This is a genomic window from Curtobacterium sp. NPDC090217, from assembly GCF_044746705.1.
In the GTDB taxonomy this organism is placed as follows: Bacteria; Actinomycetota; Actinomycetes; order Actinomycetales; family Microbacteriaceae; genus Curtobacterium.
Window position 1 is genome coordinate 1 of record NZ_JBIVCR010000003.1, and the last position, 57,671, is coordinate 57,671.

The window sequence follows — 57,671 nt, forward strand, 5'->3', positions numbered from 1 at the left end:
TCGCGCCCCCCTCCCCACCCCCCCCCCGGCTCCCCGTTGCCTGACCGGCCCCGCGCCGCCCCCCCCCCCCCGGGGGGGGGGGGGGGCGCCGCCCCCCCCCCCCCCCCCCCCCCCCCCCCCCTCCCGTCCTGGTCGCGTGCCGTCCTGCTGTTGCCTTGGTGCGTCGTGGCCGGGTGGGCCAGGATGGGGTGATGACCGACCAGCGGATCGCCGTCGTCGTCCTCGCCGCCGGGCAGGGCACGCGCATGAAGTCCTCGACCCCGAAGGTGCTGCACCGGCTCGCCGGATTGCCCCTCATCGCGCACGTCCTGCGGACGGCCGAGTCCCTCGAGCCGGAGCACATCGCCGTCGTCGTGCGGCACGAGCGCGACCTGGTCGCGGCCGAGGTCGCCGAGCGCATGCCGGACGCCCTCGTGGTCGACCAGGACGAGATCCCCGGGACCGGACGCGCCGTCGAGGTCGCGGTCGCCGCGCTCCCCGCCGACTTCGACGGCGCCGTGGTCGTGCTCTCCGGCGACGTCCCGCTGCTCGACGCGGTGTCGCTCCGGCAGCTCGCCGACGTGCACGGGCGCACCGGCAACGCGGTCACGTTCGTCAGCGCCATCGCGCCGGACCCCACCGGGCTCGGGCGGATCGTCCGCGACGACGCCGGTGCCTTCGTGGGCGTCGTCGAGCACAAGGACGCCACGGACGCGCAGCGGGAGATCACCGAGACCAACGCCGGCATCTACGCGTTCGACGCCGTATACCTGCGTGCCGTGCTGCCGTCGCTGACCACGGCGAACGCGCAGGGCGAGAAGTACATCACCGATGCCCCGGCACTCATCGCCGCACGCGGCGGGCACATCGACGTCGTGACGCTCACCGACCCGTGGCTGGTCGCCGGGATCAACGACCGCGCGCAGCTGTCGGACGCCGGACGCGAGCTGAACGCCCGCATCGTCCGCGCGCACCAGCGTGCAGGGGTCACCATCCAGGACCCGGCATCGACGTGGATCGACCTCGACGTGTCGATCGAGCCGGACGCCGAGATCCTGCCGGACACGCAGCTCATCGGCGCCACGGCGATCGCCGCTGGTGCAGTCGTCGGACCGGGGACCACGCTCCGCGACACCGAGGTGGGTGCCGGGGCCACGGTGAACCGGGTCGACGCCACCCTCGCGGTGATCGGCGACGGCGCGTCGGTCGGTCCGTTCGCCTACCTCCGGCCGGGCACCATCCTCGGCGACCAGGGCAAGATCGGCACCTTCGTGGAGACGAAGAACGCCAAGATCGGCCGCGGCAGCAAGATCCCGCACCTGTCCTACATCGGGGACGCCGAGATCGGCGAGGACTCGAACATCGGGGCGAACACGATCACCGCGAACTACGACGGCGTGCACAAGCACCGGACCGAGGTCGGGTCGAACGTCCGCACCGGCTCGCACAACGTGTTCGTCGCCCCGGTTAGGATTGGTGACGGGGCGTACACCGGTGCAGGTACGACGGTCCGCAAGGACGTGCCGGCCGGGTCGCTCGCGATCAGCTACGCCCCACAGCGCAACACCGACGGATGGGTCGACGAACACCGACCCGGTACGCCGGCGGCCGAGGCGGCTCGGCGCGCGCGAGGCGAATGAACCACCGCGACGGCCATCGGTCGTCGGACCCTCGACACACACGGCCCTGCTGGGTCAGGGAGTGAGCACGGCACTTGTCCGGAATCAAGGCAACCGGCCAGAAACGACTCGTCCTCGTCTCGGGACGAGCACACCCGGAGCTCTCGGCGGAGATCGCGGAAGAACTCGGCGTCGATCTGGTCCCCACCGATGCCCGCACCTTCGCCAACGGTGAGCTGTACGTCCGCTTCGACGAGTCCGTCCGCGGCTGCGACGCCTTCGTCATCCAGTCGCACACCGCACCCATCAACGAGTGGCTCATGGAGCAGCTCATCATCGTCGACGCGCTGAAGCGTGCCTCGGCGAAGCGCATCACGGTCGTCGCGCCGTTCTACCCGTACGCCCGCCAGGACAAGAAGGGCCGTGGCCGCGAGCCGATCTCGGCCCGACTCGTCGCCGACCTGTTCAAGGCCGCTGGCGCGCACCGCATCATGAGCGTCGACCTGCACGCCGCGCAGATCCAGGGCTTCTTCGACGGACCCGTCGACCACCTGTTCGCGATGCCGGTGCTGCTCGAGCGCTTCAAGGAGATCCTCGACCCGTCGACGCTGACGGTCGTCTCGCCGGACATGGGCCGCGTGCGCGTCGCCGACATCTGGTCCGAGAAGCTCGGCGCCCCGCTCGCCATCATCCACAAGCGCCGCGACCCGCTCGTCCCGAACCAGGTCACCGTGCACGAGATCGTCGGTGACGTCTCCGGCCGCTGGTGCCTGCTCGTCGACGACCTCATCGACACCGGTCGGACGATCGCGAAGGCCGCAGAGGCGCTCAAGGCCGCGGGGGCGATCGGCGTCGTCGTCGCCGCGACCCACGCCGTGTTCTCCGACCCCGCGACCGAACTCCTGCAGAGCGAGTTCATCGACCGCGTCGTGGTGACGGACACGCTGCCCGTCCCGGTGGAGAAGCGCTGGGACCGCCTCGAGATCCTGCCGATCGCGCCGCTGCTCGCACGTGCCATCCACGAGGTCTTCGACGACGGGTCGGTCACCTCGATGTTCGATGGAGCCGCCTGATCCACCCCGCGCGCGATGCCCTCGCCGCTCGGCTCCGGGCGGCGGGGAGCGTCTTCGCCGAGGACGAAGCCGACCTGCTGCTCGACGCCGGAGACGGTGACGCCGCCCGACTCCGGACGCTCGTGCAGCGTCGGCTCGCCGGAGAACCGCTCGAGTACGTCCTCGGCTGGGCTGCGTTCGACGGGCACCGGATCCGGGTGACCCCCGGTGTGTTCGTGCCCCGCGCCCGGACCACCGTCGTCGTCTCACAGGCCGCTGCGCTGCTGCACCGCTACGACCGCGTGGTCGACCTGTGCTGTGGCGCCGGAGCCATCGGTGTCGCGCTGCTCGAACGGGTCGGTGCGCTCGACCTCGTCGCGTCGGACATCGACCCGGATGCCGTCGACGTCGCGGCGGAGAACATCGGCGACCGCGGCATCGTCGTCGCCGGGGACCTGTTCGACGCCCTGCCCGGCCGGTTCCGCGGGGCGGTCGACGTCATCGCGGTGAACGCGCCGTACGTCCCCACCGACGCCATCGCGACCATGCCGTCCGAGGCCCGGGAGCACGAGCACCGCGTGGCGCTCGACGGCGGTCCGGACGGCCTGGACCTGCACCGCCGGATCGCCTCAGGGGCGGGGGAGTGGTTGCGTCCGGGCGGCACCGTCGTCATCGAGGTGTCGGAGCTGCAGTCCGCCGCGTCAGCGGCGGCCTTCGCCGACGCCGGCTTCGCGACGCGGATCGAGCGGGACGACGCGGTGGACGGCACCTGCGTGGTGGCGAGCCGACCCGCCTGACGCGCACCGAGCCTCCCGGCTGATGCGGTCCGGACCGCACTGTGTCCGGTCAGCGCGCGGTCAGCGTGATCGAGTCCCAGCCGGTCGCCCCGTTCGGGGCCGGCGGCCGTTGGACGCTCGTCTGCACCTCGCCGTCCGCGCTGACGGCGCGGATCTGCACCCGGTGGTCCCCGGCGGTCGCGGTCCAGCGGTAGACCCACTGCCGCCACGTGTCGGCGGACACCGAGTCGGCGAGCTCGGCGTCCTGCCAGTCGCCGTCGCCGATCTGCACCTGCACGGCCTTGACCCCGGTGTGCGGCTGCCACGCGACGCCAGCGATCGCGACGCGGTCGCCGACCGTGACGGTGCTGCCGTTCGCGGGGGTGTCGATCCGGGACTCGAGCTTGACCGGTCCGCGCTCCGACCACCCGCGGGGCGTCCAGTAGCCCTGCGCGTCGGCGAACCGGGTCACCTCCATCTCGACGACCCACTTCGTCGCGGACACGTACCCGAAGAGGCCCGGGACCACCATCCGGACCGGGAACCCGTGTTCGGCGGGCAGCGGCTCGCCGTTCATCCCGACCGCGAGCAGTGCGTCCGTGCCGTCGTCCTGCAGGACGTCGAGCGGGGTGCCGGCGGTGAACCCGTCGATGCTCCGGGAGAGCACCATGTCCGCGTCACCGGTCGGCTTCGCACGGGCGAGCAGCTCGCGGATCGGGTACCCGAGCCACAGGGCGTTGCCGATGAGGTCGCCGCCGACCTCGTTCGAGACACAGCTCATCGTCGCCATGTGCTCCTCGAGCGGCAGTGCGAGCAGCTCGTCCCACGTCAGGGTCACCTCTTCCTCGACGGCGCCGTGGATGCGGAGGCTCCAGTCGGCGGGGTCGATCGAGGGCACGCGGAGCGCGGTGTCGATCCGGTAGAAGTCGGCGTTGGGTGTGACGTAGGGCGTGATCCCCGCGACGTCGAGCGAGGCGCCAGACGGCACCGTCGGCGGCGTGTTCACCGGAGCGGGCAGGTGCACCGCACGCCGGATCGCTGCGGCCCGCTGCATCGCTGCGGAACCGATCCGCGCGCCGGTCCCGACGACGAGGGCGAGTGCCCCGGCCGTGACCGACCAGACGATGAACGCCCGGCGCTCCGGGAGGGCCGCCTCGGAGCGGGTGGGTGTCGCTGCGGCGAACTCCCACCGGCGGAGCCGGGTCATCACGAGCCGGAGGACGATCACCGCGGCGGCCACACCGAGCACGGTCGGCGCGCCGTCCCACATGCCGGAGCCCGACCGGGTCGTCACCGCCAGCAGCGACAGGGCGCCGCCGGCCGCGAACACGAGCGCTCCGAACGGCGGACGCGCGCGTTCGAGGATGCCCGCCGCAGCCGAGATCGCGACCATCAGCACGCCCATCAGCGCGAAGAGCGCGATCTTGTCGCCGGTGCCGAACAGGCTGACCATGAGGTCCTTCGCACCGGCCGGCGCGAGGTCGATGACCGCGGAACCCACCGCCACGAGGGGACTGCCGGCTCCGCCGAGCACGAGGGCGCCGAGTTCGGCGGCACCGAGGAAGGCGAGCGCGGCGACGACGCCGACGGCCGCGGCCAGCAGTCGCGGCCGCATCGGGGATCGGCTGGTGGGCACGACCCGATGCTAGGTCTGCCGGGCTGTGAACGGGCAGGACCGACGAGGTTGCCGTGCGTTCAGCGTCCTCCGGTGGGGTTCCCCGCGCTGCCGTGCGAGGATCGACACGTGCTGAGCCGACCCGACCGCGTCCCGCGGAACGGACGTGCCCGCCGGCCCATGACACCCGGCCAGCGCCTCGCAGCCGTCCGCTGGGTCATCGTCGCCGTCTGGGCCGCGTTGCTCGTCGCGCGGATCATCGTCGTCGCTCGGAGCCCGGAAGCCGACCTCACCGCGTTCGGCATCGCCGAGATCGCGGTCATCGTCTTCGGGGTCGGGGTGATCCTGGCGGGAGTGCTCAGGATGCAGGGGCTCCGGCGTCGGCGCGAGGACGAGTCGCTCGCACTCGCGATCCGTCGCATCGACCCCACCGTGTGGCTCGTGCCGGCGGCTCCCACCGCCGAACTCCGTGCGATGGTCGAGGGCGATCGGTCCGAGATCACCCTCGGGTCGCGTGTGACGTGGGCCTTCGGTGCGACCGAGGCGTCGCTGTGGGAACTCGACGAGCGGCGTGCGACCCGGCTGCTCGTGATCCGCTGGAGCCGGGTGATGCACGTCGGGCTCGAGGACGTGGCGGCACCGGGCGACCGCGGCGCCTGCGCCGTTGCGATGCACTACGTCCGACCGGACGACACGATCGCGGTCGCGACGTTCCACGTCCGGACGGCACCCGGGTCGCGGCGGTTGCTCGGGCGCGGGCCGAAGCTCGAGCGGCTGCTCGCGGAGCTGGCGCGGGAGCGCATCGTCGCCTGAGCGGGCGGGCGGGCCGGGCGTTGTGCTGCGGCTGCTGGCCGTTCGTTCCGCGAAAGCGACACTCTGCCGCGGAACGTTCGGCGCAGACTGTCGCTTTCGCGCCCCGCGCCCCGCGCCCGGCACGCTGCGCCCGCGTCCCGCCCATGCACGCACGAACGGGCCCCGCCGTGTGGCGGGGCCCGTTCGGTGTTCGGTGCTGATCAGTGCGTGGACGGTTCCTGTTCGACCTCGCGACGGTCGTCGTCGGACCACAACGTGTGGAAGGTGCCGTCCTTGTCGATGCGCTGGTAGGTGTGCGCCCCGAAGAAGTCGCGCTGTCCCTGGATGAGCGCGGCGGGCAGCCGGTCGGACGCGAGCGAGTCGAAGTACGACAGCGCGGACGAGAACCCCGGCGCCGGGATCCCCGACGCCGCAGCGATCCCGACGATGCGGCGCCAGGCGGCTTCGCCCTCGGCCACAGCGTTCGCGAAGTACGGGTCGACGAGCAGCGACTCGAGCGAGGGGTTCTTGTCGTACGCCTCGACGATGCGGTTGAGGAACTGGGCGCGGATGATGCAGCCCCCGCGCCAGATCTTCGCGACGTTGCCGAGGTCGATGTCCCAGCCGTACTCCTTGGCACCGGCGATGATGAGGTCGAAGCCCTGCGCGTACGCGACGACCTTCGACGCGTACAGCGCTGCACGCACGTCGTCGGCGAATGTGTCAGGCACCTCGGCGATGTCCGGCCGGGACGTCACGGAGGCCTGGACCGCCGCACGCTGCGCCGGCTTCGACGACACCGCGCGGGCGAACACCGCTTCGCCGATGCCGGAGACGGGGATCCCGAGCCCGACGGCGTTCTGCACGGTCCAGACGCCGGTGCCCTTCGAGCCCGCCTCGTCACGGATGACGTCGACGAGCGGCTTGCCGGTGTCGGCGTCGCGCTGCTTGAGGATCTCACCGGTGATCTCGATCAGGTACGACTCGAGGTCGCCCTTGTTCCACTCGTCGAACACCTGCACGAGGTCCTCGACCGACAGGCCACCGGCGCGGCGGAGCAGGTCGTAGGACTCGGCGATCAGCTGCATGTCGGCGTACTCGATGCCGTTGTGCACCATCTTCACGAAGTGCCCGGCGCCGTCCGTGCCGATGTGCGTCACGCAGGGCTCGCCCTCGGCGACGGCGGCGATCGACTTCAGGATCGGGCCGAGCGTCTCCCAGGCCTCCTTCGAGCCGCCGGGCATGATCGACGGGCCCTTCAGCGCGCCCTCTTCACCGCCCGAGATGCCCGTGCCGACGAAGTTGAGGTCCTTCTCGCGGAGGTCGTGCTCGCGGCGGATGGTGTCGTGGAAGTTCGCGTTGCCGCCGTCGACGATGATGTCACCGGGCTCGAAGCGCTCGGCGAGCTGTTCGATGACGGCGTCGGTGCCCTTGCCGGCCTGCACCATGATGATCGCGGTGCGGGGCTTCGAGAGCGACGCGACGAAGCCGTCGATGTCCTCGGACGCGATGAAGCCGGCGTCGCCGTGCTCCTTCAGGAGCTCCTCGGTGCGGGCGTAGGTGCGGTTGTAGACCGCGACGGTGTTCCCTTCGCGCGAAGCGAGGTTGCGCGCGAGGTTCGATCCCATGACCGCGAGGCCGATGACACCGATGTTGGCCTGTGCGTTGCTGTCTGCCACGTGAGTCTCCTTTGTCCTGACGTTCCGGCCCCAACTTACGGACCGGGACCTGAGACCGCACGGGTGTTACGGCAACCTGTGGACAGTGTTCACCGGCACCCGTGCGGTGGAGGAACTCGCTACTTCCGGCTCAGCTCGGAGAGGCGTGCGCGGTACTCCTCAGCGCCGATCTCGCCGCGGGCGAACCGGTCGGCGAGCACCGACCGCGCGTCCGAGAGTGCTCGCCAGCTCCCGCGCCGGAACACCCCGAACACCAGGAAGACGACGAGGAACGCGAGGAAGAAGAACGCCGGGAAGACGAAGAACGGGAATCTGCCGCCGTGCCAGTACGGTGCGGCCGTCGCGAGGGTGGTGAGCATGGGGACCTCCTGGGTCGGTTGCGGTGCCGCGGTTGCGACCCTCCAAGGCTCCGGTCGGGAGGCTCGTCACGCGTCCGTCCAGCAGCCCCACTTCCGCCTGCTCCCGCAGTCGTAGTGCACCCGCTCCTCACCAGACGACTACTCCCGGGGGAGTAGTCCACAGGTCCCGCTCCCGCGGGATGCCCGGCTCGGCGACCGACCATAGGCTCGACCACATGACCTCCGATCTCCGCGACGCCGACACCCGCTGGCCGGGTCGACGACGCTTCGCGCGGGTCGGCCGGGTGATCCCGGTCGCCGTCGTGCAGATCGTGGGCACCCTCGTGGCCTCCCGGTGGTCGGGCGGTGTCGCGGACGGGACCGGCCCGCCATGGGCCCTGCACAGCGCAGGGGGTGCGGCGTTCGACCCGATCGTCCTCGGGCCGCTCGCGGTGGCGCTGCTCGTCGCCGGCGTCGTGGCGCTGCCGTTCCGGTACCGCTGGCCGCTGTCGGTCCTGGCGGTCACCCTCGCCACCACGATCGGGTACGCCCTCGTCGTGAGCCCGAGGGGCCCGTTCGTCGCGGCGCTGACGATGGCGATCGCGAACGCGTGGTTCCGCGGCAACAGGGTCCCGGTCTACCTCGCGGCCGGCATCGCGCAGGTCGTGCTGCCCACGGCCGACACGCTCACCGGTCGCGCGGCGTTCCCGACGGTGACGACGATGACGCTGTGCCTCGCGTGGCTCACCGCGACGATCGCGATCACCGAACTCGTGCGCGTCCGTGTCGCCCGCGTGGCAGAGGCCCGCCGTGCCCGAGCAGCCGCGGACCGGGCACGGGCGGACGACGAACGCGTACGGATCGCCCGGGAGCTCCACGACTCCGTGGCGCACAGCATGTCGCTCATCAACCTCCAGGCCGGTGTGGCGCTGCACCTCGGGAACGCGCTCCCGGAACAGACCAGGGACTCGCTGACGAACATCCGCGACTCCAGCAGGCAGGCCCTCGTCGAGCTGAGGACGATCCTCGGCGTGCTGCGGTCCGTCGACGGCGAGCCTGGGAGCTCCGAACGGAACCCGACGCCGGGGCTCGATCGGGTCCCCGACCTCGTCGAGCGCGCTCGTGCGGCCGGGATCGACGTCGGCCTCGACGTCCGCGGTGATCTCGGCAGCGTCGGTGGGATCGTCGACCGCAACGTGTTCCGGATCGTGCAGGAGTCGGTGACCAACGTCATGAAACACGTCCCGGAGCACACCGCGCGCGTGCTCGTCGAGGTCGGCGCCGAGGTCGTGGAGGTCACCGTGTCCGACGTTCCCGTCGCTCCCGACGCCCACCTCGGCGCGCGGGCGACGAACGGCGGCGTCGGGGACTCCGGCAACGGCATCATCGGGATGCGGGAGCGAGCGACCGCTGTCGGCGGCACCTTCCGTGCCGGGCCGACTCCCGAGGGCGGGTGGACGGTGTTCGCGCGGTTGCCGGTCGGCGATCGGCCGTCCGACATCGTCCAGTCAGGAGAGACACCGTGACCGATGCGATCCGCGTGGTGCTCGTCGATGACCAGGTCCTGGTGCGGGCGGGGCTCCGCGCGCTCGTGGACGCCGAGCCGGGCATGACCGTCGTCGGGGAAGCGGGCGACGGCGACAGCGCGGTCGAGGTCGTCGCACACGAGCGGCCCGACGTCGTCCTCATGGACATCCGGATGCCGGGCAGCGACGGGCTCGACGCCACCAGACGCATCTGCGCCGATGCTGCGCTCGCCGACGTGCACGTCGTGATCCTCACCACCTTCGAAGAGGACGACTACGTGTTCGACGCGATCCGTGGCGGCGCGGCCGGGTTCCTCGTCAAGGACACCGAACCCGCCGAGCTCCTGCGCGCGATCCGTACCGTCGTGGCGGGGGAGTCGTTGCTCTCGCCGCGAGCCACACGCTCCCTGGTCGAGGCGTTTGCGACCCATGCGAAACCCAGCTCCCTGTCCCCGGAGCTCGACGTCCTGACCGACCGTGAACGCGAGGTGATGCGCCTCGTCGCGACGGGGTGCACGAACACCGAGATCGCCGAGCGGCTGTTCGTGAGCTCCGCCACCGCGAAGACCCACGTCTCTCGGGCGATGATCAAGCTCGGCGCCCGCGACCGTGCGCAGCTCGTCGTCTTCGCCTACGAGACCGGCCTCGCGACCCCGGGCTGGCAGGCCTGATGCTCCTCACACGCGCTGATACCACCGCTGATACCATCGAGTGCATGGCGATGACCCTGCGGCTCGACGACGACGAAGCCGCTGCCCTTCGGCAGCGCGCGGACCTCGAAGCACGCTCGATGCAGGACGTCGCCCGGGAAGCCATCCGCGAGTACATCGAGCAGCACAGCCGGAGCGATCTCATCGACGGGATCCTGGACCGCGAGCTGCCTCGGTACGCGGAAGCGCTCGACCGCCTCGCGCGATGATCCACCTGACTCTCGACGAAGCACTGCACATCGCCCGTCGCACGGTCGGCTCCGACGTGCTCGTGCGGGATCCCGGGCTGCTCGAAGCCGCACTGGCCCGGGCCGCGACGACCGTCGACGGTCGTGATGCTTACCCGACCCTGGTCGACAAGGCTGCGGCGCTCGTGCACTCCGTCGTGCGGAACCACGCGCTGGTCGACGGGAACAAGCGGCTGGGCCTCATGCTGCTGATCGTCTTCCTGGGTGTGAACGGTCGGACCCTCACGATGTCCAACGACCAGGCCTACGCGTTCATCGTGGCGATCGCCGAAGGACGGCTCGACGACGTCGGCCCGATCGCCGCGGAACTCGTGGACCACGTGGCGGAGCGCTGACGGCAACGGATGGCAACTCCCGGCACCGCGGCGCTCCGGGAGCACGATGGACGCATGGCCTTCAGTGGGATCGGCATCGTCGCCGGCGAACACCTGACCGATGCGGTACGGCGAGCGGGGGCAGACCACGTCGAGCCGTCCATCAGCGGCAACCTCGTCGTCCAGGGCGACGACGGGTGGCACCGCAACGAGGCGTACGCCGGGGAGCGCTTCGGGTCGTTCGCGCTCTTCGTGCCACCGGACCTGCCGCTCCTCACGGGTGAACCCGCGGTCGTCGACGGGTACTTCCAGATGGTGCTGCCGATCATCGCCTCGGTCGCCGAGCCCGGCGCGAAGATCGTGTTCGGCTCGGGCACGGCTCGGAGCGCGCCGGAGGGGATGTCGGACGCCGATGCGCGAGCCCGGTTCGCACGCGTCGTCCGGGTCGCACGGGACACCGCACGCGAGCACGACCTGCGCATCGTCCTGGAACCCCTGAACCGGTCCGAGACGAACCTGATCCACACCATCGACCAGGCGGCCCGTTTCCTCGACGAGTTCGCCCTCGACGGGGTCGGCGTGGTGGCAGACCTGTTCCACGTGCAGGCGGAGTCCGAGTCGTTCGACGTCGTCCGCGCGCACGGCGACCGCATCGGGCACGTGCACCTCTCCGACCGCGACCGCGAGGCACCCGGTACCGGGGACTGGCCGTGGCGGGAGTTCCTCCGAGCAGTGCAGGACGGCGGATACCGCGGCTCGGTGTCACTCGAGTGCCACTGGCCCGACGACGCCGAGCCCGCGATGACGACTGCGCTCGCCGAGGTCCGGGCGGCCGTCGTCGCGGGCTGAGGCGGCTCAGAGCTTGAACGTGGCCTTCGGGATGTCGGACACGATCCGGCGGGCGGTGTGGACGGCGTCCTCCTCCGAGATCTGGTGCGTGACGACGAGCGACGCCAGGTACGCGGCGTCGGCACGACGGGCCATGTCGTGCCGCGCGGGGATGGAGCAGTACGCCCGGGTGTCGTCGATGAACCCGGAGGTCTTCGTGAACGACGCCGAATCGGTGATCGCTGAGCGGTACCGACCGATCGCGGCCGGGGTGTCGATGAACCACCACGGCGCGCCGGCGTAGACCGCGGGGTAGAAGCCGGCGAGCGGCCCGATCTCACGGGAGAACACGGTCTCGTCGACGGTGAACAGCACGAGGTGGAACCCCGCTGCGGTCCCGAAGGACTCGAGCAGGGGCCGGAGCGGTTCGGTGAACGAGCCGACCGCCGGGAGGTCGTGCCCGGTGTCCGGTCCGAACCGCTCGAGCGTCGGCGTGTGGTGGTTCCGGATCACGCCGGGGTGGAGCTGCATGACGAGCCCGTCATCGACGCTCATCTCGGCCCAGCGGTAGAGCATGTCGTGCCGGTACGCGATCGCATCCGCGGCGGACACGTCCCCGCGGAGCGCCGCGGCGTGGATGCGCTCGCGTTCCGAGGCGGACAGCGGCGTCGATCCGGCGTCCAGCACCCCGGTGTCGGTGGCCGTCGCGCCGTGGTCGATGAAGTACTGGCGACGCGCGCGCAGTGCTGCCAGCAGCCCGTCGTGGGTTCCCGTGTCGATCCCGGCGGCCTCGCCGATCGACGCGACCACGAGCCTCCAGTCCGACCGGGACGGGTCGAAGACGGCGTCGGCACGGAACGTCGGGACCACCCGGCCGTGGAAGGTCGGGTCGGCGGCGAGCCGCGCGTGCGCGGCGAGGTCGTCGGCCGGGCCGTCGGTGGTGGCGAGCACCTCGATGCCGAACGAGTCGAACAGGGCGCGGGGGCGGAAGCCCGGCTCGAGCAACGCCGACGCGATGTGGTCGTACTGTGCGTCGGCGTTCGCGGTCGACGGCGCCTCGGTCAGCCCGAAGACGTCGTGCAGCTCGGTCTCGAACCAGTAGCGGACCGGGGTGCCGAGGAAGTCGTCCCAGTGCGTCGCCAACTGGCGCCAGATGTCCCGACCGGCCGGTGTGTGCGCGCGGTCCCTCCCGAGCGCGGACAGGTCGACCCCGTTCGCGTGCAGCAGTCGGAGCACGTAGTGGTCCGGCGTGATGAGGAGCGCTGCCGGGTCGGGGAACGGCTCGTCGGCGGCGATCATCGACGCGTCGACGTGACCGTGCGGGGAGATGATCGGCGCGTCCTTGACGGCGTCGTAGACGGTGCGTGCCACCGAGGTGGCTGCCGGGTCGGCGGGGAACAGCCGGTCGGGGTGCGGCGCGAGCGTGGGCAGGGCGGCAGTGGTCATCATCGACTCCTTCGCGAGGACAGCGCGGACCGCGCGGACTGCGCGGCCTGCGGGGACGGTGTGGTCGGCGCGGGTCCGGTGGACTCGCGGACGGTCAGGTGGGTGGGCAGCGCGACGGCACCGCGCATGCGCTCGCCGGGGAGCTCCTCGGACGGGATCGCGCCGAGGCGCCCGAGCAGCATCGTGATCGCGACGCGGCCGGCACGTTCGATGGGCGAGGTCATCGTGGTGAGCGGCGGGTTGCAGAAGTCGGCGCCGAAGATGTCGTCGCATCCGACGATGCTCATGTCCTCGGGGACGCGGACGCCGCGTTCCCGGAGACGACCGAGCATGCCGATGGCGATGAGGTCGTTGAAGGCGATGCACGCGGTGGCGCCGGCGTTCACCGCGGCGTCGGCTGCGGCTGCGCCGGAGTCCACGAACGGCGCGTGCGGACCGATGCGGGCGACGCGGACGTCGAGCCGCTTCGCGACGCGGACGAGCGCCTTCCAGCGACGTTCGTTCGACCACGAACTGTCCGGACCGGCGACGTAGAGGACGTCGCGGTGTCCGAGCGAGGCGAGGTGCTGCACGGCCTGCTCGACGCCGCCCGGGGTGTCGATGAGCACGGATGGGACGCCGTTCGGACGGCGGTTGACGACGACGAGCGGGAAGCGTTCGGCGTAGCGGGCGATCTGCGTGTCGGACAGTCGCGACGCGGTGAGGACCACACCGTCGGCCTTGGCGGAGATGGCGCTCAGCGCGGCCATCTCGGCGTCGGCCGACTCCTCGGTGTCGACGAGCAACTGCGTCCACCCCGCTGCTGCGAGCTGGTGCTGCGTGCCACGGATGACGTCGAAGTAGAAGGGGTTCGTGATGTCGGACACCAGGACGGCGACCGCGCGGGTCCGGCCGGACGTCAGTGCCCTGGCCTGCGAGTTCGGGACGTAGCCGAGCTCCCGCGCGGCCTGCTGGATGCGTTGCTGCGTCGCGCGGTTGACGCGGTCGGGCAGGGACAGCGCGCGGGAGACGGTGGACGGGGCGACCCCGGTGGCGTCCGCCACGTCACGGATCGTGACCCGGCGCGACGTGTCGATCTCGGTCACGCAACCTCCAACGGTGAACCCGGTGCGACGGTGCATCGGTGACCCGAAGCTATTCGGGTCTGGCAACAAGTGGCAACCGGTTGCCGGATGTTGCCACCAGCGAGACAGTGGTGGACGTCCCGAGCAGCGCCGCTCGGGAGGAGGTCTCGAGGAGGAAACCCCCATGAAGCGACGGACCCTGATCGGTTCCGCGGTCGTGGTCGCCCTCGCCGCACTGTCCCTGCAGGGGTGTGCGGTCGTGAACGGCAGCGGCGACGACCCGAACACCCTCCGCGTGATGATGGGCGCGGACACCACCTACCCCAAGGAACGCAAGCAGTGGCAGCAGGACACCGCCGCTGCGTTCAAGCGGACGACGGGCGCGGACATCCAGTGGGAGACGTACTCGTCCGCCCAGGAAGAGCTCACCGCGATCCAGACGAGTGTCATCTCCGGCCAGGGCCCCGACGTGTACGCCATCGGCACGACGTTCACCCCCACCGCGTACGCCACCGGCGCGTTCGTCGAGATGGGCGAGAAGCAGTGGGACGCCGTCGGCGGCAAGGACCGGTTCGACCCGGCGTCCCTCGGCATCTCCGGACCGAGCGCCTCGAAGCAGATCGGCATCCCGCTCGCCAGCCGCCCGTTCGTGATGGCCGTCAACAAGGACCTCCTCGCGCAGGCCGGCATCACCGAGATGCCGACCACCTGGGACCAGCTCACCGAGGACGCCAAGGCCACCACCGGTGACGGGCACTACGGCATGGCGGTCGCGTACGCGGACGGCTTCGACCCGTGGAAGTTCGTGTGGGGGATGGCACAGAACGCCGGCAACACGATCGTCGACGGGCAGAAGGCCGAGATCGACACCAAGGCCGTGCAGGACGCCTACCGCACCTACTTCGACTGGGTGACGAAGGACGGCGTCGTCGACAAGGCGGGGATCGGCTGGAACAACGCCCAGGCCCTCGCGCAGTTCGCCGACGGCAAGGCCGCGTTCTTCCCGATGACCACGACGACCGCGATCAACTCGTTCAAGAACACGAAGGTCGATGGCAAGTACGAGTTCGCGCTGCTGCCGACCGTGCCGCCGGGAGCGACCGAGCGTCCCGCAGACGGGATCGACGCCGCGAGCATCCTCTCCGGGGACAACTTCGTCGTCGCCGACTACGGCAAGAAGCAGGACCTGTCGTTCCAGTTCGTCAAGCAGACGACCTCGAAGCAGGCCCAGCTCGAGTACTACAAGCTGTTCGGCCAGCTGCCGACGAACGCCGCCGCCGCGGCCGAGCTCGCCGCGCAGGAACCCACCCTGAAACCGATCATCGACGCCGGGAAGCTCTCGAAGCCCACCGCCTTCACCGGCGCGTGGTCGGACATCCAGCTGTCGCTCGTCGACGTCGTCGTGCAGTCCATCCCGTCGCTGAAGAGCGGCGAGGTCACCGACGACCAGCTCCGGAAGCGCCTGCAGGACGCGCAGAAGGACGCCCAGTCCACGTTGAACCGTCAGAAGAACGGAGGTCTGTGATGACCGCCACACAGACCAGGCCGCCCGCGGCGACGGACCGACCGGTCCGCCCGCACGGCAAGACGCCGCTGTACAAGAAGGAACGTCCGCTCTGGATGCTCCTCCCCGGCGGCATCCTCATGCTCGCCGTCATCGTGGTACCGCTCCTGGTGGGCGTCTTCATCGCGATGCTCGACCTCGACCAGTACACGCTCCGCCAATGGTTCAGCGCCCCGTTCGTCGGGTTCGCGAACTTCGCCGAGGCGATCACCGACTCGCCGCTCCTGCACTCGATCTGGATCTCGGCGTCCCTGGCGGTGCTCGTGACCGCCGTGACCGTGCCGATCGGGGTCGCTGCGGCGATCTCCACGCAGAACCGGTTCCCCGGCCGCGGCCTCGTCCGCTCGATCTACCTGATCCCGTACGTGCTGCCCGCGTTCGTCGTCGGCACGTTCTTCCGGACGATGCTGCAGCCACAGGGCGTCGTGAACGCGATCTTCCACACCGACGTCCTCTGGCTCAACGGATCGGCGTCCTACTGGGCGCTCGCCGCGGTCATGGTCTGGACGTCGTGGCCGTTCGTGTACCTGCTCAGCCTGGCGGGCCTCCAGGCGGTGGACCTCGAGGTCCACGAAGCCGCGTCGCTCGACGGGGCGACCTGGTGGATCAAGCTGCGCTACGTGATCTTCCCGTACCTACGCGGGCCGCTCAGCCTCGCGGTGATCATCGCGATCCTGCACAACATCAACAACTTCACGTTGCCGTTCGTCCTGTTCGGCATCCCGCTGCCCTCGAGCGTCGAGGTCATGCCGGTCCTGACGTACATCGCGAGCTTCCAGTCGTTCCGCTTCGGGCTCTCCGCTGCGATGGCGATCTGCTCGCTGGTGATCGTCGCCATCCCGTTGTTCGTCTACCTACGGGCGGTCCAGCTCGACACCGGTGACGACGCCCGTCCCAGCCGCGGGCAGCGCAGGCTGCAGCGCCAGCAGACAGGAGCAGCAGCATGAGCGCGTTCACGTCCAGCCGGACCCGCCCGACCGCGACGCTCACCGAGAGCATCACCTCGCAGGGCGGCGCGAAGCGCCACAAGCGCCCGTACGACACCGACGTCACGAGGCTGCTCCCTCGGTGGCTGCTGATCACCGTGATCGCCGTCATCATCGCGTTCATCGCCGTCCCGGTGCTCTACATCCTCTTCGGATCGGTGAACTCGGACGTCGCGGTCGCTCGCGGCGAGTACTTCCCGACCGAGTTCACCCTGGCGAACTACGTCAACATCTGGTCCACCGTCGCCCTCGGCACCGGCCTGCTCAACAGCATCCTCACCGCGGGGGCCGTCGCCGTCGCGAGTGCCGCGCTCGCCGTGTCCACCGCCTACGTGCTCGTCCGGTTCCGGTTCCTCGGACGCCTGACGTTCCTCCGCGGTCTGCTCGCGCTGCAGTCGATCCCGGGCACGCTCCTGCTCCTGCCGGTGTTCGTGGTGTTCTCGAACATCGCGAGCGCCACGGGTGTGCAGATCATCGGCACGCGGTGGGGCCTGTTCGTCACGTACCTGACGTTCGCGCTGCCGTTCTCGACGTGGGTGATGGTGACGTACCTCCGCGGGCTGCCGAAGGAACTCGAGGAAGCCGCCCGCATCGACGGTGCCTCGTCGACGAAGATCCTCACGAAGATCGTGCTGCCGCTGTCGTGGCCCGGGATCGTCGTGTCCGCGATCTTCGCCTTCCTGCTCGGCTGGAACGACGTCCTGTTCTCCACGATCATGACGACCCCGAACACCCGCACCGTCGCCGTCGTGCTGCAGGTGCTCGGCACCGCGCAAGAGGGCGGGGCCGTCCCGATCTACGGCCAGATGATGGCCGCCTCGATCGTGTGCGCCGCACCCGTGGTCGCGCTCTACCTGATCTTCCAGCGCTACCTGGTCGGCGGTCTGACGGCCGGCTCGGTCAAATGACCTGGTCGGCGGGCAGGACCCACCGAGGCCGCCGGCCCAGTAGCACCAGTTGTCCACAGATCGGACTGGAGGCCCGGCGCGCGTCCGCCCCGTCGGTCACCCTGGTCTTCACGAAGGGAACGAAATGACCCAGCCCACGTCTGCACAGCCCAGTTGGGAGCTCAGCGGCTTCGGCGACGAGATCGACGCCGACCCCGCGATCCAGGTCGCCGTCCTCCAGGCGCTCGGTGCGAGCGCGATCGAGGTCCGCAGTGCATGGGGGGTGAACGTCGTCGACCTCGACGAAGACCAGCTCGCCGGGCTGCACCGCCTGTTCGAGGAGCGTGGGCAGACGGTCTCCGCGATCGCCTCGCCGATCGGCAAGGTGTCCGTCGACGAGCCCGTCGAGCACGAGGTCGAGCGGCTCGGCCGCGCGATCCGCGCTGCCCATGCGCTCGGCACGGAGTACATCCGGATCTTCTCGTTCTACTACGAAGGCCGCTCCGCGGAGAGCGTCCGTGACGCCGTCCTGACCCGGATGCGGGCGCTCGCCGACCTCGCGTCTCGCGAAGGGGTCGTGCTCCTCCACGAGAACGAGAAGGACATCTACGGCGACATCCCCTCGCGCGTGCTCGACATCGTCGAGAGCGTCGGATCGCCGGCGCTCCGACTGGCCTGGGACAACGCGAACTACGTGCAGTGCGGGGTCAAGCCCTTCACCGACGGCTGGGCGCAGCTCGCGCCGTACGTCGACTACCTGCAGGTCAAGGACGCCGTCGCCGCCGACTCGTCGGTGGTGCCGGCCGGCGAAGGCGACGGGGAACTCCTCGAGACCCTGACGGCCCTGCGCGACGCCGGGTACACCGGGTACGCGTCCCTCGAACCGCACCTCAGCGACTTCACCTCCCTCGGCGGGTTCTCCGGGCCCGCCGCGTTCGGCCGCGCCGGACGAGCCCTCCGGAAGCTCACCGACCAGATCGGAGTCACCCTGCGATGACCACCCCACTGAAGCTGGCAGTCGTCGGCGCCGGCGTGATCGGACGCCACCACGCCCGTGTCGCCCTCGCGAACCCGGACCTCGACGTCGTCGCCCTCGTCGACGCCTTCCCGGCAGCGGCGACGAGCGCCGCCGACGAGATCGAGGCATCTGGCGCGCCCCGGCCGCTCACCACCGAGACCATCGAGGAAGCGATCGCCCAGACCGACATCGACGTCGTCGCGATCTGCTGTCCGTCCGGGATGCACGTCGCGCTCGCCGAAGCAGCGCTGTCGAAGGGCAAGCACGTCGTCATCGAGAAGCCCCTCGACACGACCATGCCCCGCGCCCGCGAGATCGCGCGCCTGGCCGCTGATGCGAAGGGGCGCGGGCTCGTCGTCAGCGTCATCAGCCAGCACCGGTTCGACCCCGCATCGCAGGCCGTCGCGACCGCGGCGCACGGCGGCGGGTTCGGTCGCGTGACCTCCGGTGTGGCGAGCGTCGCCTGGTACCGGTCGCAGGGCTACTACGACTCCGGTGACTGGCGCGGCACCTGGGAGCTCGACGGCGGCGGCGCGGTGATGAACCAGGGCGTGCACACCGTCGACCTCCTCGTGTGGACGCTCGGCCGCCCGGTGGAGATCTCCGCCCAGGTCGGCCTGCTCGCACACGACCGGATCGAGGTCGAGGACACCGCGGTCGCCACCGTGCGCTTCGACAACGGTGCCCTCGGTGTCATCCACTGCACCACGGCGGCCTACCCTGGACTCTCCGCCCGCTACGCGATCTACGGCACGCACGGGTCGGCCATCGTCGACGACGACCGGCTGGCGTACTTCCACGTCGCGCCGGACGCCGCGACGCTGGAGTCGGCGTCCACCACGGCGAACGCCACCGCAGTCGCCGATGCGGTGGACCAGAAGTCCGAGATCGTCGCACCCGAGCACGTGGTCGGCGGCCCGCAGGAGCCCGAGCACTTCCTCGCCGGCCACGGTCGGCAGTACGCGGACATCGTCGCGGCCATCCGTGACGGCCGGGAGCCCGGCGTGACGGTCGACGCCGCGCTGGTGTCGCTCGCCACCGTCCGCGGGCTGTACGTCAGCGCGACGCTCGGCCAGCCCGTGCGGATCGACGACGTGATCGACGGCAAGTACGACGATGTCGTCCCGGTCGTCGCAGCAACCGAAGGAGCCGCACGATGAGGTTCTCTGTCTTCACCGCATCGACGCCGGACTGGACGCCCGAGCAGGCGGCGACCACGCTCGCCGAGCAGGGCTGGGACGGCATCGAGTGGCGCATCGTCGACGACCGTCCCGCCGAGGGCACCACCGTCCCGGACGGCCGCTCGTTCTGGGCCGGCAACAAGTCGACGTGGCAGTTCACCGGCATCCGGGACCAGGTCGGCGAGATCGCCCGCATCACCGACCAGGCCGGGCTCGAGTACTCCGGGATCGGCGGCTACCAGCAGGCGTCGAACCGCGACGGCGTCGAGACGATGCTCCGGGTCACGAGCGAGCTCGGCGCGCGCCAGGTCCGCGTCAGCATGCCGATGTACCGGCAGGAGAAGGAACGGACGGGGGAGACCTACACGCAGGTCTTCGACCGGACCCGCGCCGATCTGGAGTGGGCCGTGTCCCGCGCGACCGAGCTCGGCGTGAAGGCGCTCGTCGAACTGCACCACATGACGATCACCCCGTCGGCGTCGGCAGCCCTCCGGCTCGTCGACGGCCTCGACCCCGAGCACGTCGGGGTCATCCACGACCTCGGCAACCTCGTCATCGAGGGCCACGAAGACCACCTCGCGGCGTTCGAACTCCTCGGTCCCTACCTCGCACACGTGCACGTCAAGAACGCCCGCTGGGTCGACACCGGGGACACCCGCGCCGACGGCAGCTCGATCTGGCAGAACGAGTGGGCCCCCCTGCGCACCGGGCAGGCTTCGGCGTCGGACTACTTCGCGGCCCTCGCGACACACGGCTACGACGGCTGGGTCACCATCGAGGACTTCTCGACCGACCTGCCGCTCGAGACCCGCACCGCGGACAACCTGGCGTACCTCCGCTCGCTGGCCCCGGTGTCGGCATGACCGACCGCCGTCCGGGCATCGTCCACGTCGGGGTGGGGGCGTTCGCGCGCGCCCACCTCGCCTGGTACACCGAGCGTGCAGACGGCGGGGCGTGGGGGATCACGGCGTTCACCGGTCGATCGCCGGACGTCGCCGACGCGCTGACCGCGCAGGACTGCCGGTACACGCTCGTCACCCGGGCGGCGGACGGTGACACCGCGTCGGTGGTCGACACGATCGTCGCCGCGCACCCGGGCAGCGACGACGCGGCGTTCCGCGCTGCGATCGCCGCACCGGAGACGACGCTCGTCACGCTGACGGTCACGGAGAACGGCTACCGGGCGGGGTCCGACGTCCCGACCCGTCTCGTCGCCGGACTCGACGCCCGCCGGGCAGCCGATGCCGGCCGCATCGCGCTGATGAGCCTCGACAACCTGACGCACAACGGTTCGGTGCTCCGGGACGCGGTCCTCGGCGCCGTGGACGACGATGCCCTCCGCGACTGGATCGGCGAGCAGGTGACGTTCCCGAGCTCGATGGTGGACCGGATCACCCCGGCCACGACCGACGCCGACGTCGAGGAGCTCGGAGGCCTCGACGGAGCACTGCCGGGTGATCGTGTTCCCGTCATCACCGAGCCGTTCGCCGAGTGGGTCATCGAGGACCGCTTCGACGGGATCGAGCGCCCCGCGTGGGAGACCGCCGGGGCGCGCGTCGTGGACGACGTCACCCCGTACGAGCAGCGGAAGCTCTGGCTGCTCAACGGCTCGCACTCCCTGCTCGCCTACCTCGGCCTGCAGCTCGGACACGAGACCGTCGCCGACGCGATGGACGATCCGACGTGCCGTGCCGCCGTGGAGCAGCTCTGGGACGAGGCCGCGCTGGAGCTCCCGCTGCCGGCCGACGAGATCGCCGAGGCACGCGCCGCCCTCGTCGACCGGTTCGCCAACCCCCGCATCCGGCACACGCTGTCGCAGATCGCCTCCGGTGGCTCCGAGAAACTCCCGGTCCGCGTGGTCGACGTGCTCCGCCACCGCCTCGCCCGTGACCCGTCGGCCGGCACCGGGCCCGGCGCCGCGACGCTGATCGCCGCCTGGTGGTTGCACGTCACCACACAGCCGGCGCTCGTGAACGACCCGGGCGCTCCCGGTGCAGGCTCGGACGTGCACGACGTCCTCGCCGTGATCGCCCCCGACCTCGACACCACCCCCGTCGTCGACGCGGTGACCGCCGCTGCCGACCGCATCCGCGCGGCCAGTGCCCGCGCTTCCGAAGGAGTACCAGCATGACCACCACCGACCCCGCGACGCCCGTCCCCGGTGCGACGGACGACCGAACCGCCGGTGCCACCGCAGGGCGCCCCGACACCTGGGCGTCGGCCGACCGCGGCCAGCTCATCGAGAAGGCGGAGGTCATCGTCACGAGCCCGGACCGGAACTTCGTCACGTTGAAGATCACGACCGCGGACGGTGTGACCGGTCTCGGCGACGCGACCTTGAACGGTCGTGAGCTGGCCGTGTCCGCGTACCTGTCCGAGCACGTCGTGCCGCTGCTGATCGGCCGGGATGCCAGCCGCGTCGAGGACGCCTGGCAGTTCCTCTACCGGTCCTCGTACTGGCGCAGGGGCCCCGTCACGATGGCCGCGATCGCGTCGGTCGACATGGCGCTGTGGGACATCAAGGCCAAGGTCGCCGGGATGCCGCTCTACCAGCTGCTGGGCGGTGCCTCTCGGACCGGACTGATGGCGTACGGGCACGCCTCCGGCAAGGAACTCCCGGAACTGTTCGACTCGATCCGGGAACACCAGGAAGAGGGCTACCGCTCGATCCGCGTGCAGACCGGTGTCCCCGGGCTGGAGTCGATCTACGGCATCGCGTCGAACAAGACCACCGAGGGCAACGCGGGCGTCCGCTACGACTTCGAACCCGCCCAGCGCGGAGCGTTCCCCGCCATGGAGGACTGGGACACCCGCGCCTACCTCCGGCACGTGCCGACCGTGTTCGAAGCGGTCCGGAACGAGTTCGGTCCGGAACTGCCGCTGCTGCACGACGGGCACCACCGGATGACACCGCTGCAGGCCGCGAAGCTCGGCAAGTCCCTGGAACCGTACGACCTGTTCTGGCTCGAGGACTGCACCCCGGCGGAGAACCAGGAAGCGCTGAAGCTGGTCCGGCAGCACACCACCACGCCGCTGGCGATCGGTGAGGTGTTCAACACGATCTGGGACTTCAAGGACATCATTCGCGACCAGCTCATCGACTACGTCCGCGGTGCCGTGACGCACATGGGCGGCGTGACGCCGTTGAAGAAGACGATGGACTACGCGGCGATGTACCAGATCAAGTCCGGGTTCCACGGGCCGACCGACATCTCCCCGGTGGGCCTCGCGGCGCAGATGCACCTCGGGATGGCGATCCACAACTTCGGCATCCAGGAGTACATGCAGCACGGACCGAAGACGAACCAGGTCTTCAAGCAGACCTTCACCTTCACCGACGGGTACCTCCACCCCGGCGACGAATCCGGCCTCGGGGTCTCGCTCGACGTCGACGAAGCGGGTAAGTACCCCTACGAACAGGCCTACCTGCCGTTCAACCGCCTCGCCGACGGCACCGTCCACGACTGGTGACCGGGCACTGAGCGGGGGAGCGCACGGGTAGCCTCCGGGGCGTGGACATCGACACGCTCGCGGAGGCTGCCCGTGACCTCCTGAGGCGCGCGCCCGCGGACTTCGTCGCCGAGCGCACCGCACGGCAGCGGAGCATCCGGAAGGACGACCGTGACCTCGCCGCCGCGATCGGGAAGCTCCGGAAGCCCGCGCCGGCCGCGTGGGTGATCGACCTCCTGGCGCAGGACGGCTCCCTCGACGAGGCGGTCGACCTCGGACCGGCCATCCGCGACGCGCAGGCGGGTGCTGACCCGAAGGAGATCGCCGCGCTCCGCCGTCAGCGGTCGGGTGTCGTCGGAGCCCTCGCGCAGGCCGGCGCGGCACTCGCCGAGGACGCCGGGCACCCGGTCACCGCCGCCGTGCTCGACCAGGTCCGTGCGACGATCGAGGCAGCCATGGCCGATCCGCACGCAGGGGCAGCGGTGCGGTCGGGACTCCTCGTGCAGCCGCTCGAGAGCGCCGGGTTCGACGACGTCGACCTCGACGGCGCCCTCGCCGTCCCGGACGCGGTGCCGGATGCCTGGTCCGGCAGCGATGCCCCACCCATCCCCATCGATGACGCGAGACGCGCGCGGAAGGTGCGCCGAGCCTCCAGATCGGAACCGGAACCGGAACCGGACCCTGAACCGGAGCGCGACCGAGCCGCCGACCGCCGAGCGGCCCGCCAGGCCGAGACGACCGCGCGGACGGAGTCCCGCGACGCCGACGCCGCACTCGACGGCGCCGAGCGCGAGCTCGCAGCCGCCGAGGAGCGCCGGGCCGAGCTCCAGCGCGACCTCGACCGGGCGACCGCGGAGATCGAGCGCCTCGGGCACGCCCGCGACGATGCCGAGGCCGCGAGCGACCAGGCGCGGGAGCTCCTGGCGGCCGCGCAGCAGCACCGTCGCGCCCTCGGCCGCTGACCTGGTCGCAGCTGGAGACAGCGGCGTCCGCGCGGGCTCATCACCTCGGATGAAAAGCACCGCGACGGCTCGCTGACCGCCGGTGCGCCCCCATACGCTCGGCGTCATGACCTCCACCATCCGTCGGTTCCGACACCTCGTGGCACCCGCTGCCGGTGCCGTGTACCTCGTGCTCTGGATCGTCGCCGAGGCAGGACGGTCGGGACTCGCCGACCACGTGATCGTCGTGTCGGCGTTCGCCGTGGCGATCGGCCTCGCGAACTGGATGCCCGCGACCGCGCTCGGGATGATCGTCGTCGTACCGGTCCTGCAGGCGCTCCACCTGCTGCACCGGCCGACCGACACCACCTGGCCGGAGTACCTCGCGATCGCAATCGTCGTCGGGATCGTCGGCGCCGGACGGTCGGACCTGCTCCGCTACGTCGCGCTGCCGGTGATCGCCGTGGCGTCCGCGGCTGCCGCGTGGGCGATGGCCGTGCCGACGGAGGCCGACCCGGACGTGTGGGCGCAGTGGGTCGGGACGGCAGGCGGGACACGGTCGGACCTCGTCACGATCACGCTCGCGATCATCGGGGTGTGCGGTGTGGGGTGGGCCGTCGGCGTCGCGATCGGGGCGACCTGGCGCATCGGTCTGGCCCGGGTGCGGGTCGTCGAGGCGCAGCGGCAGACCGCGGTCACGACGACCGAGCTCCGCGCGGAGCAGGAGCGTGCACGGATCGCTCGTGACGTGCACGACTCGCTGGCGCACTCGCTCGCGGTCGTGGTGTCGCAGGCGCAGGGAGCAGCCGCCATCTCGGTGCGGGACGAGCACGCCGCACGGGCGCTGCGGGACATCGCCGAGGTGAGCCGGTCGGCGCTCGGGGACGTCCGCGCGCTCGTCGAGCGCATCCAGGGTGCGGGCGAGGACGCGCGCCACGGTCTCGAGGACGTGCCCGGGCTGATCGCCGACATGCGGGAGCTCGGCATGGACGCCGTGTTCGAGCAACACGGTGATCCGCGCGCGGTGCTCCCGGACGTCGGGGGAGCAGTGCACCGGATCGTGCAGGAGAGCCTGACCAACGTGCTCAAGCACCAGGGGCGGACCGCGTCCGCTCGGGTCGACCTCGACTGGCGCGGACCGGGTCTCGGCGTCGTCGTGACGTCGACCGGTGCGGCGCCGCTCGTCGAGCTGGACGGATCCGGCTCCGGCGTCGAGGGCATGCGCGAGCGTGCTCGTCTCGCCGACGGATGGCTGCGTGCCGGGAGCGGCGACGCCGACCACGAGTGGGTCGTGACGGGGTGGCTGCCGACGGTCACCGTCGCGGCACCTGCTGCGGACCTCGAGGCGGCACGATGACCGCCATCCGGGTCGCCGTCGTCGACGACCAGCGGCTATTCGCCTCCGGCATGCGGATGCTCGTCGACGCGCAGGACGACATGACCTGCGTCGGGACGGCCGCCGACGGGGCCGAGGCGCTCGAACTCTGCGCCGCCGAACGCCCGGACGTCCTGCTGCTCGACCTCCGCATGCCCGTGATGAACGGCATCGAGACGCTCGCGCGCCTGGCGGCGAGCGACGGCGCGGCGAGCGACACTGCGGCGACCGACACGACGGCGAGCGACATCTCGACGAGCGACACCGCGGCGACCGACACCGCGGCGAGCGACCGGCCGCGCGTGATCGCCCTCACGACAATCCGCCGCGACGACGCCGTCCTCGCCGCACTCCGCGCCGGTGCCGCCGCGTTCCTGACGAAGGACGCGCTCCCCGACGTGGTGACCGCCACCATCCGGGACGTCCACGAGGGCCGACCGGCACCGACCGAGGCCGAGGCACTCGACATGCTCCGCGCGCAGGGGATCACCGTCGAGGCGAACCGCCGCGACGAGGTCCTCGACGCCCTGACCGCCCGCGAGCACGAGGTCTTCCTCCTCGTCGCGAAGGGTCTGAGCAACGCGGAGATCGCGACGAGCGTGTTCCTCAGCGAGGCCACCGTGAAGACCCACGTCCGTTCCGTCCTGATGAAGCTCGGCCTCCGGAACCGCATCCAGGTCGTCATCACCGCACACGAACGCGGCCTCGTCCGCGCCTAGGGGGAACCATGCAGATCACGACCCGCGTCGCCAAGACCGGAACGCTCGCACTCGTCATCGCGGGGCTCGCCACCGCCGTCGTGCACGGTCTGCCCGAGCCGGCGGACGTCGCGGTCGCTCCCACGGTCGAACGTGACAGCGCCGACTGGACGATGCCCCTCGACGCGTACGCGATGCCCGCGGGCAGCAAGAGCGACTACGCCGAGAACCTGCTCGCCGACCCGTGCCTCCGGAAGGCCGGCATCGACGACCCGCCGCCGTGGGCGACGGTCTCCGGGCTCCAGGCCGACAGTGACGCGTCCGACACCGATGCCCGCGGGAACCCGTCACCCGCCCTCGCGACCACCCGGCCGCTGACGGCGGCACTCGCCGGCACGAGGGGGTACCACGGGCCGTCGACCGCCGGGGCGAACCGCCAGGGCATGACGGCGTGGGGGTTCGACGCGGACCGGAACGCCGCGTTCGCCGCACTGCCGGACGGTGTCGCCGCGCGGTGCTGGAACGCCGCACGCAAGACGCTCGGGAACACCGCGACCGGGCACGTGCAGGAGGCGTCGGCGGTGGCGGAACGCCTCACGCGCCTCGCCGCCCTCGACGCACGGCGGGGCGAGGCAGTCGTCGCGGCCGCGGAGCGCTGGCGGAGCTGCATGGAGCCGTCCGGGGTCCGTGACCTGCCGGCCGCTCCGGACGGGATGCCGACACCGTCGATGGGTGTCGGGCCGACGGACGGGTCGGTGGAGACGGGCATCGGGTCCGTCGAGATCGCGGTCGCGAAGCGGGACGTCGCCTGCCAGACCTCGTCCGGCTACCGGAAGACCCTGTACGACGCCGAGTGGAACCGGCCGCTGCACGTCACCGCCTCCGACGCCGCCGTCCTCGCCGCGACGGAGCCGGACCAGCTCGCCGTCGACGCGCGCCTCGACCGGACGATCGAGCGGCTCGCGCCGAAGGCGCCGGCAGGCGTCGACTGAGGAGCCCGCGCAACGGGCGCGGTGAGCTGCCATGGGGGGAGCGCCCCGCGCCCGGCGCGTGGACCACGGACGGGAGGCTCGGTGCGGTCCCGCCCCGCGCCTCCCGTCCGCCGTCCACGCGCGTTCCCGCCCATCGCACTCGACCTGGGATGACGAATCGCGCGTAGGTGGTCGGGAAAACGGACCCACCACGCGCGAATCGGCCCCCTACGCGCGGAACGACCGCCTACGCGCGAATCGGCCCCCTACGCGCGAAACGACCTCCTACGCGCGGAATGGCCCCCGCGCACACCCCGCGCCCCACATCGTTACCCAACAGTTGTCGTCTTTGACGAATCTCGTTGGAGCGGTCTAATGTCGGACACCATGCTTCGGGCCGGCGATGGTCCGCCGGGGCCGAGCCCCGGGTACAGGACTCGCATCATCGCCGACGAACCCGCAGCCCGCAGCCACAGCGCAGGCGTGGGGGATCGGCGCGCGGCGCACCCCGGAGACATGCCGCGATGCCGGGTCGAGCACTCCGGGGCCCCTTCAGGAGAGACGACGCATGTCGGACGTCAATCGTGACCGCAGCACAACGCTCACACCGCCCGGTGGAGTGACCGCACCACCGACCGCACCATCGAACGCAGCACCAACGCCCCCAGGGCCAGCCCGCGAAGGTCTCGTCGCCCGCCTCGGCATCCCGCACCAGCTCCGCTGGGGCTTCCTCGGCGTACTCGTCTTCATGACGGGTGACGGCATCGAGTCGAACTTCATCTCCCCGCACATCGCCACGGCGCTCGGCTCCGGCGGGACCGACAGTGCCGCGATGGTCATCGGGATCTACGGCGTCGCGGTCCTCGTCGCGTCGTACTTCGCCGGCGTCCTCTCCGAACTCTGGGGGCCGCGCCGGGTGATGACGATCGGCGCCGCGATGTGGGTGGTCTTCCAGATCACGTTCCTCGCCGCGCTCCCCACCGGGTCGGTCGGACTCATCGCCCTGACGTACTTCCTCCGCGGACTCGGCTTCCCGCTGTTCGCGTTCTCGTTCCTCTGCTGGGTGAACCACACCGTCGCCCGCGAGCGGAACGCCACCGCCGTCGGCTGGTTCTACGTCGTGTTCACCGGCGGCCTGCCGACGCTCGGGTCGCTCATCGCGATCGGCACCATCCCCGCGTTCGGTGGCGGCCAGCTCGGCGAGACCTGGTCGATGGCACTGTCGCTGGTCTTCGTCGCGGTGGGCTGGGCGATCGTCCGGTTCGGCGTCCACGAGCGCACCGGCCTCGGTCGCATCGCCCCGCGCGAGCACTCCGCCGCCCGGGTCATCGCCAGCGGCATCGAGGTCTGCGTCAAGCGTCCGAAGGTCCTCCTCGCGGTCCTCATCCGCCTCGTGAACACCGCGCCGGAGTTCGGCATGTTCGTGATCATGCCGGCGATCATCGGCACCGAGCTCGGCTGGGGACAGTCGAAGTGGCTGACCATGACCGTGATCGTCTACGCGGGCAACATCCTGTTCAACGCCTTCTTCGGCGCGCTCGGCGACCGCATCGGGTGGATCCGGACCGTGAAGTGGTTCGGAATCGGGGCCTCGGCGATCGGTCTGCTCGCCTGGTGGTACGTCCCGCACCTGGTGCCGGCCGGCTCCGAGTGGGGCTTCTGGCTCGCGACCGCAGCCGGCACGGTGTTCGGCATCATGCTCGCCGGCTTCACGCCGATGGGTGCGATCGTGCCGGCCTTCGCGGGCGAGGAGCGCCGCGGCGCAGCGATGGCGATGTACGCCACCGCCGCGGGAGGCGCCACGTTCCTCGGCAACGCCGTCGTCAGCGTGGTGCTGCCGTGGGGCGGCGCCGGAGGCGTCGTCTGGACCTTCGTCGCGCTCTACGTGGCCGCGTTCGTGGTCCTCAGCTTCCTGAAGGTGCCGTCCGAGGCGGAGGCCGCCGGGCACTAGACCGGGCACCAGGCGGACGGGAGGCTCGCGGCGACCCCGCCACGAGCCTCCCGTCCGCCTGTGCGTGCGCTCCCACCCATCGCACCCGCAGTAGAAGGCCGTTTCGCGCGTAGGAGGCCGGAAGATCCGGCCTCCTACGCGCGATTTGACCTCCTACGCGCGATTCGACCTCCAGCCCCACCGCCGTGGCGACACGCCCGGGTCGGTGCTGGTAGAGTTGCTGACGACTTCGGCGAGGGCCGCGCGTGCGCGGCCGTGATCGACGCGGTGGGAGACCCGGCCAAGCTCTGGGAGCGTTCCTCACGCGTGCACGCGTTCGAGTTGCAACACCACAGACCCCACGATGCCGGCACCCCGGCGTCGTCCCCGAGACCAGGAGGCACCATGGCCGACTACACCAAGCTCGCAGCGGCAGTCCGCACCAAGTTCGGCAAGGGCGCTGCGCGCAAGATCCGTGCCAACGACCAGATCCCCGCGGTCGTCTACGGCCACGGCACCGAGCCGCAGCACATCACCCTCCCGGGCCACGAGACCATGCTGCTCGTCCGTCACGCCAACGCGATCGTCGACCTCGACATCGAGGGTGCTGCGCAGCTCGCCCTCGTCAAGGACGTCCAGCGTGACCCGGTGCGCCAGGTCATCGAGCACATCGACCTCGTGGTCGTCCGCCGCGGCGAGAAGGTCACGGTCTCCGTGCCCGTCGTCGTCGAGGGCGAGTCCTTCTCCGGCACGATCCACGTCCAGGACGAGTCGACCCTGTCGCTCCTCGTCGAGGCGACCAACATCCCGGAGCACGTCGTCGTGGACGTCGAGGGCCTCGAGGACGGCGCGCAGATCCGTGCGACCGACATCGAGCTCCCCGAGGGTGCCGAGCTCGAGACCGAGGGTGACACCCTCGTCGTCTCGATCGTCACCCCGCGTGGCACCGCCGACGACGACGCCGCGGACGAGGCAGCTGCCGAGGCCGGCGCCGAAGCCGGTGCCGAGGGCGGCTCCGAGCCGGTCGAGTCCGAGTAACACCCTTCGCGGACACCTGGTCGACGTCGTGACGGATCGCATCCTCGTCGTGGTCGGGCTCGGGAACCCCGGGCCCGGCTACGCGGGGAACCGTCACAACGTCGGCCAGATGGTCCTCGACGAACTCGCTGCCCGCATGGGCGCGACGTTCAAGAAGCACAAGACCCCGAACCAGGTCGCCGAGGGGCGTCTGGTGCCGGGCGGCCCCCGCCTGGTGCTCGCCAAGCCGGGGTCGTTCATGAACACCTCCGGCGGCCCCGTCTCGAGCGTGCTCGGGTTCTACAGCGCCACCCCCGCCGACCTCGTCGTCGTGCACGACGAGCTCGACCTGCCGTTCGACACCGTGCGGCTCAAGGGCAACGGCGGGCACGGCGGACACAACGGGCTCCGCGACATCATCAAGGCCACCGGCACGAACGAGTTCTCCCGCGTGCGCGTCGGCATCGGCCGCCCACCAGGTCGACAGGACCCCGCCGACTACGTGCTGCGCGACTTCTCGCCGACCGAGAAGAAGACGCTGCCGAACCTGCTCGCCGACGCCGCCGACGCGGTCGAGGCGATCGCGGACCTCGGGCTCCTCGCGGCGCAGCAACGCGTCCACGCGCCGTCCTGAGCTCGGCTGTGCGAGGTGCCGCTGTTCGCGGGTCGCGCACGTCGCGGTCCTTGTCGGACGTCGCCGGTACCATGTCCTGAGTGACGATCTCGGGCATCATCCCTGCGCTCTCGCGCGCCTCCGCGTTCGATCGCGTCCTCCGCGCCGCACCTCGTGACGCCGACTTCTCCGTCGTCGACGGCCTGCGTGTGCCGCTCCTCGCCGCGCTGATGGCCGAGCGCAAGGAGCCGCAGTGCGTCCTCGTGATCACCGCCACCGGACGTGAAGCCGAGGCGGTCCGCGGTGCCCTGACGAGCTACCTGCCGGATGCCCGGGTCCTCGAGTTCCCGGCGTGGGAGACCCTGCCGCACGAGCGCCTGTCCCCGAGCGCCCAGACCGTCGGCACCCGCATCGCCACGCTCCGTGCGCTGCAGCAGTGGCAGGACGCACCGCCGGCCGAGCGCCAGCCGACGGTGGTGGTCGCGAGTGTCCGCGCGGCGCTCCAGCCGATCGCGAGCAACCTGACCTCGCTCGAACCCGTCGTGCTCCGGACCGACTCGCGCGGCAACGACCTCGGGTCGATCTCCGCACAGCTCGTGGACCTCGCCTACGCCCGGGTCGACCTCGTCACCCGTCGCGGCGAGTTCGCCGTCCGCGGTGGGATCCTCGACGTCTTCCCGCCAACCGCCGACCACCCCGTGCGCGTCGACTTCTTCGGTGACGAGATCGAGGCGATCAAGGCCTTCTCCGTCGCCGACCAGCGCACGACCGAGGACGACCTCGGTTCCGTCGAGCTCACCGCGTCGCGCGAACTCCTGCTCAGCGATGACGTCCGGCAGCGCGCCCGCGAGATGCTGCACGAGTTCCCGAACCTGTCGCAGATGCTCGCGAAGGTTGCAGAGGGCATCCCGGTGGAGGGCATGGAGTCCCTCGCCCCGGCGCTCGTGGAGCGACTCGTCCCGATGACGGACTACCTGCCGAAGGACGCCACGATCGCGGTCTTCTCGCCCGAGCGGGTCAGCGGGCGCGCGCACAGCCTGGCCGAGACGAACCAGGAGTTCCTGCAGGCCGCGTGGAGTGCCGCCGTCGCCGGGGCCCAGGCGCCGATCGACCTCGACGCGGGCAACTTCCTGACGGTCCCGCAGCTCAAGCAGACCCGAGGGCAGCGCACCTGGTGGACGATCTCGCCGTTCGACAGCGGCGCCGACGAGCCCCTGAGCGACGCCGATGCCGCGGCAGAGGCCGGGGAGTACGTCCGCGTCCGCGCCGACGCCGTCCCGAGCTTCGCCGGCAGCGCCGACGGGGCGGTCGCACACGTCAAGGAACTCACCGACGACGGCTGGGCCGTGGTCGTGACCGCGCAGGGGCAGGGTCTCGTCGAGCGCGCCGTGCAGGTCCTCGCCGACGCCGGGGTCGCCGCTCGTGCCGAGGCTGTCACCGCGCCGCCGCAGCCCGGTGTCGCGATCGTCACGACCGCCGCCGTCGAGCACGGCTTCGCCATCCCGGATCCCCGGATCGCGGTGCTGTCGGAAGCCGAGTTCTACGGCCGCAGCGCGCAGCAGGGTGCCCGCACGGTCCGGAAGCTCGCGAGCCGCCGCAAGAACGTCGTCGACCCGCTGCAGCTCAAGCCGGGCGACGTCGTCGTGCACGCCACGCACGGCATCGGCAAGTTCGTCGAACTCGTCTCGCGAGAGGTGAGCTCCGGCGGCCGCAACGCCGTGAAGACCCAGCGCGAGTACCTCGTGCTCGAGTACGCGCCGTCGAAGCGCGGGTTCCCCGGCGACAAGCTCTTCGTCCCGACCGACCAGCTCGACCAGCTGTCGCGCTACGTCGGCGGCGAGTCCCCGACCCTGTCGAAGATGGGCGGCTCGGACTGGGCGTCGGCGAAGTCGAAGGCGCGCAAGGCCGTCCGCGACATCGCCGTCGACCTGGTGAAGCTCTACTCGGCGCGCATGGCGTCGAAGGGGCACGCGTTCGGCCCGGACACCCCGTGGCAGCGCGAACTGGAAGAGGCGTTCCCGTTCGCCGAGACCGCCGACCAGCTCACCACCATCGACGAGATCAAGCGCGACATGGAGCGCCCGATCCCGATGGACCGTCTGCTGTCGGGTGACGTCGGCTACGGCAAGACCGAGGTGGCGATCCGTGCGGCGTTCAAGGCCGTGCAGGACGGCAAGCAGGTCGCGATGCTCGTCCCCACGACGCTGCTCGTCCGCCAGCACATGGAGACCTTCCAGGAGCGCTTCGCCGGCTTCCCGGTGCACCTCCGCGCGCTCAGCCGGTTCCAGACCGAGAAGGAGTCGAAGGAGACGCTGGCGGGGCTCGCCGACGGCACCGTCGACATCGTCATCGGCACGCACCGCATCCTGTCGCAGGGCGTGCAGTTCAAGGACGTCGGCCTGGTCATCATCGACGAGGAACAGCGCTTCGGTGTGGAGCACAAAGACCAGCTGAAGAAGCTCAAGACCAACGTGGACGTCCTGGCGATGTCCGCGACGCCGATCCCGCGCTCACTCGAGATGGCGGTCACCGGCATCCGTGAGATGTCGACGCTCGCCACCCCACCAGAGGACCGCCACCCGATCCTGACCTTCGTCGGCCCGCAGTCGGACCTGCAGGTCGCCGCGGCGATCCGGCGCGAGCTCCTCCGCGAGGGGCAGGTGTTCTACGTGCACAACCGCGTCAAGGACATCCAGTCGGTGGCATCGCACCTCGCCGAGATCGTCCCGGACGCCCGCATCGCCGTCGCACACGGGCAGATGTCCGAGCAGACCCTCGAGCAGGTGATGGTCGACTTCTGGGAGCGCCGCTTCGACGTGCTCGTCTCGACGACCATCATCGAGACCGGTCTCGACATCGCGAACGCGAACACGCTCATCATCGACCGGGCCGACAAGTACGGCCTGTCGCAGCTGCACCAGCTCCGCGGGCGTGTCGGTCGTGGTCGGGAGCGCGGCTACGCGTACTTCCTCTACGACGCCGACAAGCCGCTGTCCGAGACCGCGCAGGACCGCCTCGAGACCATCGCCGCGAACAACGAGCTCGGCGCGGGCATGCAGGTCGCCATGAAGGACCTCGAGATCCGCGGCGCGGGCAACCTGCTCGGCGGGGAGCAGTCCGGCCACATCGCGGGCGTCGGCTTCGACCTGTACCTCCGCATGATCGGCGAAGCGGTGTCGCAGTTCCGTGGGGACGTCGCAGAGGGGCAGACCGAGCTCCGACTCGAGATCCCCGTCGACGCGCACATCCCCGAGGACTACGTCGAGTCCGAGCGGCTCCGACTCGAGGCGTACCAGAAGCTCTCCGCCGCCTCGGCGCCGACGTCGCAGCACGACTCGATCGACATGGTGCTCGACGAGCTCACCGACCGCTACGGTCAGCCCCCGCAGGCCGTGCAGACCCTGGTCGAGGTGTCCCGGCTCCGCCGCATGGCCCAGCAGGTCGGGCTGTCCGACGTGGTCGTCATGGGATCGAACCTGCGGGTCGCGGGCAAGGAGCTCGCGGACTCGTCGCAGGTGCGGCTCAAGCGGATGTTCCCCGGGGCGAAGTGGTTCCCCCAGCAGAACGCGTCGAGCATCCCGATGCCGCGTCCCCACGGCGAGGCCCTCCCCGACGACGCGCTGATCCAGTGGGTCGAGAGCATCCTGACCGCCGTCTACGGCGCGACGGCGGCCGCCGAGGCGCCCGCCGCGTAGCGGGTCGCGGGGGTGCGTGGCCGGCCCGGTCACGTGCCCTGCGGCGTGCGCGTCGCCGCACCGTCGGACGGGAGGCTCGGTGCGGGCTGGCACCGCGCCTCCCGTCCGGCGACCGGTTGCGCTACTCGGTGGACTCGGCCTCGGAGAGCTCACGGCGGGCCCGGTGGTGGCGCGCCTTGAGGCTCACGACGACCGCGGAGGCGACCATCGCGATGCCGGAGCCGATCAGCACCGCGAGCGTGCCCTCGTCGACGATCTCCTCGTTGTTCGCGAACGCCAGCTCGTTCATGAGCAGCGACACGGTGAAGCCGATCCCGCCCAGCACGCCGACCGTCACGATCGACCAGAACGACAGCGACGGACCACCCGGCCCGCGGAAGACCCGTGTCGCGACGGCACCGAACAGCGTGATGCCGACGACCTTGCCGACCGGCAGCGCGAGGACGACGCCCCAGAACGTCGGGGAGAGCTCACCGATGCCGACCGCGGGGATGACGACCGCCGCCGACGCGAACGCGAAGATCGGCAGGACGACGGCGTTCGACCACGGCTCCACCCGGTCGTACACGGTGTGCCCGGGACGCCGCGGCAGCACGAGCCCGAGGGCGACGCCGGCGATCGTGGCGTGCACGCCCGAGTGGTAGACGAGCCACCAGGTCAGCGCACCGAGGACGATCATCGCGGCGATGATCCAGCCCTGCCCGGCGCGACCAGGGCGCAGCATCCGGCCCAGCAACCAGAAGAGGACGAGCACGACCGCGGCGCCACCGAGCGCGAGGAAGTCCGTGTCGCTGGCGAAGACGACCGCGATGATGACGATCGCGATGAGGTCGTCGAGGACCGCGAGGGCGAGCAGGAACACCCGGAGCGACGACGGCAGGCCGCGGCCGAACATCGCGAGGACGCCGAGCGCGAAGGCGATGTCGGTCGCGGTCGGGATCGGCCAGCCGTGGGTGTACTGCGTGCCGGCCGTCACGGCGAGGAAGACCCCGGCGGGCACCAGCACGCCGCCGACCGCCGCGATCGCGGGCACGATCGCGGTCTTCGGGTTCGACAGCTCGCCCGCGACGAGCTCCTGCTTCAACTCGATCGCGACGAGCAGGAAGAACACGGCGAGGAGCCCGTCGCTGATCCAGTGCGCGACGGACAGGTCGAGACCGATCACGCCCCACGGGGAGTGCAGGTGCAGCACGTGCTCGAGCCCGGGGCCGACCGGGGTGTTCGCGACGACGAGTCCGAGCACCGCCGCGGTGAGCAGGGCGATGGCGCTGAAACGGGGGGAGCGGACGACAGCAAGCATGGAACTCCGTCAGAGATCGGGAAACGGTCCGTCGACCAGACTTCCCGACACGCCTCGACCATCGTACCGGACGGCCCCCGTGCGAGCATGGCCGACATGAGCGCCATGGAGGACCTCGCAGCCGTCGTCGACCGCTTGCTCGCCCCGGAGGACGGGTGCGTGTGGAACCGCGTGCAGACGCATGCGTCGCTGTCGCGCTACGCGGTGGAGGAGTCGTACGAGCTCGTCGACGCGATCGAGGACGGCGACGCCGACGACCTCCGCGAAGAGCTCGGCGACGTGCTGTACCAAGTGGTGCTGCACGCGGGGATCGCCGCCAGGGACGGCTCGTTCGACCTGCAGGACGTCGCCGCGACCGCCCGCGACAAGATGGTCCGCCGACACCCGCACGTGTTCGGCGACGAGCACGCCGACACGGTCGAGGACGTCGTCCGGGTCTGGCGCGCTGCGAAGGCGGCCGAGAAGTCGAGCCGGACCAGTGCGTTCGACGGCGTCCCGCGGGCGATGCCGCCGCTGGAACGTGCGGTGAAGCTGCTGGAACGCCTGGAGGAACGTGGCGACGTCGATGCGGTGGTCGCCGCCGTCGTCGGGTCGGGCGGGGACGGCGACGGCAGGACGGGCGGCCGTGCGGACGGCGTCGACACCGGATGGGGTGTCCGCATGCTGGCGGCGGTCGCCGAGGCGCAGCGCGCGGGGATCGACCCGGTCGCGAGTCTGCGCGCGGCGGTCGGTCGGCTCGACGCAGCGGGACGCGCGACCGACGACGTCGCGTGAGTGCGGGTGGTCGCCTTCTGGCGGGAGAAGTGCGGGCGTCCTCCTAACCCGAAAAAGGAGGACGCCCGCAGAGCGGGCAGACGGCACCCCAGGGGTGGTGGCGCCGGCAGGGAAGCCCGCTCGAACCGCGGGGCACACTGCAGCACGTTGCCCACGCGATCGGACCGGTGAGTGGATCAGGCACCCGTCGGTCCGAGGTTCTGGATAGAGAATATCAGTAGGCCGGACGGCACGCAACCCGGGCGTCGCGATCTGACAGGATTGACCCATGGCGACGACCGTGACGGCACCCCGTGGCATGCGTGACTTCCTCCCCGCGGACAAGGCGCGTCGCGAGCACGTCCTCGGTGTGATCCGGGGGGTGTACTCCCGCCACGGGTTCGACGAGATCGAGACCCCGGTGGTCGAGGACTCGGCACGCCTGCACTCCGGCCTCGGCGGCGACAACGAGAAGCTGGCGTTCGGTGTGATGCGTCGCGGGCTCTCGGTGGAGGACCTCCGCAGCGCCGAGGCCCCGCTCGACCTCGCCGACCTCGGGCTCCGCTTCGACCTCACGGTGCCGCTCGCCCGCTTCTACGCCTCGCACCGCGCCGAGCTCCCGACGGTGTTCCGCGCCGTGCAGATCGCACCTGTCTGGCGTGCCGAGCGTCCACAGAAGGGGCGGTACCGGCAGTTCGTGCAGTGCGACATCGACATCCTCGGCGAACCGGGACAGCTCGCCGAGATCGAACTCATCCGGGCGACGACCGCCGCGCTCGACGCACTCGGCGTGACGGGGACCTCGATCCGGATCAACGACCGCCGCATCCTCGTGGCACTGCTGGCGTCGTGGGGCATCACCGACCCGGTCGCCGCCGACCGTGCCCTGATCACGATCGACAAGCTCGACAAGATCGGCGCGGACGGTGTCGCGCGCGAGCTCGGCGAGGTCCTCGGCGTCGACCTGCCCGACCTCGCGGCGACGATCGGCGCGCTCGAGACGGCCGACTGGGAGAGCGTCAGCGGTGCCGCGTGGCTCGACGACGACGCCTTCGCCGACTTGCTCCGGCTCCGCGAGGCGCTGCCCGGCGTCGACCTGCGCTTCGACCCGACACTCGTGCGTGGCATGGGCTACTACACGGGGACCATCTTCGAGGTCGCACACCCGGACTTCGGGTACAGCCTCGGCGGCGGCGGGCGGTACGACGGCATGATCGGACGGTTCCTCGGGCAGGACGTCCCCGCCGTCGGGTTCTCGCTCGGCTTCGAGCGGCTCGTCGACCTCGTGACCCTGCCGGAAGCGGCCACCTCCGACGCCGTCGTGCTCGTGTACGACAAGAACGTGGACCCGGTCAGGCTCGCCGCGCTCAAGGGCGAGGCGCTCGAGCAGCACCACCGCGTCCGGCTCGAGAAGCGGACCAAGAACACGAAGAACCTGCTCGCCGGTCTGGCAGCGCAGGGCTTCGGGTCGTTCGCCACCGTCGGCGCGGACACGACCTCGCTCGAGGGCGTCGAGTTCCGCCCGCTCGCCTGACTCGTCCACAGTCGTCACCGAGCGCAGCGAAACCGTTCACCGCGCCTCGGTAGGATCGACACCGCAAGCACCACAACCGCAACGTGTAGGGAGTACCCCGTGGCCGTGATCGATGCCGTAGGAGCACGCGAAGTCCTCGATTCCCGAGGCAACCCGACGGTCGAGGTCGAGGTCCTCCTCGACGACGGCGTCGTCTCGCGCGCGCTCGTCCCGTCCGGCGCCTCCACCGGCGCCTTCGAAGCGTACGAGCTGCGCGACGGCGACAAGGCCCGCTACGGCGGCAAGGGCGTCCTCAAGGCCGTCGAAGCCGTCCTCGACGAGATCGGCCCGGCGCTGGAGGGCTTCGACGCCACCGACCAGCGCCTCGTCGACGCCGCGCTCATCGAGCTCGACGGCACCGAGAACAAGTCCCGCCTCGGCGCGAACGCGATCCTCGGCGCCTCGCTCGCCGTCGCCCGCGCCGCCGCCGACTCGGCCGACCTCCCGCTGTTCCGCTACCTCGGCGGCCCGAACGCGCACACCCTGCCCGTTCCGCTGATGAACGTCGTCAACGGCGGTGCGCACGCCGACACCAACGTCGACATCCAGGAGTTCTTCCTGGTGCCCTACGGCGCCGAGAGCTTCTCCGAGGCGCTCCGCTGGGGTGTCGAGACCTACCACGCCCTCAAGGGCGAGCTGAAGAAGCAGGGCCTGGCGACCGGCCTCGGCGACGAGGGCGGCTTCGCGCCGGAGCTCGCGTCGAACCGCGCTGCGCTCGACTTCCTCGTCGCGGCGATCGAGAAGGCCGGCTTCACCCCCGGCAAGGACATCGCACTCGGCCTCGACGTCGCGTCGACCGAGTTCTTCGCCGACGGCAAGTACAACTTCGAGGGCAAGCAGCTCTCCTCGCAGGAGTTCACGAGCTACTTCTCGGACCTCGTCGCGAACTACCCGCTCGTCACCATCGAGGACCCCCTCGCCGAGGACGACTGGGAAGGCTGGACCCACCTGACCGCCGAGCTCGGCGGCAAGGTGCAGATCGTCGGCGACGACCTCTACGTCACGAACCCGAAGCGTCTGCAGCGGGGCATCGACGAGCAGGCCGGCAACTCGATCCTCGTCAAGGTGAACCAGATCGGAACCCTGACCGAGACCCTCGACGCCGTCTCGCTCGCGCAGCGCCACGGCATGACGGCGATCCTGTCGCACCGTTCCGGCGAGACCGAGGACACCACCATCGCGGACATCTCCGTGGCGGTCGACGGCGGCCAGATCAAGACCGGCGCCCCCGCGCGCTCGGACCGCGTCGCGAAGTACAACCAGCTCCTCCGCATCGAGGAAGAGCTCGGCGATGCCGCGGTCTACGCGGGCCGCACCGCGTTCCCGCGCGCCGCAGCACTGTAACCAGCCGCCCGCCCGACGCGCCCCGTGCCTCCTGTCCGGAGGCGCGGGGCGCGTCCGTTCCGTCGAGACACCCCCGTTCCGTCGAGACACCGCAGAAAGTGGCGGCGTCTCGGGCGGACGGCGGCGCCGCCTGAGAAGGGGCCGGGACGGGGCGCGGCGGCGTGGGTCACGTCCGAGGTCGGGTTATCGTCGTGACGTGCCCAGCGAGAAGCCCCGCGTCCGCCGCGTCCCCGTGGCGATGCCCGACGATGCGCGAGCCGAGCAGCCCTGGTACCGCTCGATCCGGTTCTCCGGCTTCAGCCTGCTGATGCTCGCGATCATCGTGCTCTTCGTGGTGGTGCTCGCGCCGTCGCTCCGCACGCTCATCCAGCAGCAGGAGCAGATCTCGCAGAAGCAGCACGAGGTCGCCGCGCAGAAGTCCGACGTCGCGCAGAAGAAGAAGGACGTCGCCCGCTGGGACGACCCCGCCTACATCGAGGCGCAGGCCCGCGACCGCCTGCTCTACGTCTACCCGGGCGAGCAGAGCTTCCTGGTGATGGGGGAGGGCACGACCTCCGCCGACGGCGGACCGACGACCGACTCCGGCACGCCGGTGAGCTCGACGGTGCAGACCCCGAAGGTGGACTGGGTGCAGGCGATGCTGTCCTCGGTGCTGAAGTCCGGACTGTCCGACGAGACCACGCAGGAACTCGTCGCGCCCGACGTGTCCGGCAGCGGCAACTCCGGGAACTGACGTCACGTCGGTGCGAGGCCGTCCGGAACTCCGGTAGCCTCTTGTACCCGTGACGACCCCTCCGTTCGACCCGCCGTCCGAGCACGACGTCCAGGTGGTCTCGGCCCAGCTCGGCCGCCCCGCCCGTGACGTCGTCGGCATCGCGGCGCGCTGCGTCTGCGGCAACCCGACGGTGGTCGCCACGAAGCCGCGCCTGTCGAACGGCACCCCGTTCCCCACGCTCTACTACCTGTGCCACCCGGCGGCCACCGCTGCCGTCAGCACACTCGAGGCGAACGGCGTGATGCCGGAACTCGCCTCGCTGCTCGAGGACCCGGAGACGGCCGAGCGCTACCGCGCTGCCCACGAGGCCTACCTCGCTGACCGCGAATCCATCGAGCACGTCGACGAGATCGACGGCATCAGCGCTGGCGGCATGCCCGTCCGCGTGAAGTGCCTGCACGCCCTCGTCGGTCACACACTCGCTGCCGGCCCCGGCGTGAACCCCATCGGCGACCTCGCGCTCGAGCGCGCGAGCTGGTCGCCTGACCGGTGCGAATGCCGGGCGTATGATGAGGGTGCAGACGCCGGAGTCGGGGCGGGTGGTGGCGAATTCTGACCAGCCGCCCGGCAACCACCCCCACTCCAAGGAGATCATCCCCCGTGCCCAAGATCCTCGTCGTCGGCGGCGGTTACGCCGGCTTCTACACCGCATGGAAGCTCGAGAAGCACCTTCGCCAGGGCGAAGCCGAGGTCGTCATGGTGGACCCGCTGCCGTACATGACGTACCAGCCGTTCCTCCCGGAGGTCGCCGCCGGTTCCATCGAGCCGCGTCACGCCGTCGTCTCGCACCGTCGTCACCTCAAGAAGACCCGTGTCGTCACGGCCAAGGTCACCAAGGTGGACCACGCCTCGAAGACCGCGACGATCACGCCGGCGATCGGCGAGCCGTGGGAAGAGTCCTACGACCAGATCGTCATGACCGCCGGTGCCGTCTCCCGCACCTTCCCGATCCCGGGCGTCGCTGACGAGGCCATCGGCCTGAAGACCATCGAGGAAGCCGCGGCCATCCGCGACAAGATCCTCACGAACTTCGCCAAGGCGTCGAACCTGCCGGCCGGTCCGGAGCGCGACCGCCTGCTCACGGTCGTCGTCGTCGGCGGTGGCTTCGCCGGCATCGAGGTGTTCGCCGAGCTCCGCTCGTTCGTCACCGACCTGCTGAAGAGCTACCCGCAGCTGTCCTTCGACGACACGCACTTCCACCTGGTGGAGGCGATGGGGCGCATCATGCCCGAGGTGTCCCTCGAGACCTCGCACTGGGTGCTCAAGAACCTCGCGGAGCGCGGTGCGAACGTGCACCTCGAGACGCAGCTCGCGTCGGCCGTCGGTGGCGTCTGCCAGCTCAAGGCCAAGGACGAGTCGATCGAGACCATCGAGTCCGACCTCATCATCTGGACCGCCGGCGTCATGGCGAACCCGATGGTCAAGGGCACCGACTTCCCACTCGAGCCCCGCGGCCGCATCACCGTGCAGCCCGACCTCCGCGTCGTGAACGAGGACGAGGTCATCGCCGACGCGTGGGCCTGTGGCGACGTCGCAGCCGTCCCGGACCTCACGGGTGCCGGCGTCGGCGGCATGTGCGTCCCGAACGCGCAGCACGCCGTCCGTCAGGCCAAGCAGCTCGCGAAGAACCTGGTCGCGGTGCTCCGCGGCGAGGCGACCGTGGACTACAAGCACGACAACCTCGGCGCCGTCGCGGGCCTCGGTCTCGGCATCGGTGTCTTCCAGTCGGGCAAGTTCGCGATGAAGGGCTTCCTCGCATGGGGCGCGCACCGTGGCTACCACGGCATGGCGATGCCGTCGTGGGAGCGCAAGTGGCGCGTCATCGGCGACTGGGTGGGCGGCTTCTTCCTGGGCCGTGACATCGCGTCGCTCGACGACCGCGAGACCCCGCGCGCCGCGTTCGAGGCATGGGCGTCGCGCCCGAAGCCTGCTGCTGCCGAGGAGCCGAAGGCCGTCGCTCCGTCGCCGGCAGAGGGCACGCCCGCCGGTGCCGCCGGCCCCGCGTACGGCAAGCCCGCCGAGGACGTCTCGAACGAGGCAGCCCCGGTCGACGGCGAGAAGGCCGACGCCGCGAAGGCCGACGCCGCGAAGGTCGACGCCAAGTAGCGATCACCCGATCACGCCGAAGGGCGGTCACCCCACACGGGGTGACCGCCCTTCGTCGGTAGGCTGGATCGCCGCGCCCCCGTGGCCCAACTGGCAGAGGCATGCGACTTAAAATCGCCGAGTTGTGGGTTCGAGTCCCACCGGGGGTACGTCAGTGCAGGCGGTACGCCGTCACCATCGGGCAGGTGAACGGGTCGCGTGCGGCGAGCCCGACGCGGTTGAGGTAGGCGACGACGATCGCGTACGACTTCCCGAGGCTGGCCTCGGTGTACGGGATGCCGTGCTTGGCGCAGTGCGCCTTCACCATCGGCTTGGCCTTGCGCAGGTTCGGGCGCGCCATGCTCGGGAAGAGGTGGTGCTCCGCCTGGTGGTTGAGCCCGCCGAAGAGGTGGTCGGCCCAGATCCCGCCGGTGATGTTGCGCGAGGTGCGCACCTGGCGGGACAGGAAGTCGATGCGGGCGCCCTCGGCGATGATCGGCATGCCCTTGTGGTTCGGGGCGAACGAGCCGCCCATCATCACGCCGAACACGGCGAGCTGCACGCCGAGGAAGGCGGCGGCGACGGGGAACGGCATCAGCGCGAAGACGGCCCAGAGGTAGATGCCGAAGCGGGCGACGAGGAGCGATCCCTCGATGACGCGGTCACGACCGGTGCCCTTGATGTGCTGGCCGGTGACGATTGCCTTGACGCCGAGGAAGTGCAGGTTCGCGCCCTCCATCGTCAGGAGCGGGAAGAACGCCCAGCCCTGCACGCGGGTGAGTGCACGGAGGAGACCCTTGCGCTCGGCTGCGTCCTCCTCGATGAAGGACACGGTGTCCTGCGCGATGTCGGGGTCCTTGCCGATGGTGTTCGGGTTGCCGTGGTGGCGGTTGTGCTTGTTCATCCACCACGTGTAGGACAGCCCGACGACGAACGTGCCGACCCAGCGGCCAGCGTGGTCGTTCCACTTGCGTGACGCGAACACCTGACGGTGCGCGGCTTCGTGGGCGAGGAACGCGAACTGGGTGAACAGCGCGCCGAGGATCCCGGCGGGGATGAGGACGAACCACGAACCATCGAGCAGTGCAACGGCGGTGAAGCACGCGGCGACCAGGGCGACGAGCACGCCGAACACGGCCCAGTAGAAGCCGACACGGCGTTCCAGGAGTCCGGCGGCACGGACCTCCTCGAGGAGGTCCTTGTAGGTCGACGTCGCGGTTGCTGCTCCGGCGACGCGAGGAGTGGTGGGGCGGTACAGGGTCGATGAAGCGGGCATCAGGGGGCTGCTTCCATCAGGAACAGCCCTTCGGCCGAACTCAGAGTTCCCGCGAATGCGGTTGCATCGAAACCTAGGGGCTGAACCTGAGCACGCACCGTGGAGTGCGCGTATCGTCCAGCCGAGGTCGTCCCCCGTTGTGTGGCGATTCCGGGCACGGAGGTCCCCGACCGTGAAGCACATCATCTACGGCTTGGCGACGGTCCTCACGACGGACGACGCCGCGTACGCGGTGCTCGAGTACGCGGCGGCCCTCGCGCAGGCGGGGCTGGCCGACACGGTGCACGTCCCGACCGTCGATCGCTGGGGGATGGCCACCACGTCGAGCATCCTGCTGGCGCCCGCGATCGGGCTGCTCGTGCAGTCGGCGCCGGACGACGAGCTGCACCCGGAGACCGAGGGGTTCACAAGCGACATCCGGTGGCGCACGCGGGCGGTGCAGACCGCGCACTGACCCCGGTGACCGTTAGCATGCTCCGGTGGTGGGATTCGGCAGCGCGCTCGCGAACCTCCGTGGTGTCCTCCGGCAGCCGGAGTCGCACGTCGAGGTGGTCGACGGCGAGACCGTCCCGGTCGGCATGCTCCTCGGCACGCTCGGCACCCTGTTGCTCGACGCCGGCAGCTCCGTCACCGACGTCCGTTCGGCGCTCGAGAAGGCCCGCGACTCCGCCGGCATCGGCCCGGAGCTCGCGGTCGGGGTGCTCCCGGCACTCGTGATCGTCAGCGAGACCGCGACGGGATCGGCGACGATCGTGAACGCCGAGGGCGTCGAGCTGTCGTCCCGGCAGGCGGCGCGCGCGAATCGGCTGGTCCTCGGGCTCGAGAGCGGCTCGATCGCCCTCGCGGAGATCCCGGCGCGGGTCAGGGCGATCCGAGCGGGCACCCGTCCGCCGGCGCCGCTGCCGTGGATCGCGGGCAACGCCCTCACCGCCGCAGGACTGGCGGTCGTGTTCCGCTGCCCGTGGTGGGCGATCCTGGTCACGCTCGGCGTCGGCGCGCTGGTCGGGGTCATCGGACTCCTGCTCCGTCGCTTCCGCGAGGCGGTCGCCATCATCCCGTTCCTCGCGGCGTTCATGTCGACGGCGGTGGTCGGACTCGTCGTCGCCCAGACCGGCTTCGGGCACGTCCCGCTCTTCGCCGTCTGTGCACCCGTCGCGGTGTTCGTCCCCGGGGCGCTCATCACGAACGCCCTGCTCGAACTCACCGCGGCGGACATCGTCACCGGGGCCTCGCGGCTCGTGCAGGGCGTGATCATGCTCGGCTTCATGGCCGCCGGGATCGCCGCCGGGAGCGCCCTCACCGGGCTGCACGTCGACCCCTCGTCCGCGGCCCTCGTCGGCGAGGTCGCCGGGGTCGGGACCGACCGCGGCGGCTGGGAAGCGGTGCCGTCCTACTGGGTGTCGTGGGTCGCGGTGGTCGTCCTGGCGCTCGGTCTCGGCCTGGTCTTCGGCTCCGGCTGGCGTCTCACGCTCGTGTCCGTCGCGGTCATGGTGACCGCCTACGCGGTGCTGAGCGGTACGAGCCCGCTGTGGGGCAGCGTCGTCGCGACCGGTGTGACCGCCGCCCTGCTGTTCATCGCCACCCGCCTGCTCGAACGGCTCGTCCCGGTGATCCCGGCGACGGTGTCGTTCTTCCCCGCGTTCCTGTTGCTCGTCCCGGGCACGGTCGGGCTCGTCGCAGTGTCGACCCTCGACCCGGTGGCGCTCGCCACCCCGCTCGCGACGTTCGCGAGCCTGTGCATCGGCACGAAGATCGGTGGGCTGCTCCCCGGATTGTTCGCCCGCACCGCCCCGGCGCACTGAGCCGAATCGCGCGTAGGAAGCCGAATCGCGCGTAGGAGGCCGGATTTTCCGACCACCTACGCGCGATTCGTCTTCCTACTGCGGGTGCGATGGGAAAGAACGCGACCAGGGCCGGACGGGAGGCTCGTGGCGGGCCCGCCACGAGCCTCCCGTCCGCTACGGGGCCAGCAGCAGCCCCGCTGCGTCGTCCTCGGCGGCCGTCGCCTTGGCGAGGTAGTGCACCTTCTTGCCCGTCGCGTTGTACGGCAACTCGGTGACGAACCGGTACTTCCGCGGGCGCTTGTAGCGAGCGAGGCCCGGGTGCGACCCCGTCCACTGCTCGAGTGCGGCGGCCGCGTCGGCGTCCTCCGACGGCAGCCCGCGCTCGGCACGGATGACGTACGCCGTCACGACCTCGCCCCAGCGCTCGTCGGGCACCCCGGTCACGATCGAGTCCGCGACGCCTGGGTGTTCCTGCAGGACCGCCTCCACCTGCACGGGGTGCACGTTCTCGCCGCCGGAGATGATCATGTCGTCCTTGCGCCCGACGATCGTCACCCGCTCGTGCTCGTCCCACGTCGCGAGGTCGCCCGGGTAGAACCAGCCGTTCGCGAACTTCTCCGCCTCGAGGCCGGGGTTCCGGTACGAGTACCCGGACTTCACGGTGCGGACCGCGAACTCGCCGATCTCGGTGCCGTCCTTCGCCACGGTGTCGCTCGGCGCCGCGAGCTCGTCGGCGTACACCCGGACGACCGCGACGTCGTCGTCGGTGGATGCCCGGCCCGTGGAGCCGGCGCCGTCGGGGAAGTCCTCCGGGCGCAGGAACGTGTTCCAGAAGGTCTCCGTCGTGCCGTAGCCGTTGAAGATCCGCGGGGAGAGCAGCTCCTGGTACCGCAGGGCAGCGGCCCGGTCGAGCGGCGCCCCCATCGTCACGATGCCGTGCAGGGAGGACAGGTCGCGCGGTCGCTTCTCCTGCGCGTTCGCGAGCTGGACGAGGTTCGGCGGGGCCCCGATGAGGAACGTCAGCCGTTCCGACTCGACGAGGTCGAGTACGCGGTCGGCGTCGAAGTGCCGGAGCGTGGTGAGCTCGGCCCCGACGTAGAACACCGGGTTCGGGCCGCCGGAGTAGAGCCCACCGCGGTGGAACAGCGGCGACATGTTCAGCGTCTTGTCGAAGGGGCTCAGCGGGAAGTGCATGACCACGTCGTGCGCGCTGAGCACCTCGACGAGGCTCGGGAGCGGGACGGGCTTCGGTCGGCCCGTCGTCCCGGAGGTGTACAGCCGCGTCGTCTCGTCGTAGGTGCTCCGCGGCTCGGTCGGCGTGAGTTCGTCCGCCGTCACCGGGTCGGCCGCGAGCAGGTCGGCGAAGGGGACGTCCTGCCGGAGCGCATCGCCGACGACCACGACGTGCGCCGGGTCGTGCGAGGCGCTCGCCAGCGCGGCCGTGATGTCCGTGGTCCGGTCGGCGTCGTACACGAGCACGACCGGGGCCGAGTCGTCGACGATGAACGCGACCTCGTCGGCCGCGAGCCGGAAGTTCGTCGGCGAGAACACCGCGCCGATGCGGTGGCACGCCAGGTAGAGCATCGCGAACTCGGGGGAGTTGAAGAGCTCGACCATGACGACCGAGCCCTTGCCGGCGCCGTGCCGGAGGAGCCATCCGCCGATCCGGTCGACCGCGTCGCCGAGTTCCGCGTACGTCCACGACCGGTCCGTGTCCGGGTCCCGGAGGGCTGGACGTCCGGCGAAGCGGTGCGTGTTCCGTGCGAAGCCGTTGGCGTAGGTGTAGCTGCCCTCGAAGACCTCGCGGAACCGGGTCGGGTCGTAGTCGGATCGGGTCTTCGTCATCGTCGCTCCCATGCGCTCGTCGGTGCTCCGACGCACCGTTCGCCAGCGTAATCCGCGCGCGCAGTGCCGGGCGCGCGGCGCGCGAGACGGTCGAGTGCGCGGCCGGACTGGAGGCTCGGTGCCGGTCAGCCGCGGACGTCCGGTTCCAGGACCCGGACCCACAACCAGGTGGCGGCCGCCACCGCGGCGCACCCGCAGGCGACGACACCCATGGCGACGGGGGAGACGTGGGTCCCGGCGGAGCCGGAGTAGACGGCGGCGGCCAGGGCGACGCCGACCGCGGCGATCGACGCGTACCGGCCCCGGGAGTGCGCCCACAGTGCGCTGCCTGCGGAGCCGGCGACCGGCAGCAGCGTCACGACGAGCGACCCGAGACCGCCCACGCAGAGGGTGATCGCGAACTCGGACACGAGCGACGTCCAGAAGCCGGTTCCCGGGGTGAGGCTGTGCAGCAGCCACCCGGCCGCGGCGAGGACGAGCAGCGCGATCGAACGCCACGTCGCGCTCCTGGCGCAGGCCGCGATCCCGGTGCCGAGGCGCATCGCGGCCGTGTCGACGTCGAGGCGTCCGGCCGGGACCAGGAGGACGCCGATGACAATCGCCGGGGAGAGGTCCGCGACACGGGTGATGCCGCACGCCACGAGCGCGGCGAGCACGAGCCACGGCGAGACGCGGTACCCGACCGTGTGCCGGTCGGCGCCGGCGGTCCAGCGGGTCGCCAGCACCACCGCGGCCGCGAGGACGGCCGCACCGAGCAGGACCGCGATCGCGAGGCGGACGTACCGCGCCTCGAGCTCGACACCGACCCCGAGCAGGGTCAGCACGGCGGCGAGCGGGACCGCCACGGCGACGGACGCCCAGGTCGGGAGCGCCTCGTCACCACGGGTGCGCTCCGCGCGGGGGCGGTTGCGCCCGGTGAAGGACGCGAGGCGGACGGGCATGCGACCGCGGAGTGTGCGGGCGACGAGTCGCGCGGGCCCGGCGACGAGGAGCAGGAACCCGGCTGCGACCGACGCGGCGACGAGGAGCGTTCGCCACGAGAAGGACGACTGGATGGTGGGGACGGTCTGGTCGAACGTCGTCGCGATCGACCAGTCGCCGGCGGGGCCGGACCAGTCGTGCCCACCGGTACCAGGGCCCGCGCTGCCGCCGCCGGTCCCGGCTCCGCCGGTCGCCGTCCCGCTGCCGGCGCCGCTGCCCGGGGTGTGCCCGGAGGTCCCGCCCGAGCCGTCGGCCGTGCCCGGTCCTGCCGTCCCGGTCGCGGGGCCACCGGTTCCGGTGGACCCGCTCGGGGCGCTGCCGCCCGGTGCACTCGAACCGGGGGCGCTGGTGGAGCCCGCCCGGACCGTGACGTCCACGGCCGAGGACGACCGCGAGTGGTTCCCCGCGGCGTCGTGCTGCAGCGCGGTGACCTGGTGGCGGCCCGCCGTGAGCGTCGTGCCCTCGGCCGAGCACGCCCAGGAACCGTCCGAGCCGACCGTGGCGCCGCACACCGCGACGCGGTCGACGTAGGCGGTCAGGGTGGCGCCGGGCTCACCCGTGCCGCGGATCGTCAGCGGCTGGGTGCCGATCCGTGCTCCGGTCCGCGGGTCCGTGACACGCGGGGCGTCCGGCGGAGTGCGGTCGATCGTGATCGACACCGGCTGCGATGCGGCGCTGCGGAGGTCGGACCGGAAACCGCCCGCGGTGCTCGCCGTCTGGGTGGCCGTCATGGTGACGGTGCCGGTCGGGCGCGGCGATGCCCCCGTCGCCCAGGAGACGATCCAGCGGCCGTCCGGTCCGACGACCGCGGTGCGGACGGCGGCGCCGCCGTTCGTCGTGGCGCCGGAGAGTGACACCGTGACGGTCATGCCCGCGTCACCGGTGCCGGAGACGGAGCCCGCGGTCGGTGCCCGCGTGGTGATGGTCGGCGGGACGACGACGTCGGACGCAGGAGCGTCGGCGGTGCGGCGGGAGGGGTCGGTGGTGTCCTGCACGGTGAACACCTGCTGCGGACCGGTCTGGACGGTGCCGTAGCAGGACCACGCGCCACGGGGGTCTGCCGTCGCGGTGCACACCGAACGGCTGGAGACGGCGGGGTCCATCACACGGACGGCGTGTCCGGGCGTCGCCGTGCCGTGGAACCGCCCGGTCGCGCTCGTGACGTCGCCGGGGTCGGCGATCGTCGGGTCCACCGGGGGACGGTCGGTCGGGGGAGCGGTCGGGGACGGGGAACCCGTCGGGGCGGACGACGGCGGGGCCGGCCGGGTGTCGGACTGCGTGGGGGCGGCCGGTGCCGTCGGCGCCGCGGTGCTCGTCGCTGCCGCCGACGTGACGGTGGTCGCTGCTGGCCGCGACGTGGTGGTCGCTGCTGCTGCCACCGGGGCGGCCGCGAGGGCGAGCAGGGCTGCGGCGAGCGTCGCGGTCAAGCCCGCCAGCACCGTGCCACGGGCGGACTTCCGGGGTCGACGAGCAGGGCCGTCGCCCCCGACTGCCCTGGTGTCCACGTGGTCCCCGCGCGTGTTCATGCCCCTCCATCCCACGTCATGGCGACTGATCGGTCAATACACCTCGCGGATGATCTCCCCGATCCGAGCCGGTCCCGAACGTGGGGTGTGCGTGCCTGGGGAATCAACCGTGAACCCCGGGCCGCGCTCGGAACCGTCACCGAGCGTCGTTACAATCAACGATGGTCGTCCGGTGTGCACCATCGGCCGCCGCACGCGAGCATCCCGACGCGACAAGGAGCACTCCCGCATGGACACCGGACTCATCACGACACTGATCGTCATCGGCGTGGTGGTCGTGGTCCTCGTGGTCGTCGGGATCTACCTCTGGGTCACGTACAACTCGCTCGTCACGCTGAAGGTCCGCGTCGACGAGGCGTGGAGCGACATCTCCGTGCAGCTGAAGCGCCGCGCGGACCTCATCCCGACCATCGTCGACACGGTGAAGGGGTACGCCACGCACGAGAAGTCCGTCTTCGACGACGTGACGAAGGCCCGCTCCGAGACGTTGAGCGCCGGCGACGCGACAGCGGCATCCGCAGCCGAAGGGCACATGCAGAAGGCCCTGAAGAGCGTGTTCGCCGTGGCCGAGGGGTACCCCCAGCTCCAGTCGAGCCAGAACTTCCTGCAGCTGCAGACCGAACTCGTCGACACCGAGGACAAGATCCAGTCGGCCAGGCGGTTCTACAACGGCGGCGTCCGCGAGCTGAACACCAAGATCAAGGTGTTCCCGAACTCGTCCTTCGCGAAGAGCCGCGGCTTCGACGAGGCATCGTTCTTCGAAACGGCCGAGCCGGCGGCCATCGCCGAGCCGCCGCGCGTCCAGTTCTGACGAACCGGCACGGCTCCCGCAGATGTACAGCGCCATCGCGCGCAACAAGCGCAACACCGTCGTCATCGTCTTCGTCTTCCTGCTGATCATCGGCGCCCTCGGGTTCCTCGGCGGGTACCTCGCGGGCAACGTCTCGATCGGTGTGATCGTGCTCGTCGTCGCCATCGGGTACGCCGTCCTGCAGTACTTCACCGCTTCGCGCCAGGCGACCGCCATCGCCGGCGGCATCGAGATCGACCGGAACACCGAACCCCGGCTCTGGCGCACGGTCGAGAACCTCGCGATCGCCACCGGGATGCCGATGCCCCGGGTCTACGTCATCCGTGACCCGTCCCCGAACGCCTTCGCCACCGGCCGTGACCCGGAGCACGCCGTCGTCGCCGCCACCACCGGGCTGCTCGAGATCATGGACGACCAGGAGCTGCAGGGCGTGATGGCGCACGAGCTCGGACACGTCCGGAACTACGACATCCGGGTGTCGACGATGGTCTTCGGGCTGGTCGTCGCCGTGGGCCTCATCGCGGACGTCCTGCTGCGCATCTCGATCTTCAGCGGACTGACCGGCGGGCGGAACCGGAACAACGACAACGGCGGCGGTGCGAACCCGATCCTGATGATCGCCGGGCTCGTCGCCGTGCTCGTCGCCCCGATCGCGGCGATGGGCGTGCAGGCGGCGGTCTCCCGGCAGCGCGAGTACCTCGCCGATGCGACCGGTGCGCTCACCACCCGGCACCCGGAGGGCCTCGCGCGGGCGCTCGAGAAGCTCGGGGCCCACGGTCGCCCGATGCAGACGCAGAACTCCTCCATGGCGCACCTGTGGATCGCGGACCCGATGCGGCCCGGACTCATGGACCGGTTGTTCTCGACGCACCCGCCGCTGCCGGATCGGATCGCGCGGCTCCGCGCGAATCAGGACCGCTTCTAGACGGTCGCGTCGGCCGCGGCGGGCTCGGGGGCGTCCGCGTCGTCGGCCGCCACGTGCGGGACGAGCGGCACGCCGAGCGCCCCCGCCAGTGCGCGGGCGGCCGTCCCGCGATCGGTGACCTCGATGCCGTCGAGCCCCTGCCACGCCGCTGCCCGGCGCAGGGTGTCTGCCAGGCGATCCGCATCGAGCACGGCGTCGTCTTCCTGCCAGGCCGTCCGCACGCGGAGGACCCCGCGCTGCCGGTCGCTCTTCAGGTCGACCCGGCCGACGAGCGTGTCGTCCTGCAGCACCGGGAGCACGTAGTACCCGAACACCCGCTTCGGCGCCGGCGTGTAGATCTCGATCCGGTAGTGGAACCCGTACATCCGCTCGGCACGTCGCCGGAACCACACCACGGGGTCGAACGGGCTCAGCACCGCACTGGTCGTCATCGTGCGCGGGACCCGGGCGTCGGCGTGCATCCACGCCTGCTCCCGCCAGCCCTCGACCCGCACGGGCAGCAGTTCCCCGGCGTCCTGCAGCTCGGCGATGGCCGCCGCGGTGTCGTCCGAGCGCAACCGGTAGTAGTCGGCGATGTCCGCACGCGTGCCGACACCGAGCGCGCGTGATGCCCGGCCGACGAGCTCGCGGATCGCGTCCGCGCGAGCAGGCGCCGTCTCGAGGAACCCGGCCGGCAGCACCTGCGACGGCAGCGCGTACACCCGCTCGAAGCCCGATCGCCCCGCGCTCACCACGTCGCCCCAGCGGAACATCAGCTCGAGCCCGAGCTTGACGTCGCTCCACCCCCACCACGGCCCACGGCGCACGTTCGACTCGTGCTCGACGGCACTCGCGGGCATCGGCCCTTCGGCACGGAGCATCGCGTGCAGCTCGCGCCGCACGGACTCGGTCCTGGTGACGTGCTCGACACGGACCGGGGCGGCGTCCCGCTCGCGCATCGCGTCCATCTTCCAGCGGAACAGCCGGAGGTCGTCCCGGGGGATGAACGCGGCTTCGTGCGCCCAGTACTCCAGGTACGGGCCGCGCTTCGCGAACGTCAGTCGATCGAGCGCGGTGCGGTCGTAGGGGCCGAGCCGGGCGAACAGCGGCAGGTAGTGGCTCCGCTCGAAGACGTTGACCGAGTCGATCTGCAGCAGGCCGAGGCGGTTGATCCCCGCGCTCAGCGACCTGGTGACGACGGTGTCCGCCGGCGGCCGCCCGAAGCCCTGCGCAGCGAGTACGACGCGCCGGGACTCGGCAGCGGAGAGCGTGGTCCTGACCATGTCCTCGACCCTAGTGAGCGCCACCGACGCCCACCTGCCGACGTATATGCCGCATCTGGAACCTGTCAGGCGACACACGGATACACTCGCGGCATGGCATGGGGACGCAAACAGACTCATCCCGACCCCGTGGTCGAGGATTCGGTACCGGTGGGCATGCGCATCGCCGGGGCGTGGTCCTGGCGGGTGCTCGTCGTGGTCGGGGTGATCGCGCTCTTCATCTGGCTGATGACGATCTTCAGCGAGATCCTCATCCCGTTCCTCATCGGCATCGTGATCTCCGCGCTGCTGGTCCCGTTCTCGAACTGGTTGCAGCGCCACCACGTCCCGAAGTGGATCGCCGTCATCGTCAGCCTGCTGGCCGGCATCGCCGCGCTCGGTGGCCTGATCTGGCTCGTCGTGGACCAGGTGATCGCGTCCTACCCGTCGCTCCGGGACCGGACGCTCTCGCAGTACGCGAACATCCGCGACTTCGTGCTCAATTCCGGCCTCGGCATCACCCAGAAGGACGTCAACGGCTGGCTCGACGACGCCACGAAGTGGTTGCAGGACAACTCCGGGTCGATCCTCTCCGGCGTCGCGAGCGCCGGGTCGAGTGCGACCCACGTGTTCGAGGCCCTGTTCATCATCCTGTTCACGACGATCTTCCTGCTCATCGACGGCAAGAACGTCTGGCGCTGGACCGTGCGTCTCTTCCCGAAGAAGGCGCGCGCAGCGGTCGACGGTGCCGGGGTGGCCGGCTGGATCACCCTGACGAGCTTCATCCGCGTGCAGATCTTCGTCGCGTTCGTCGACGCCGTCGGCATCGGCCTCGGTGCCTGGATCGTCGGGCTGTTCTTCGGGGGCATGCCCCTCGTCATCCCGATCGCCGCGTTCGTGTTCCTCGGGGCGTTCATCCCCGTGGTCGGTGCGATCGTCACCGGGTTCCTGGCGGTCTTCGTCGCGCTGATCTTCAACGGACCGATCGCCGCGGTCCTCGTGCTCGCGGTCGTCCTGCTCGTGCAGCAGATCGAGGGACACATCCTCCAGCCGTTGGTGATGGGCAACGCGGTGAAGGTGCACCCCCTGGCGGTCGTCCTCGGCGTCACCGCGGCCTCCGGTCTCGCTGGCATCGCCGGCGCGTTCTTCGCGGTCCCCCTGATCGCGACCGTGAACGCGATGGTCACCACCATCGCGAGCGGCCGGTGGCGTCGACTCGACTCGGACCACGTGCTCGAGGCCACGCCCAAGCGTGGGCAGCACGGCAAGATCCAGCTCCTCCGCCGTCGCCGGCACACCACGCTGGACGACGTCCCGGCGCCCGGCAGCGACAAGGAGCCCACGGCCGCTGACGGCACCGCCAGCACCAACTGACGTCATCGGTTCGCGGGCGGGGCCCCGCACCGGCGATGATGGGGGAGTGACCGACACCAGCGCTCCTCCCCAGGCCCCCACGCTCGCCGACATCGAGGCTGCGCGGGAGACCATCGCGGGCGTGGCGCGCGTGACCCCGATGGAGACGTCGCAGTTCCTCGCGGAGCTCCTCGGGTCGCCCGTGCACCTGAAGTGCGAGAACCTGCAGCGCACCGGTGCGTACAAGGTGCGCGGGGCGTACAACCGCCTGTCAGCGCTGACACCAGAGCAGCGCGCGAAGGGCGTCGTCGCCGCCAGCGCCGGCAACCACGCCCAGGGCGTCGCCCTCGCCGCCCGTGAGCTCGGGATCCCGGCGACCATCTTCACGCCGGTCGGCGTCGCCCTGCCGAAGCTGCAGGCGACCCGGCACTACGGGGCCGAGGTCGTCCTCCGCGGCCACTCCGTGGAAGAAGCACTGTCGGCCGCCAAGGACTTCGGCGCCCGCACGGGTGCCGTGTTCATCCCGCCGTTCGACCACCCCGACGTCATCGCCGGACAGGGCACCCTCGGGCTCGAGATCGTCGACCAGGTCCCAGACGTCGACACGGTCGTGGTCCCGATCGGCGGCGGCGGCGTCATCGCCGGCATCGCCATCGCGGTGAAGGGACTCGCCGAGCGTCTCGGCCGCACGATCCGCGTGATCGGCGTGCAGGCGGCCAACGCCGCGTCCTACCCCGACTCGCTCGACGCCGGGGAGCCGGTGACCATCCAGACCACGCCGACGATCGCGGACGGCATCGCCGTCGCCCGACCCGGCGAGCTCAACTTCCCGATCATCCGCGACCTCGTCGACGAGATCGTCACGGTCTCCGACGACGACGTCGCCCGGGCGCTGCTCGTGCTCCTCGAGCGCGCGAAGCTGGTCGTCGAGGCCGCAGGCGCGGTCGGCGTGGCAGCGATCATGGCCGGCGCCGTCAAGGACACCGGTCGGACCGTCGTGCTCCTGAGCGGCGGGAACATCGACCCGCTCATGATGGAACGCGTGATCACCCGTGGTCTCGTCGCCGCGTCGCGCTACATCGGCATCCGGATCATGCTGCCGGACCGCCCGGGGCAGCTCGCACGGGTCTCGCAGGTCATCTCGGACGCCGGCGCGAACGTCGTCGAGGTCCTGCACACCCGGCACGGGCAGGGGCTCGTCATCAACGAGGTCGCCCTCGACCTGTCGATCGAGGCCCGCGGCCCCGAGCACGCCGAAGAGGTCATCCAGCGGCTCCACGAGGCGGGCTTCCGCCCGGAGCAGCTGCTGCACTAAGCCTCCCGTCCGGCCAGCGGCGCGGATCGCGCCCCGCAACGAACAACGCGCCCCGTCAGGACGGGGCGCGTTGTTCGTGAGGGGGCGCGAGCCTACGGCTCGTAGCGCTCGACCTTCGTCACCTCGACGGCGATGTCCTTGCCGTTCGGCGCGGTGTACGTCGTGGCGTCGCCGGCGCGGAGGCCGACGATCGCGGCGCCGACCGGGCTGACGGGGCTGTAGACCGTCAGGTCGGAACCCTCTGCCACGATCTCGCGGCTGCCGACGAGGAACGTCGAGGAGTCGCCCGCGATGGTCGCCGTCACGACGGTGCCCGGCTCGACGGTGCCGTCGAACTCGGCTTCGCGGACGGTCGCCGTCTTCAGCAGGTTCGTGAGCACGCGGATGCGGGCCTCGATCTTGCCCTGCTCGTCCTTCGCAGCGTGGTAGCCGCCGTTCTCCTTGAGGTCGCCCTCTTCGCGAGCGGCCTCGATGCGGCGGGCGATCTCGGCACGGCCTTCGCCGCTCAGCTCCTCGAGCTCCGTCTGGAGGCGGTCGAACGCCTCCTGCGTGAGCCAGGTGGCCTGCGTGTCGTTGCTCATGAAAGTCAATCCCTTCGGCCATGAAAGAACGAGACCGACCGGAGCGGTCGATCTCGTCAGGCGAATCAGGGCAGTCTAGGGAACCCAGCAGGTGTGGATCAAGCCGGTCACGCCGCGTGTCGTGGTGTTCACCTCGGTCGAGATCGACCGAGAGCGCTCGGTGGCGGCGGGCAGCGACACCGTCTTCCAGCCGACGATCGTGTACGACTTGTCGAGCACCTGGACGGCGCACTCGGCCTTCGTGCCCGGATCCACCGACACCTGCGAGTGCACCACGGCCTTGTGTGCCGAGAGGATCTCGTAGCCGACGTCCTCGGTGTCGAGGCCGTGCGAGGTCTGCCCTGGGCCCGCCCAGATGACCCAGGCGCCGAACACGACGACGATCGCGGCCGCCGCGGCGATGGCGATCGTGCGGGTGCGACGGGTGCGCCCGGGGGTGCGGCCGTAGCGGTCGTCGAGGGTGGCCGTGGTGGTCGGGCCAGACGCGGTCGGGCCAGACGGGGTCGGGTTCAGCTGTTCGGACAGTTCGGGGCTCCCGGGGTGATTATCCTGATCCCAGGGTAGTTCACGCTCTCCGTGCGCCACCCGCACCCCCGATGCGCGCGACGTGCATCCCGATCGCCAGCAGTGAGGAACGTCCGGTGCCCTACCGCCTGATGGCCGTGCACGCCCATCCCGACGACGAGTCGAGCAAGGGAGCGGCCACCTCGGCGAAGTACGTGGCCGACGGCGACCAGGTCCTCGTGGTCTCCTGCACCGGCGGCGAGGCCGGCGACATCCTCAACGACCACCTCGGCGAACCCGCCACGAGCCACGCGCACCGCGACATGGCCGGCTACCGCCGTGGCGAGATGGCGGCTGCGCAGGCGGCACTCGGCATCGACCACGTCTGGCTCGGCTACCACGACTCGGGACTGCCCGACGCCGAGCAGGGCGAGACGGTGCGACCCGGCACGTTCTCCACCGTCCCGCTCGAGTACAGCACCGAGGCCCTCGTCCGCGTGATCCGTCGGTTCCGCCCGCACGTGCTCGTCACCTACGACGAGAACGGCGGGTACCCGCACCCCGACCACATCCGCACGCACGAGGTCTCCGTGGCCGCCTGGCGCGACGCCGCCGACCCGGCGAAGTACCCGGACGCCGGGGAACCCTGGTCGATCTCGAAGCTCTACTACGAGCGCACCATGAACCCGCGCCGCTTCACCGCGTTCTACGAGGCACTCAGGGAGCGCGAGCCGGACAGCCCGCTCCTCGAGCAGCTCGGCGAATGGGTGGAGCGGTTCGCCGACCGGCCCGACCTCGCGACGACGCACGTGGACGTGCACGAGTACTTCGACGCCCGCGACGCCGCACTCCGTGCGCACGCCAGCCAGGTGCCGCCGGACAGCCCCTTCTTCTACTGGCCGAACGACCTCCTCGCGACGGTGTGGCCGACCGAGGACTACCAGCTGGTGGAGGCACGCGTGCCCACCGACCTGCCGGAGTCCGACCTCTTCGCGGGGATCCCACCGGAACAGGACGTCAACGCGTGAGCACCATCGCGGCAGTACTCGCCGTCACCCCGAGCCCCAGCCCGACCTCGGCCGTCCCCGACGTGGACGTCACGCCGGGGGTCGCCGGGTTCATCGCGATCGCGGTCATCGCGGTCCTGACGATCCTGCTCGTGGTGGACATGACCCGCCGCATCCGGCGCACCCGCTACCGCGCGGAGATCCGGGAGCGCCTCGAGGCCGAGGCCCGTGGCGAGGACGTCGGCGGCTCCGACGAGCCGGTCCGCACCGACGTCGCGGACGACACCGAACGCGGCTGACGGGACCGGTCACCGGCCTGGAGGCCCCTGCCGGACCCCGCCACGAGCCTCCCGTCCGCCGTTCCGCGCCTGTCGGGCCGA

51 protein-coding genes and 1 tRNA gene are annotated in these 57,671 nt (G+C 71.0%); 40 read left to right on the forward strand and 12 right to left on the reverse strand.

Translation table 11 applies throughout. From position 1 onward, the window contains the following. The first annotated feature begins 191 nt into the window (after window positions 1–191). From glmU to ACIPJ2_RS11900, 3 genes are all read left to right on the forward strand, one after another. Entirely contained in the window at window positions 192–1,619 is a 1,428-nt protein-coding gene (gene glmU, locus ACIPJ2_RS11890; RefSeq protein WP_402728993.1) for a bifunctional UDP-N-acetylglucosamine diphosphorylase/glucosamine-1-phosphate N-acetyltransferase GlmU, read from the forward strand. Window positions 1,620–1,693: 74 nt separating this feature from the next. Beyond that, window positions 1,694–2,671: a ribose-phosphate diphosphokinase gene (locus tag ACIPJ2_RS11895; RefSeq protein ID WP_281267087.1), complete on the forward strand. Its 978-nt coding sequence runs from the start codon at window positions 1,694–1,696 to the stop codon at window positions 2,669–2,671. Then, window positions 2,671–3,447, forward strand: a complete 777-nt coding sequence (locus ACIPJ2_RS11900; RefSeq protein ID WP_402729345.1) for a putative protein N(5)-glutamine methyltransferase — start codon at window positions 2,671–2,673, stop codon at window positions 3,445–3,447. The genes ACIPJ2_RS11895 and ACIPJ2_RS11900 overlap by 1 nt, the downstream gene beginning before the upstream one ends. Before the next feature lie 49 nt (window positions 3,448–3,496). Here the strand turns inward: ACIPJ2_RS11900 and ACIPJ2_RS11905 are convergent, their stop codons facing one another. Continuing rightward, window positions 3,497–5,062, reverse strand: a complete 1,566-nt coding sequence (locus ACIPJ2_RS11905) for a molybdopterin-dependent oxidoreductase (protein ID WP_402728994.1) — start codon at window positions 5,060–5,062, stop codon at window positions 3,497–3,499. A 108-nt stretch (window positions 5,063–5,170) separates the two neighbouring features. Here ACIPJ2_RS11905 and ACIPJ2_RS11910 point away from each other — a divergent pair, with 108 nt between their 5' ends. Continuing rightward, on the forward strand, window positions 5,171–5,854 hold the full coding sequence (locus ACIPJ2_RS11910) for a hypothetical protein (protein WP_402728995.1): 684 nt from the start codon (window positions 5,171–5,173) through the stop codon (window positions 5,852–5,854). A 200-nt stretch (window positions 5,855–6,054) separates the two neighbouring features. Here the strand turns inward: ACIPJ2_RS11910 and gndA are convergent, their stop codons facing one another. Both gndA and ACIPJ2_RS11920 read right to left on the reverse strand, forming a co-directional pair. Beyond that, on the reverse strand, window positions 6,055–7,512 hold the full coding sequence (gene gndA / locus ACIPJ2_RS11915; RefSeq protein ID WP_402728996.1) for an NADP-dependent phosphogluconate dehydrogenase: 1,458 nt from the start codon (window positions 7,510–7,512) through the stop codon (window positions 6,055–6,057). 119 nt (window positions 7,513–7,631) lie between these two features. Next, complete coding sequence (locus ACIPJ2_RS11920; RefSeq protein WP_402728997.1) at window positions 7,632–7,871, reverse strand: hypothetical protein; 240 nt, start codon at window positions 7,869–7,871, stop codon at window positions 7,632–7,634. 215 nt (window positions 7,872–8,086) lie between these two features. Here ACIPJ2_RS11920 and ACIPJ2_RS11925 point away from each other — a divergent pair, with 215 nt between their 5' ends. Genes ACIPJ2_RS11925 through ACIPJ2_RS11945 form a run of 5 tightly spaced genes read left to right on the forward strand, consistent with a single transcriptional unit; the run spans window position 8,087 to window position 11,497 of the window. Beyond that, entirely contained in the window at window positions 8,087–9,376 is a 1,290-nt protein-coding gene (locus ACIPJ2_RS11925; protein ID WP_402728998.1) for a sensor histidine kinase, read from the forward strand. Next, on the forward strand, window positions 9,373–10,047 hold the full coding sequence (locus ACIPJ2_RS11930) for a response regulator (protein WP_402728999.1): 675 nt from the start codon (window positions 9,373–9,375) through the stop codon (window positions 10,045–10,047). Before ACIPJ2_RS11925 ends, ACIPJ2_RS11930 begins: the two co-directional genes overlap by 4 nt. Window positions 10,048–10,091: 44 nt before the next feature. Further along, window positions 10,092–10,295: a DUF6290 family protein gene (locus ACIPJ2_RS11935; RefSeq protein ID WP_402729000.1), complete on the forward strand. Its 204-nt coding sequence runs from the start codon at window positions 10,092–10,094 to the stop codon at window positions 10,293–10,295. Next, window positions 10,292–10,669 (forward strand): type II toxin-antitoxin system death-on-curing family toxin, encoded by a 378-nt coding sequence (locus ACIPJ2_RS11940; RefSeq protein ID WP_402729001.1) that lies wholly within the window; start codon window positions 10,292–10,294, stop codon window positions 10,667–10,669. The genes ACIPJ2_RS11935 and ACIPJ2_RS11940 overlap by 4 nt, the downstream gene beginning before the upstream one ends. Before the next feature lie 54 nt (window positions 10,670–10,723). Next, a complete protein-coding gene (locus tag ACIPJ2_RS11945; protein WP_402729002.1) occupies window positions 10,724–11,497 on the forward strand; it encodes a sugar phosphate isomerase/epimerase family protein in 774 nt (257 codons plus the stop codon). A 6-nt stretch (window positions 11,498–11,503) separates the two neighbouring features. Here the strand turns inward: ACIPJ2_RS11945 and uxaC are convergent, their stop codons facing one another. Further along, a complete protein-coding gene (gene uxaC, locus ACIPJ2_RS11950) occupies window positions 11,504–12,922 on the reverse strand; it encodes a glucuronate isomerase (protein ID WP_402729003.1) in 1,419 nt (472 codons plus the stop codon). Continuing rightward, window positions 12,922–14,043 (reverse strand): LacI family DNA-binding transcriptional regulator, encoded by a 1,122-nt coding sequence (locus ACIPJ2_RS11955; protein WP_402729004.1) that lies wholly within the window; start codon window positions 14,041–14,043, stop codon window positions 12,922–12,924. Before ACIPJ2_RS11955 ends, uxaC begins: the two co-directional genes overlap by 1 nt. A 127-nt stretch (window positions 14,044–14,170) precedes the next feature. Between ACIPJ2_RS11955 and ACIPJ2_RS11960 the strand changes: the two genes are divergently transcribed. The 16 genes from ACIPJ2_RS11960 to mfd all read left to right on the forward strand — a co-directional run bounded on the left by ACIPJ2_RS11960 (window position 14,171) and on the right by mfd (window position 34,312). Further along, window positions 14,171–15,511, forward strand: a complete 1,341-nt coding sequence (locus ACIPJ2_RS11960; protein WP_402729005.1) for an ABC transporter substrate-binding protein — start codon at window positions 14,171–14,173, stop codon at window positions 15,509–15,511. Beyond that, complete coding sequence (locus tag ACIPJ2_RS11965; RefSeq protein WP_402729006.1) at window positions 15,511–16,497, forward strand: carbohydrate ABC transporter permease; 987 nt, start codon at window positions 15,511–15,513, stop codon at window positions 16,495–16,497. The genes ACIPJ2_RS11960 and ACIPJ2_RS11965 overlap by 1 nt, the downstream gene beginning before the upstream one ends. Continuing rightward, window positions 16,494–17,444 (forward strand): carbohydrate ABC transporter permease, encoded by a 951-nt coding sequence (locus ACIPJ2_RS11970; RefSeq protein WP_281267099.1) that lies wholly within the window; start codon window positions 16,494–16,496, stop codon window positions 17,442–17,444. The genes ACIPJ2_RS11965 and ACIPJ2_RS11970 overlap by 4 nt, the downstream gene beginning before the upstream one ends. A gap of 124 nt (window positions 17,445–17,568) precedes the next feature. Then, a complete protein-coding gene (locus tag ACIPJ2_RS11975; protein ID WP_402729007.1) occupies window positions 17,569–18,420 on the forward strand; it encodes a sugar phosphate isomerase/epimerase family protein in 852 nt (283 codons plus the stop codon). Then, the gene (locus tag ACIPJ2_RS11980) at window positions 18,417–19,601 is read left to right on the forward strand and encodes a Gfo/Idh/MocA family protein (RefSeq protein WP_402729008.1); all 1,185 of its coding nucleotides are present in this window, start codon (window positions 18,417–18,419) and stop codon (window positions 19,599–19,601) included. The genes ACIPJ2_RS11975 and ACIPJ2_RS11980 overlap by 4 nt, the downstream gene beginning before the upstream one ends. Further along, entirely contained in the window at window positions 19,598–20,485 is an 888-nt protein-coding gene (locus ACIPJ2_RS11985; protein WP_402729009.1) for a sugar phosphate isomerase/epimerase family protein, read from the forward strand. The genes ACIPJ2_RS11980 and ACIPJ2_RS11985 overlap by 4 nt, the downstream gene beginning before the upstream one ends. After that, complete coding sequence (locus tag ACIPJ2_RS11990; RefSeq protein WP_402729010.1) at window positions 20,482–21,753, forward strand: mannitol dehydrogenase family protein; 1,272 nt, start codon at window positions 20,482–20,484, stop codon at window positions 21,751–21,753. Before ACIPJ2_RS11985 ends, ACIPJ2_RS11990 begins: the two co-directional genes overlap by 4 nt. Then, window positions 21,750–23,093 (forward strand): D-mannonate dehydratase ManD, encoded by a 1,344-nt coding sequence (gene manD, locus ACIPJ2_RS11995; protein ID WP_402729011.1) that lies wholly within the window; start codon window positions 21,750–21,752, stop codon window positions 23,091–23,093. The genes ACIPJ2_RS11990 and manD overlap by 4 nt, the downstream gene beginning before the upstream one ends. 41 nt (window positions 23,094–23,134) lie before the next feature. Beyond that, entirely contained in the window at window positions 23,135–24,034 is a 900-nt protein-coding gene (locus ACIPJ2_RS12000) for a hypothetical protein (RefSeq protein WP_402729012.1), read from the forward strand. A gap of 106 nt (window positions 24,035–24,140) precedes the next feature. Continuing rightward, window positions 24,141–25,370: a sensor histidine kinase gene (locus ACIPJ2_RS12005; protein ID WP_402729013.1), complete on the forward strand. Its 1,230-nt coding sequence runs from the start codon at window positions 24,141–24,143 to the stop codon at window positions 25,368–25,370. Further along, window positions 25,367–26,107: a response regulator gene (locus ACIPJ2_RS12010; RefSeq protein WP_402729014.1), complete on the forward strand. Its 741-nt coding sequence runs from the start codon at window positions 25,367–25,369 to the stop codon at window positions 26,105–26,107. The genes ACIPJ2_RS12005 and ACIPJ2_RS12010 overlap by 4 nt, the downstream gene beginning before the upstream one ends. Before the next feature lie 8 nt (window positions 26,108–26,115). Next, a complete protein-coding gene (locus ACIPJ2_RS12015) occupies window positions 26,116–27,078 on the forward strand; it encodes a hypothetical protein (protein WP_402729015.1) in 963 nt (320 codons plus the stop codon). Between the two features lie 547 nt (window positions 27,079–27,625). Next, window positions 27,626–29,008 carry an RbtT/DalT/CsbX family MFS transporter gene (locus ACIPJ2_RS12020; RefSeq protein WP_402729016.1) on the forward strand — a complete coding sequence of 461 codons (1,383 nt, stop codon included), beginning with the start codon at window positions 27,626–27,628 and terminating at the stop codon, window positions 29,006–29,008. A 384-nt stretch (window positions 29,009–29,392) separates the two neighbouring features. Beyond that, window positions 29,393–30,025, forward strand: coding sequence for a 50S ribosomal protein L25/general stress protein Ctc (locus ACIPJ2_RS12025; protein ID WP_402729017.1), 633 nt, complete (start codon window positions 29,393–29,395; stop codon window positions 30,023–30,025). A gap of 28 nt (window positions 30,026–30,053) precedes the next feature. Beyond that, window positions 30,054–30,638 carry an aminoacyl-tRNA hydrolase gene (gene pth, locus ACIPJ2_RS12030; protein WP_281267111.1) on the forward strand — a complete coding sequence of 195 codons (585 nt, stop codon included), beginning with the start codon at window positions 30,054–30,056 and terminating at the stop codon, window positions 30,636–30,638. 80 nt (window positions 30,639–30,718) lie between these two features. Continuing rightward, entirely contained in the window at window positions 30,719–34,312 is a 3,594-nt protein-coding gene (gene mfd, locus ACIPJ2_RS12035) for a transcription-repair coupling factor (RefSeq protein WP_402729018.1), read from the forward strand. Window positions 34,313–34,433: 121 nt separating this feature from the next. Here the strand turns inward: mfd and nhaA are convergent, their stop codons facing one another. Next, entirely contained in the window at window positions 34,434–35,612 is a 1,179-nt protein-coding gene (nhaA, locus tag ACIPJ2_RS12040; protein ID WP_402729019.1) for a Na+/H+ antiporter NhaA, read from the reverse strand. Between the two features lie 96 nt (window positions 35,613–35,708). Between nhaA and ACIPJ2_RS12045 the strand changes: the two genes are divergently transcribed. The 7 genes from ACIPJ2_RS12045 to ACIPJ2_RS12075 all read left to right on the forward strand — a co-directional run bounded on the left by ACIPJ2_RS12045 (window position 35,709) and on the right by ACIPJ2_RS12075 (window position 42,312). Next, the gene (locus tag ACIPJ2_RS12045) at window positions 35,709–36,386 is read left to right on the forward strand and encodes a MazG family protein (protein ID WP_402729020.1); all 678 of its coding nucleotides are present in this window, start codon (window positions 35,709–35,711) and stop codon (window positions 36,384–36,386) included. A gap of 268 nt (window positions 36,387–36,654) precedes the next feature. Further along, entirely contained in the window at window positions 36,655–37,899 is a 1,245-nt protein-coding gene (gene hisS / locus ACIPJ2_RS12050; RefSeq protein ID WP_402729021.1) for a histidine--tRNA ligase, read from the forward strand. A gap of 99 nt (window positions 37,900–37,998) precedes the next feature. Beyond that, window positions 37,999–39,282 (forward strand): phosphopyruvate hydratase, encoded by a 1,284-nt coding sequence (gene eno, locus ACIPJ2_RS12055; RefSeq protein ID WP_402729022.1) that lies wholly within the window; start codon window positions 37,999–38,001, stop codon window positions 39,280–39,282. Between the two features lie 196 nt (window positions 39,283–39,478). Next, window positions 39,479–40,015 (forward strand): septum formation initiator family protein, encoded by a 537-nt coding sequence (locus ACIPJ2_RS12060; RefSeq protein ID WP_281267117.1) that lies wholly within the window; start codon window positions 39,479–39,481, stop codon window positions 40,013–40,015. 49 nt (window positions 40,016–40,064) lie between these two features. Then, window positions 40,065–40,613, forward strand: a complete 549-nt coding sequence (locus tag ACIPJ2_RS12065) for a DUF501 domain-containing protein (RefSeq protein ID WP_281267118.1) — start codon at window positions 40,065–40,067, stop codon at window positions 40,611–40,613. Window positions 40,614–40,657: 44 nt separating this feature from the next. Next, window positions 40,658–42,163, forward strand: coding sequence for an NAD(P)/FAD-dependent oxidoreductase (locus tag ACIPJ2_RS12070; RefSeq protein WP_402729023.1), 1,506 nt, complete (start codon window positions 40,658–40,660; stop codon window positions 42,161–42,163). Between the two features lie 75 nt (window positions 42,164–42,238). Then, window positions 42,239–42,312, forward strand: a tRNA-Leu gene (locus tag ACIPJ2_RS12075). A 2-nt stretch (window positions 42,313–42,314) separates the two neighbouring features. Here ACIPJ2_RS12075 and ACIPJ2_RS12080 read toward each other — a convergent pair. Beyond that, window positions 42,315–43,418: a fatty acid desaturase family protein gene (locus ACIPJ2_RS12080; RefSeq protein ID WP_402729024.1), complete on the reverse strand. Its 1,104-nt coding sequence runs from the start codon at window positions 43,416–43,418 to the stop codon at window positions 42,315–42,317. Window positions 43,419–43,590: 172 nt separating this feature from the next. Between ACIPJ2_RS12080 and ACIPJ2_RS12085 the strand changes: the two genes are divergently transcribed. Next, window positions 43,591–43,872, forward strand: coding sequence for a hypothetical protein (locus tag ACIPJ2_RS12085; protein WP_402729025.1), 282 nt, complete (start codon window positions 43,591–43,593; stop codon window positions 43,870–43,872). A gap of 25 nt (window positions 43,873–43,897) precedes the next feature. Beyond that, a complete protein-coding gene (locus ACIPJ2_RS12090; protein ID WP_402729026.1) occupies window positions 43,898–45,220 on the forward strand; it encodes a threonine/serine exporter family protein in 1,323 nt (440 codons plus the stop codon). A gap of 156 nt (window positions 45,221–45,376) precedes the next feature. Here the strand turns inward: ACIPJ2_RS12090 and ACIPJ2_RS12095 are convergent, their stop codons facing one another. Both ACIPJ2_RS12095 and ACIPJ2_RS12100 read right to left on the reverse strand, forming a co-directional pair. After that, window positions 45,377–47,047, reverse strand: coding sequence for a class I adenylate-forming enzyme family protein (locus ACIPJ2_RS12095; protein WP_402729027.1), 1,671 nt, complete (start codon window positions 47,045–47,047; stop codon window positions 45,377–45,379). Window positions 47,048–47,172: 125 nt separating this feature from the next. After that, complete coding sequence (locus tag ACIPJ2_RS12100; protein ID WP_402729028.1) at window positions 47,173–49,554, reverse strand: Ig-like domain-containing protein; 2,382 nt, start codon at window positions 49,552–49,554, stop codon at window positions 47,173–47,175. Between the two features lie 229 nt (window positions 49,555–49,783). Here ACIPJ2_RS12100 and ACIPJ2_RS12105 point away from each other — a divergent pair, with 229 nt between their 5' ends. Then, a complete protein-coding gene (locus ACIPJ2_RS12105) occupies window positions 49,784–50,365 on the forward strand; it encodes a LemA family protein (RefSeq protein ID WP_281267125.1) in 582 nt (193 codons plus the stop codon). A 22-nt stretch (window positions 50,366–50,387) separates the two neighbouring features. Further along, window positions 50,388–51,290, forward strand: a complete 903-nt coding sequence (locus ACIPJ2_RS12110) for a M48 family metalloprotease (protein ID WP_402729029.1) — start codon at window positions 50,388–50,390, stop codon at window positions 51,288–51,290. Here ACIPJ2_RS12110 and ACIPJ2_RS12115 read toward each other — a convergent pair. After that, the gene (locus ACIPJ2_RS12115; protein ID WP_402729030.1) at window positions 51,287–52,552 is read right to left on the reverse strand and encodes a winged helix-turn-helix domain-containing protein; all 1,266 of its coding nucleotides are present in this window, start codon (window positions 52,550–52,552) and stop codon (window positions 51,287–51,289) included. The two genes, ACIPJ2_RS12110 and ACIPJ2_RS12115, sit on opposite strands and share 4 nt — an antisense overlap. A gap of 93 nt (window positions 52,553–52,645) precedes the next feature. On the opposite strand from ACIPJ2_RS12115, the gene ACIPJ2_RS12120 reads away from it, so the two are divergent. Next, window positions 52,646–53,905, forward strand: a complete 1,260-nt coding sequence (locus ACIPJ2_RS12120; RefSeq protein WP_402729031.1) for an AI-2E family transporter — start codon at window positions 52,646–52,648, stop codon at window positions 53,903–53,905. A gap of 46 nt (window positions 53,906–53,951) precedes the next feature. Then, window positions 53,952–55,199: a threonine ammonia-lyase gene (gene ilvA / locus ACIPJ2_RS12125; RefSeq protein ID WP_281267129.1), complete on the forward strand. Its 1,248-nt coding sequence runs from the start codon at window positions 53,952–53,954 to the stop codon at window positions 55,197–55,199. Between the two features lie 92 nt (window positions 55,200–55,291). Here the strand turns inward: ilvA and greA are convergent, their stop codons facing one another. Both greA and ACIPJ2_RS12135 read right to left on the reverse strand, forming a co-directional pair. Then, window positions 55,292–55,780, reverse strand: a complete 489-nt coding sequence (greA, locus tag ACIPJ2_RS12130; protein WP_402729032.1) for a transcription elongation factor GreA — start codon at window positions 55,778–55,780, stop codon at window positions 55,292–55,294. A gap of 75 nt (window positions 55,781–55,855) precedes the next feature. Continuing rightward, on the reverse strand, window positions 55,856–56,365 hold the full coding sequence (locus tag ACIPJ2_RS12135; RefSeq protein WP_281267131.1) for a DUF4307 domain-containing protein: 510 nt from the start codon (window positions 56,363–56,365) through the stop codon (window positions 55,856–55,858). A gap of 56 nt (window positions 56,366–56,421) precedes the next feature. Between ACIPJ2_RS12135 and mca the strand changes: the two genes are divergently transcribed. Next, window positions 56,422–57,312 carry a mycothiol conjugate amidase Mca gene (gene mca, locus ACIPJ2_RS12140; RefSeq protein WP_402729033.1) on the forward strand — a complete coding sequence of 297 codons (891 nt, stop codon included), beginning with the start codon at window positions 56,422–56,424 and terminating at the stop codon, window positions 57,310–57,312. Beyond that, complete coding sequence (locus ACIPJ2_RS12145; RefSeq protein ID WP_402729034.1) at window positions 57,309–57,590, forward strand: hypothetical protein; 282 nt, start codon at window positions 57,309–57,311, stop codon at window positions 57,588–57,590. The genes mca and ACIPJ2_RS12145 overlap by 4 nt, the downstream gene beginning before the upstream one ends. Window positions 57,591–57,671 lie beyond the last annotated feature (81 nt).

Excerpts from the sequence above, each read along its gene's own strand:
- ACIPJ2_RS12005 (WP_402729013.1), top strand. The coding sequence starts at position 24,141 with ATGACCTCCACCATCCGTCGGTTCCGACACCTCGTGGCACCCGCTGCC.
- uxaC (WP_402729003.1), bottom strand. The coding sequence starts at position 12,922 with ATGACCACTGCCGCCCTGCCCACGCTCGCGCCGCACCCCGACCGGCTG.
- ACIPJ2_RS12080 (WP_402729024.1), bottom strand. The coding sequence starts at position 43,418 with ATGCCCGCTTCATCGACCCTGTACCGCCCCACCACTCCTCGCGTCGCC.
- manD (WP_402729011.1), top strand. The coding sequence starts at position 21,750 with ATGACCACCACCGACCCCGCGACGCCCGTCCCCGGTGCGACGGACGAC.
- ACIPJ2_RS11990 (WP_402729010.1), top strand. The coding sequence starts at position 20,482 with ATGACCGACCGCCGTCCGGGCATCGTCCACGTCGGGGTGGGGGCGTTC.
- nhaA (WP_402729019.1), bottom strand. The coding sequence starts at position 35,612 with ATGCTTGCTGTCGTCCGCTCCCCCCGTTTCAGCGCCATCGCCCTGCTC.
- ACIPJ2_RS11980 (WP_402729008.1), top strand. The coding sequence starts at position 18,417 with ATGACCACCCCACTGAAGCTGGCAGTCGTCGGCGCCGGCGTGATCGGA.
- ACIPJ2_RS12045 (WP_402729020.1), top strand. The coding sequence starts at position 35,709 with ATGAGCGCCATGGAGGACCTCGCAGCCGTCGTCGACCGCTTGCTCGCC.
- greA (WP_402729032.1), bottom strand. The coding sequence starts at position 55,780 with ATGAGCAACGACACGCAGGCCACCTGGCTCACGCAGGAGGCGTTCGAC.
- ACIPJ2_RS12120 (WP_402729031.1), top strand. The coding sequence starts at position 52,646 with ATGGCATGGGGACGCAAACAGACTCATCCCGACCCCGTGGTCGAGGAT.
- ACIPJ2_RS12100 (WP_402729028.1), bottom strand. The coding sequence starts at position 49,554 with ATGAACACGCGCGGGGACCACGTGGACACCAGGGCAGTCGGGGGCGAC.
- ACIPJ2_RS11940 (WP_402729001.1), top strand. The coding sequence starts at position 10,292 with ATGATCCACCTGACTCTCGACGAAGCACTGCACATCGCCCGTCGCACG.
- ACIPJ2_RS11955 (WP_402729004.1), bottom strand. The coding sequence starts at position 14,043 with ATGCACCGTCGCACCGGGTTCACCGTTGGAGGTTGCGTGACCGAGATC.
- ACIPJ2_RS11975 (WP_402729007.1), top strand. The coding sequence starts at position 17,569 with ATGACCCAGCCCACGTCTGCACAGCCCAGTTGGGAGCTCAGCGGCTTC.
- ACIPJ2_RS11935 (WP_402729000.1), top strand. The coding sequence starts at position 10,092 with ATGGCGATGACCCTGCGGCTCGACGACGACGAAGCCGCTGCCCTTCGG.
- ACIPJ2_RS12020 (WP_402729016.1), top strand. The coding sequence starts at position 27,626 with ATGTCGGACGTCAATCGTGACCGCAGCACAACGCTCACACCGCCCGGT.
- ACIPJ2_RS12115 (WP_402729030.1), bottom strand. The coding sequence starts at position 52,552 with ATGGTCAGGACCACGCTCTCCGCTGCCGAGTCCCGGCGCGTCGTACTC.
- ACIPJ2_RS12105 (WP_281267125.1), top strand. The coding sequence starts at position 49,784 with ATGGACACCGGACTCATCACGACACTGATCGTCATCGGCGTGGTGGTC.
- ACIPJ2_RS12010 (WP_402729014.1), top strand. The coding sequence starts at position 25,367 with ATGACCGCCATCCGGGTCGCCGTCGTCGACGACCAGCGGCTATTCGCC.
- ACIPJ2_RS11925 (WP_402728998.1), top strand. The coding sequence starts at position 8,087 with ATGACCTCCGATCTCCGCGACGCCGACACCCGCTGGCCGGGTCGACGA.
- hisS (WP_402729021.1), top strand. The coding sequence starts at position 36,655 with ATGGCGACGACCGTGACGGCACCCCGTGGCATGCGTGACTTCCTCCCC.
- ACIPJ2_RS11960 (WP_402729005.1), top strand. The coding sequence starts at position 14,171 with ATGAAGCGACGGACCCTGATCGGTTCCGCGGTCGTGGTCGCCCTCGCC.
- ACIPJ2_RS11945 (WP_402729002.1), top strand. The coding sequence starts at position 10,724 with ATGGCCTTCAGTGGGATCGGCATCGTCGCCGGCGAACACCTGACCGAT.
- ACIPJ2_RS12015 (WP_402729015.1), top strand. The coding sequence starts at position 26,116 with ATGCAGATCACGACCCGCGTCGCCAAGACCGGAACGCTCGCACTCGTC.
- ACIPJ2_RS11985 (WP_402729009.1), top strand. The coding sequence starts at position 19,598 with ATGAGGTTCTCTGTCTTCACCGCATCGACGCCGGACTGGACGCCCGAG.
- ACIPJ2_RS12095 (WP_402729027.1), bottom strand. The coding sequence starts at position 47,047 with ATGACGAAGACCCGATCCGACTACGACCCGACCCGGTTCCGCGAGGTC.
- ACIPJ2_RS11970 (WP_281267099.1), top strand. The coding sequence starts at position 16,494 with ATGAGCGCGTTCACGTCCAGCCGGACCCGCCCGACCGCGACGCTCACC.
- ACIPJ2_RS12110 (WP_402729029.1), top strand. The coding sequence starts at position 50,388 with ATGTACAGCGCCATCGCGCGCAACAAGCGCAACACCGTCGTCATCGTC.
- ACIPJ2_RS12025 (WP_402729017.1), top strand. The coding sequence starts at position 29,393 with ATGGCCGACTACACCAAGCTCGCAGCGGCAGTCCGCACCAAGTTCGGC.
- ACIPJ2_RS11965 (WP_402729006.1), top strand. The coding sequence starts at position 15,511 with ATGACCGCCACACAGACCAGGCCGCCCGCGGCGACGGACCGACCGGTC.
- ACIPJ2_RS11920 (WP_402728997.1), bottom strand. The coding sequence starts at position 7,871 with ATGCTCACCACCCTCGCGACGGCCGCACCGTACTGGCACGGCGGCAGA.
- glmU (WP_402728993.1), top strand. The coding sequence starts at position 192 with ATGACCGACCAGCGGATCGCCGTCGTCGTCCTCGCCGCCGGGCAGGGC.